The following is a 57,671-nucleotide window of genomic DNA, read 5'->3' as shown; positions in this document are numbered from 1 at the left end:
AACGCATCACAGCGACCCGGCGAGTGCCTTCTCCCGGTCGTGGGTGACGAACGGGGCGGAGGATAGGCGTACTGCAGGAAGCCGGGGAGCGACATTTTCGCTGCTCCGGGGTCTCGCGATGAGGCGTGCGGAGGCCAGGGGACGGCCTCGTGTCGCCACCTGTGGATGACTTGATCGAGAGGATCGCTGGTTCGGCGGTCATGCAGCGAGGCTACGAAGCGCTAGGTGCAGTGCGACACCTGGCGAGCCCCCGACCTTATTTGCGGGATAACCCGGTGTTCGTTTCGGGGGTCTGCCTGGTGTTCCGGCCGGGCTGCGCCGGCAACACTGGGCGCATGAACGCAAACGCAGCGCTCGGCATGGCCGGGCCGGGTCACCGCATCGCGGTCAGCGGCTCTCCAGGATCTGCTTGAGCCGGCCCAGGTCAGCGGCCACAGCCGCGATGTCCCTGTCATACATGTCGTCGGTCATCCCGACGGCACGGCGAACCGTGAAAACGATCTCGGAGTGGTCGCCGTCGGCGATCACCCGGAGCGGAACGTAGACGATCGCACCATCGGGGAGGTGTACTTCATGATCCAGCACACCGAGGTCATTACGGGGCACGAATACCACCTCGGCGACGCCGCCGTCCGGCACGTCGACCAGCCAGCGTCCGTCCTCCAGGCGCACGGAGCCGCCCAGGCCGGGCGCCCAGTGCGCGAGGTTGGCCGGTTCCGAGGCGTATTCATACACGTCCCGGGCGGGACGGTCGATGTGCTCAGCCACATGCCGGGACTCGGTTGCCACGGCTCACATCATCGCATGCCACCTGATCGCTCTCGCGTTCATCGATGTATTCACCCCTGGCGGAGCCATCACCGACGGGCACAGTCCGTATCTGTGGACCTGGCATCGTTCGACCAGTGAAAAGCATGGATGGCGCCGGCCGTGGTCCGGGGAGGCCGGCCGTGGTCCGGGGAGACCGACCGGGTTGGGGGAACGGCGCGTCACGGTGAAAGGAGGCCGGCCGGGGTGGGGTACGGCGGGTCACGGTGAAAGGAGGCCGGCCAGGGTGGGGGAACGGCCGACCACGGGTGCGGGGAGGCCGGCCGGGACGGGGTCACGGCGATCACTGGTGGGGGCAGGAGCCCAGGGCGAGGAGGTGGCTGCTGACGGCGACCAGTTCGGGTTCGGTGCTGTAGAGGCGGGCCAGGTGGAGGGCGCCCTGGAAGACCGACTCGGCGTGTGGGCCGTGCTGGGCGGCCTCGGCGGCGGGCCAGCCGGGGCCTTCGACGCCGTGGACCACCACGTCGGTGAGGCCGGCCTCCTGGCACTCGGCGGTCAGCTCCGCGATGCGGTGGAAGTAGGCGTGGGTGAAACCGATCGATGTGTCGTTGACGCCGTCGGTGAGCAGGCGGCGGGCCTCGGCCAGGGTCCGGTCGTCGAATCGGGCGGTGGCGGTGAAATCGAGGGGACCGGCGAAACGACTGATGGCCGCGACCGCGATGGGGCCGCCGGGGCGGGTCACCCGGATGGCCTCACGGATCGCACGGATCCGGTCGGCGCGGTCGTGGAGGTGGTAGAGCGGGCCGAGGAGCAGGGTGGCGTCCTGCGACCGGTCGGGCTCAGGCAGCGAACGAGCATCGCCGACGACCGCATCGATCGGGGGATGGCCGGCCCGGGCCTGGTCGACGTGCGCCGGGACCAGGTCGACGAGGCGGACGTGGTGACCGTCGGCGAGGAGCTCGCGCGCATAAGCCCCCGGGCCACCGCCGACGTCGAGGATCCGGGCGGGTGCGGCGGGCAGCACCTCGCGGAGCAGTTCGAGAGTGCGGATGCGTTCCAGCCGGCTTTGCGGGCGTCGCTCCAGGCGGGTCGCCTCCTCGTACCGCGTCTCGTAGTACGTCACGATGTGCGTCGTCGCCTCGTCCATTCAGGAATCGTCGCGCCCGCCGGCCCAACCGGCGACCGATTTTCCACACCCCGCCCTACCGGCCCGGGCCGGCCGGGTGGTGGTCTCCGTCCCGGACGCCCGGACGCCCGGACGCCCGGACGCCCGGGCCGAGCGGGACGGCGGCGCCGAGGCGGACGTGCTGGTGCCGCCGGTCGCCTCGTGCCACCGGCACGGCATCACCGACTCGCCCCACCGAACCCGCTCCATCGGCCCGTCGCGTCGGGCCTATTGGTCGCCCCGCCAGCGTTGGTTTGGGGACCGCAACGGGTCTGGGCGTCGAACTATGACGGTCCTGGCGCAGTTCCGTTCCTGCAGCCGGTCTGGGATCAATAGCGAGAGCCCAGCCACTTGCAGGTGGCTGGGCTCGGCTATCAGCGCGTCAGGCGGCCGGCGGGCTGGGCAAGTGGGCCACGGTCAACGGAGCTGCACGTGTAGATCGGGTCGCCATCGCCGGTTGTGCCCGCCGTCGGCCGGTGAGTCGGGTGGCTGGAGCGGTGGGTCCGCGGATCAGGTTGTTGCGGCCCGCGGCGGGAACGGAGGGGCGGATCAAAGTGTTGTGGCCGCCGGCGGGAACGGTGGAACCGTGGATCAAGAGTTGTGCCCGCCGGCGGTGAGTGGGTCGGGTGGAGGTGGGTTAGCGGACCAGGTCGTCGCCGCGGTAGAGGGAGTTGGCGGGGGTGGCGGTGCGGCGGGCGGCGCGGAGGCTGCCGTCCGGGTAGAAGCCGGTTTTGGTCTTGGCCAGGGTGAGGACGGCGTGGGTGGCGGCGTCGGCGAACTCGTTGAGAGCCTTCGGGTTCAGGTTGTTGATGTTGTCGCAAGCCTGGTGGTAGCAGGCGTCATAGGGCTTGCCGGCGGTGCCGCCGTAGACGGTGGCCTCCTCGGCGGTCTTCACGCCCTCGGCGCCGCTGAACAGGCCGCCGGCGGGGATGCCGGCGGCGATGAACGGGCCGTAGTCGCTGCGGCCGTCGAACGCGGTCGGGGCGGTGGGCAGGCCCTGGGCGGTGAAGTAGGTGGTGAACAGGTTCTCGATCTGGTCGGAACCGTACGGGCCCGCGGTGCCGGTGGCGGAGCCGTCGCCGTCGTAGACGAAGCGGACGTAGTTCGGGGAGGCGACCATGTCGAAGTTCAGGTTGGCGAAGATGTGGCTCAGGTCCGTGTCGGACAGGTGCGACACGTAGTAGGTGGAGCCGAGCAGGCCGGCCTCCTCGGCACCCCAGAAGGCGAAACGGACCTTCTGGTGGGTTTTCGTCTTCAGCTTGGCGAGTTGGACGGCGATCTCCAGATCCTGGGCGGTGCCGCTGCCGTCGTCGTTGATGCCGGGGCCGGGGACCACCGAGTCCAGGTGCGAGCCGACCACCAGAACCCGGTTCGGGTCACCGCCGGGATAGTCGGCGATGATGTTGCTGGTGCTGGCGGCGAGGTTGATCTCCGTGTTGGTCTGGACCCGCACGATGCCCGGCGCGGCGGCCAGGGCGCTGCCGTCGGCGAAGCTCAGCGCGACGACCGGGATCGCCGACGGGTCGCCCAGGGTGCCCTGGAACAGGTCGGTGCGGCCGGGCTGGCCCTCGTTGAAGATGATCGCCGCGTCGTAGCCGGCGGCGGCCGCGTTCGCCGCCTTGACCGCGAAGTTGCAGCCGCCACGCTGGATCAGGGCGATCTGCGGGGCGGTGGCCGAGGCGCGGGTGAAGTCGCCGGGGGCGCAGCCGGCTGTGGAGCTCGGCGCGGGGGTGGGCGGCAGCACGTTGTTGAGGGCGGGAACCACCTGGCCGGTGACGTCGCCGCTGATCGAATAGGTGAGGGTGTTCGTCGGGTAGGCCGGGCCGGCCGGGGTGACCGGGGTGAGCTGCGCCGGGCTCAGGTCGCGGAAGAACGGGAAGGTGAACTTCTGCTCGGTGACCTGGTAGCCGGCCTTCCTCAGCACGTCACCGACATACGCGGCGCTGGCCGCGAAGCCGGGGGTGCCCGAGGCGCGGGTCCCGCCGTTCTGGGTGGCGATCCGCTGCAGGACACGTTCGTGGCCGAGGATCCCGGCGACGGTGACCGCGTCCCGCAGCTTCTTCGTGTTGACCTCGTCGACCGCCCGGGCCGGCTGCGGGAGCAGGGCCAGGGTCAGGGCGGCGGCGAACGGAACGGCAAGGGTGCGTTTACGCAACAACGTGCTTCCTCCACAGTCGACAGCAACACCGGTATCGATGGTGATCAGCGCCTGCAGATTAACCGAGATGAACAGGCGGGTGGAAGCGTCCGCGTGTCACTCTGGAGAAAGCCGAAAAGCGGAGGAACTCCATGCAGGGCGAGATCTTCGAGTACGCGGGCGCCACCGTCGAGTTGCTCGACGCGTCCACGATCCTGGCCGCCGCCCGGGTGAACCCGGTCGACCTGGTGCACCATGCGGCGGGGTGGCCGGCCCCGGTGCAGCGGGCCGAGGTGACCGTGTCGAGCCGGGACACCGCGGCGGGCCCGGTGCACGTGTTCATCGCGCGGCTGCACGTCGGCGCCGAGCCGATGACCACCGAGCGGATGCGCGGACTGGTGCTCGGCCGGGACCCGATCGGGGTGCTGCTCTCGAAGCGGATCGCCGAGGGGGATCCGGTGGCCACCAGGATCGTGGACGGGGTGGGGACGGCGGCGGCCGCGGCGTACCGCAAACTGGGTTTCGACCGCGTCGACAACCCGGCGGCGAACCGGCAGCCCGGTGTGCTCGCGGACGCCGGGGTCGGCCTGCAGGCCGAGGTGACCCACGAGGCCGCCGGCGATGTGGTGCGGCTGCGCGCCGAGGTGCCGCGCGACGAGGTGACCGCGACCCACCTGCGGGCGTTCGTCACGCTGACCCTGCAGGCGGTGGCCGAGCTGGCCGACCCGGACGCGCTGCGCGGGCGGCGGTTCGTGTTCAGCCGGGAGGCGACCCCGCCGCCGGTGCCGGTCACCACCCAGGAGGTGACCCTGGACATGGTCGGCGGTTTGGCCGACGTGGTGGCTCAGCTGCGGCAGATCGCGGTGTCGTTCCGGCATCCGGACGCGATGGCCCGCTGGGGCGCCCGCCGGCCGCAGGGCCTGTTGATGTACGGGCCGCCCGGCACCGGCAAGACCATGCTGTCGCGGGCGCTGGCCAACGAGATCGGCGCCGACTTCCGGGAGATCCGCACCCCGGAGATCCTGGACAAGTGGCTGGGCGGTTCGGAGCGCAACATCAAGCAGATCTTCCGGGACGCCCGGCGGTACCGGGTGCCGACGCTGATGCTCTTCGACGAGTTCGATTCGATCGTCAGCTATGCCGGTGCCGGCGGGGACGCGGCCAGTCAGGCGCTGAACGCGGTCGCCGGGATCTTCAAGCAGGAGATGAACGACCTGTTCGAGGCGAACCCGAACGTGATCGTGGTGGCCACCACGAACTTCCCGGCCCGGGTCGACGAGTCACTGATCCGTTCCGGACGCTTCGACATCAAGATCAGCGTGCCGAAGCCCGACGAGGTGAGCCGCGCGGAGATCTTCCGCAAGATGGTCGACGGGCTGGTGGCGGCGCACCAGCGGGGCGCGTTCCGGATGTTCGCCGAGGACCTGGACGTGGCCGCGCTCGGCGTCGCCAGCACCGGGATGACCGGCGCCGACATCAAGGAGGTGCTGCGCCGGGTGCAGATGAACAAGGCCATGCAGGACGCCCGGACCGGTGCCGCCGACCCGATCACCCAGCAGGAGCTGCTCACCGAGGTGCGCAACCTGCGGGGCAGCGTCTGACGGCGTGGCCGCCGGACGCCCGCGGTGGTGACGCGTGGCCCCCGTTCGGGCCACACCGGGCGGGCCGGCCGCCGGCACGGCCTGCCGGCGGCGAACCGGCCCGGTTGTCAGTGCGGAGCGGCCCGCTCGACGATCGCCGCGGTGTCGGCGCCGGTCGGCAGTGTGCCGAACGTGTGGCCCCAGTCGCCGGCGAGCCGGCTGGCGCAGAACGCGTCGGCGACCGCGGACGGCGCGTGCCGGACCAGCAACGAGCCTTGCAGGGTCAGTGCCATGCGTTCGACCAGCCGCCGCGCCCGGACCTCGACATCGGTCCGGTCGGTCAGCTCTCTGCGCAGGTCACGGACGGCGCTGTCGAGGCGGTGGTCGGCGCTGCGGGCGGCGTCCACCTCGGCGAAGAAGGCTTCCAGGCTGTCCGGTGAGCGCTGCAGGGCGCGCAGCACGTCGAGAGCCTGCACGTTGCCCGACCCCTCCCAGATCGAGTTGAGCGGGGCGTCGCGGTAGAGCCGGGGCAGCCCGGAATCCTCGACGTAGCCGTTGCCGCCCAGGCACTCCAGGGCCTCGCCGACCACGGCCGGCTGCCGCTTGCAGACCCAGAACTTGCCGACCGGGATGGCCAGCCGCCGGAACGCGTCCTCCCGCCGGTCGACCGCCCCGGCCAGCCGCATCGCCAGCAGCGTGGCCGCCTCGGATTCGATCGCCAGGTCGGCCAGGACGGCGCGCATCGCCGGCTTGTCGACGAGGGGCCCGCCGAACGCCGACCGGTGCTCGGCGTGGTGGATCGCCTGCACGAGGGCGGCGCGCATCCCGGAGGCCGAGCCGATCACGCAGTCCAGCCGGGTCATCGACACCATCTCGATGATGGTCCGGACGCCCTGGCCCTCGCCGCCGACCAGCCAGGCGACGGTGCCGTCGAACTCCGGCTCGCTGGAGGCGTTGCTGCGGTTGCCCAGCTTGTCCTTGAGCCGCTGGATCCGGAACGTGTTGCGGGTGCCGTCCGGCAGGATCCGCGGGACGAGGAAGCAGGACAGCCCGCCCGGCGCCTGCGCGAGGACCAGGAACAGGTCGCACATCGGCGCGCTGGTGAACCACTTGTGGCCGGTCAGCCGCCAGGTGCCGGCGCCCGTGGCGGTCGCTGTGGTCGTGTTGGCCCGCACGTCCGAGCCACCCTGCTTCTCGGTCATGCCCATCCCGGCGAGCAGACCGCTCTTGGCGGCCGGGGTGCGCAGGCCCGGGTCGTACGACCGGCTGGTCAGCGATGGTTCGTAGAGCGCTGCCAGGTCAGGGTTGTTGCGCAGGGCCGGGACCACCGCGTAGGTCATCGAGATCGGGCAGCCGTGCCCGGCCTCCGGCTGCGACCAGACGAAGAAGCTCGCCGCCCGGGCCACGTGCGCGCCGGGTCGCGGATCGGCCCACGCGGCGCCGGCCAGTCCCGCGCCGACCGCGACCTCCATCAGACGGTGCCAGGACGGGTGGAAGTCGACCTCGTCAATGCGGTGCCCGTACCGGTCGTGGGTGAGCAGCCGCGGCTCGTGCCGGTTCGCCTCCTCGGCCCACCGCTGAACCTGCTCACTGCCCGCCAGTGAACCGAGTTTGTGCAGGTCGTCGGTGTGCCAGCCGGCTCCCTCCCGGGCCAGGGCCGCGGTCAGCGCGGCGTCGGCGGCGACGTCGAATCCGGTGAGCGGCGGTGGCTGGTTGAACACCTCGTGGGTCACGCCGGCACCCTACTACCCGGTAACCGGGAACGGGAGGTCCGACAATTGCCTAATGTGAGAGTGTGACCCCTTTCCAGCGATTCGTCGTCTGGCTGCGGGTGCCCGGCCGGATCCCGCTGCTCAGCCTGATCGCCGTCATCCTGGCCGTCACCTATGTCCCGCTGTGGGTGGTCACCATCCGTTCCTTCGACAACCTGGAGCAGCGCGAGAACGTGGACGAGGCCGAGGAGTTGCGCGTCGCTCCCGGCGCCCAGTTGCAGCGGCTCAGCGACTTCGGGATGACCAACGCGATCTGGACCGCGCTGTACGACGACATCCGGCGTGGTGATCAGGCGCATTTCGCGATCGACGTGCCGGGTTCGGTGGTCGGTCCGCGGTACGGCATGACCGCGGTGATCGGCACGGACCTGACCGGCGAGGTCCGGGTCGGCGGGGCGATCGACGGATCGGCCTACACCGCGCTGCCGGGCGCCCTGCGCGAGCCGTCGACGCTGCGCACGCTGTTCGACCCGGGCGCCTCGGCGGACACCGGGAAGTGCGGCTTCACCAGCGTGACCGGCGCGCCCACCGAGTTCTGCGGCTTCCCGGCATACCCGGACGCCGGCACTCCGGGCGGTCCGTCCGGCGGTCTGCTGCTGTTCCGCGAGCTCAACGCCGCCGCGCTCGCCGAGATCACCGAGAAGACCAACGACCGATTGACGGTACGGGCACAGCCGCGCCCCGGCCGCGAGCACGGCAGCCTGACCGCCTCGTACGGGCCGATCGGCGTGCGCACCGCGGTGGTCGACACGGCGGAGAGCACCGAGCGGATCACCGCGACGCTGGGCGCGCTGACCGCGTCGGCCACCGAGGTGTCCCGGGCGGTGGCCACCATGACCGACACCATCGGCAGCGTGCGGGCGGCGATCGGGCAGGTCCGCACGGTCGCCGACGGTCAGCAGCACACCATCAGCGGGCTGATGAACCAGGTGCAGAACGCGATCGGGCAGATCGAGGATCTGGGGGACCGGCAGCAGCCGGCCGGCGGGGGCGGGTCGGACCTGGAGCTCTTCTAGCAGCTCTTGTTGTGCACGCCCAGGCACGGGTTGTGGCCGATCGCGTCGTTGACCCGCTCGCTGATCTGGCGCAGCTGCCGGTACTGCGTGGGGGTGAGCGCGTCGATCAGCAGCCGGCGCACCTCGGCGACGTGGCCCGGGGCGGTGGCCACCACCTTGTCCCAGCCGGCGTCGGTGAGCACGGCGAGCGTGTAGCGCCCGTCGGTCGGGTCGGGCTCGCGGTAGAGCCAGCCCTTGGACTCCAGGCGGCGGGCGGTGTGCGAGAGGCGGGACAGCGAGCAGGCGCTGAACTCGGCGAGCTCGCTCATCCGGGCCTTGCGCCCGGGTTTCATCGAGACGCCGGCGAGCACCTGATATTCGAAGAAGGAGAGGCCGGCGGTCTGCTGCAGATCGGCGTCGAGGGCGGCCGGGAACCGGGTCAGCATCTTGATCATGGCGAGCCAGGTGGCCTCCTCCTCGGCCTGCAGCCAGCGCGGCTCGTCGGTGCTCATGGTCACCACCTTAGCTTGACGCCTCAACTCTGCCTGTGATGCTTCTGACTTGACGGTTCAAGTCACGAGCGCCTACCTTGAGTTGACGGTTCAAGTCCGACAGCAACGGGAGCAGTACCGATGAGCATTCTTCGTATCGACGCCAGCATCCTCGGCCCGAACTCCGCGAGCAGCGAGCTCGCCGACATCGCCGAGGCCGCGTGGCTCGAGACGGCGCCGGACACCAAGGTCGTGCGGCGTCACATCGGCAACGAGCCGCTGCCGTCGCACGCGTGGCAGCTCGCCACCTCGGCCGGCTACGTCCCCGAGGCCGACCGGTCGCAGGCGATGAACGACGCGGTCGCCCTGGCCAACGAGCTCGCCGCGGAGTTACGCGACGCCGACGGCGCCATCCTGGCCCTGCCGTTCTACAACTACGGCGTCTCCCAGCACGTCAAGACCTGGTTCGACCTGGCCATGGCCGGTGGTGAGCAGGGCGAGAAGTTCCTCGACGGCAAGCCGGTCATCGTGGTCACCTCCCGCGGCGGCGCGTACGGCCCGGGCACCCCGCGCGAGGGCTGGGACCACAACACCGACTACCTGCGCCGCGTCATCGGCGACATCTGGGGCGCCGACCTGATCCTCATCGAGCGCGAGTTCACCCTGGTCGGCCTGAACCCGGCGCTGGACCAGTTCAAGGACGTCGCCGCCGAGATGAAGGCCGCCGCCCACGCGGCCGCCGCCGAGGCCGGCCGGGCGCACGCCGCCCGCTGACCCCGTCCCCGGGTCCCCGCCGCGCATCGCGGCGGGGACCCGGGGTATAAGCGGCTGATGCAGTCGCTCGGAGTACGCACCACCCAGGCCGTCGGCGCCGCGCTCGGCCTGCTCGTGCCGTTCGGCGGGATCGCCGCCCTGGTCGCCGGCAAATGGTCCGGCCTGCGTGAGATCGACACGCAGGTCGCCGACCGGTTGCACGAGGCAGCGCTCGGCCACGCCGCCCTGGTCGATGCGCTGGCCTGGTGGAGCCTGGCCTTCGACCCGAACACCTGGCGGGCCGCCGCCCTGGTCCTGGCGATCTGGCTGGTCCGCCGCCGGGAACGGATGCTCGCCTGGTGGGTGGTGGCCACCATGGCCGCCGGGGGAGCGCTCGGCGGCGTGCTCAAACTCCTCTTCGGACGCCACCGGCCCGACCTGCTCGACCCGGTCGCCCGGGCCACCGGATACTCGTTCCCGTCCGGGCACGCTCTCAACAACGCACTGGGCGCCGCCGTCTTCCTGCTGGTGCTGCTGCCCCGCACCCGCGGCCGGGCGAAACGCGCCGCGCTGGTCACCGCGGCCGTCGCCATCCCGTTGATCACCGCGTACACCCGGGTCGCGCTCGGTGTGCACTGGACCAGTGACGTGGTCGCCGGCCTGCTGCTCGGGGCGGCCGTACCGGCGATCACCGTCGCCGTGTTCCAGAGACGCCGCGTTCGGGTAGAAGGCGGCCGTGTCCAGATTCGTTAAACAGGCGTTCACCCGGATCGTGCTGCCGGTCGCCGCGATCCTGCTGCTGATGATCGGGCTCGGGGTGCTGCTCACCCACGTGCTCAAGGACGAGAACGGGTTCAACCGCACCCTCGAACACGACCGCACCCCGGAGTTGACCCACATCTCCTCGTTCTTCAGCAGCGTGGGCAACACCATGACGATCATCGCCGTCACCGCGGTGGCCGCGCTGATCCTGCGCCTCACCCTGCACCGCTGGCGCGAACCGCTGTTCCTCTGCCTCGCGGTCACCGCCCAGGCCGTGGTCTTCTTCTTCACCACCCTGGCCATCGACCGCCCGCGTCCCGACGTCCACCGTCTCGACGCCTCCCCGCCCACCTCCAGCTTCCCGTCCGGGCACACCTCGGCGGCGTTCGCCCTCTACGTCGGCCTCGCCGTCGTCCTGGCCTCGCTCGCGCGTCCCGGCTGGCTCAAAGCCCTCTGCTGGCTGCTCGTCCTCGTACCGCTCGCGGTCGCCACCGCCCGCATGTACCGCGGCATGCACCACCCGAGCGACGTGCTGTCCGCCTGCCTCAACTCGACCCTGTGCCTCACCGTGATGGGCCGCGCCATCCTCAACCGCGACGTCCCCTGGCGACGCGCCGGGATCGGATCCGCGGCACCGGCGGGCACGCTGCAGCCGGCCGGAAACGGCGCAGAATCGACGGCGACCTCCTGAAGCGGATGTCGCCCGCCGCGGCCGATCACTGACCGCTGCTCACCGGTGGACCCGTGTTGTCGCCCGGCTCGTCAGAGCCGGGTGGCATCCGGGCCGTCCGGTCACTCCCGCCGCGCCCGCCATCCGCGGGTGGGCACCGGACGGTGGACGTGTTCGCCCGCCGGTCAGGACGGGTAGGGGAGCTGGGTGGCGGCGAGTTCCTCCCAGCGGGCGCGGAGTTCGGCGACCAGGTCGGGGTGCTTCTGGGCCAGGTCGGCCTGCTCGCGGGGGTCGTGGTCAAGGTCGAAGAGCTGGTCGGTGTCGGTGTCGCGCAGATACTTCCAGTTGCCGCGGCGCAGGGCGCGGGACTGCCGGGTGCGCCAGAACAGGTCGTGTCCCGGCGCCGGCGAACCGTGCAGCAGGTAGCCGGCGAAACTGGTGCCGTCCAGCGGATAGGCCGGATCGGGGGCGGCGCCGGCGATCTCCAGCAGGGTGGCCGTCCAGTCCGGGGTGACGACCGGTTCGTGGCTGACCTGGCCGCCGTGGATCCGGGCCGGCCAGCGGACGATCGTCGGCACCCGGATACCGCCCTCGTTCAGGCTGGCCTTGGTGCCGGTCAGCGGCCACTGATAGGAGTACCGCTCGCCGCCGTTGTCACTGGAGAAGATCACCAGGGTGTTCTCCTCCTGACCGGTCTGCCGCAGCGCGCTGAGCACCTGCCCGACCCGGACGTCCAGGTTCTCCACCATCTTCCTGTACGTTTCCAGCGAGCCGCCGTCGGTGTGGAACAGCGCGAACGTGTCGCCGGCCCGCACCCGGGCGGTGATCTCGGCGCTGACCGCGCGGTCGCCGGGCGCCTCCCACGGCCAGTGCGGGCTGGTGAAATTCAGGTTCAGCAGCCACGGCGCGCGGTGCTCACGGCGCAGGAACGCCTCCGCCCGGTGCGCCAGCGTGTCGGTGTAGTACTCGTCGGACTCGACCCGCGTCTCACCCTCGAACAGGTCGACACCCTGCCCGGTGATCTTCGAGTAGTAGTCGACCGCGCCCGAATAGTTGCCGAAGAACTCGTCCCAACCCGAACGCAGCGGCCCGAACCAGGGCAGGAAACCGTTGTGCCACTTGCCGAACATGGCGGTCGTGTAGCCGGCCTTCTTCAGCAGCGAGGCGAGCGTCGGATGCTCCGGCGGCAGACCGGCGGTCGGGCTCGGCGCGGCGATCGGCTCGGGCAGACCGCCGGGAAGCCGGCCCGGATACCGTCCGGTGTAGAGCGACATGCGGGTCGGCGAGCAGACCGCGCCACCGGAGTAGGCCTGGGTGAAACGGACACCCGAACTCGCCAGGCGATCGAGGTTCGGCGTCTTGATGTCCGGAGAGCCGTAGCTGCTCAGGTCGGCCCAGCCGAGATCGTCCGCGAAGATGAACAGGATGTTCGGTCGCTGCGCCGGCTTCGAGGAGGCGGCGGCCTGGAAGGGGCGTTCGGCGGCCTCGGCCGGCTCCGTGGGCAGGGTGGTCGCGGCGGCGGCACCGGCCAGGGCGCTGAAGACCCCGCGCCGGGTGGTCCCACGGTTCGTCACATCGTCTCCTGTGGATCGGTGTCGACGCGCCGAGATTACCCACTGAGTCGATAGGAGTAAAGGTACGTCTCGGGCCGTGCCGGGAAGGCGGCGGTGACCAGGGAGGCGAGGCCGGCGAGCAGCAGGGCGGCGCCGGCCGCACGCCAGGGGCCGGGGTCGGTCACGACCTCGTCGTCGGGCACGATGACGGCGGCCGGTACCGGCCGGTGGTTCATGACGGGCCAGAAGTGCCCGGGCGGCTGTGTCCGGGCCTGCTCCGCCCCGGCCCGCTCCAGCTGGTCCATCATGACGTCGGGTTCCCACGCCCGGGGTCCCGGATCCCCGTGCAGCCGGTCGGCGCGCACCTGATCGAGGACGAACGGGCTGATGGAGGCTTGCAGCGGCGCCCAAGAGGCGAAGTTCGGGTCGGTGACGACGGGCGCATTCAGGGCGTCGGTGGTGCCGATCGTGAACAGCGCTCCGATCAGGGTCCCGAGGACCGGCAGCAGGCCGATGGCGGCGGCGGCGTTGCGGCGCGGGCCGGCCAGTGCGGCGGTGATCGCCAGGCCGGCCGCGGACAGCGTCATCGCGGTCACGGTGAGCAGGGACGTCCGGGCCGGGCTGGCGGTGGTCAGGAAATCGGTCTCGCTCAGCTTCGCGGCCGCGGCGGCGGTGAGCACGGTGAAAGCGGCGGCCGGCAGCAGCTTGACGAGGCGGGGGAGGCCGGGGCCGGCGTGGGGAGGCAGCCCGGAGCGCAGGAGCAGGCCGATGGCCAGAGCGGCTCCGCCGGCGACGATCAGGAGCTCGCGGGGGAGCCACGGCATCAGGGAGTCGTCGTTGCCCACGGTGGCGTCGGCCAGCGGATCGGCGACGGAGAAGGCCGCGGCCAGCAACAACAGGCCCGCGATGGTCCAGCGTCGCGGGACGGTCCAGGTCGTCGTATTGATGACGGCGTACGCGACGAGCGCTCCCATGGCGACCAGCTCGGCCAGGGGCAGGAGCGGGTGGCCGACCTGCCACAGGCCGGTGATCAGGAGGCTGGCGCCGGTGGCGAAGGTCAGGGCCGGCCAGTTCGCAGTACGCATCACTGACATGGTGCGCAAAACGGGCACCGACTGGCATCGGCGAAAGGGCGAGGTGGGTGGCCGGACGGTTGATGGCGCCGGCGGTTGCGGTGGGTGGCCGGACGGATGACGGCGGCCGCGGTCGACGGTCGGACGGCGGATGGCGACGGCACGCTGGGGGAACACGGCGGGCCGCGCCGCCGTGCCACTCAGCCCGGCCGCGGGCGTCAGGCTCCGGTCACCGGGAAGATGATCGCGTCGCCGGTCTTCCAGGCGCAGCTGTCCGCCGGGGCGCCGTCGGGCTGGTAGAAGACCCTGAGGTGGTAGCCGCCGGCGGCCGCCGACAGCACGAACCACCAGGGGCAGCCGCCGGCCGGCTTGGTGGCCGAGAACAGGCCGGCGGTTCGTTTGTCGGGCTGCCAACCGGAGCGTTGCGCCAGATCGGCATAGAACGCGCGGACCGTGCCGCTCGACGCCAGCCCGGAGAGGTGGGCGCCGACCACGTCCGCGGCCGGCATCTCCAGGCCCGCACCGCCGCCGCCGCACGTCATCGACTCCTCCACCGCATCGTCGAGGTCGGTGGCGTGTGGGTGCTGCCGGAGCACCGGGTCCTCGGTGATGGCGTGGACCGTGTCCGGTCTGGCGGTGCAGCCGTTCAGGCTGGCCGGTGGATTCCCCTGGTAGAACGCGATCCCCACGAGAACCGCGAAGACCAGGACGGGCCCACCGAGCACCCGCGCCCAGCCCCAGAACGTCATAGGCTTTTCCATCGGCGGTGATCATAGGGCCCGCCGGTCGCGGCGCGAACGGCTCCCGTGTCACGAGCACGGACCGGCTGGCCCGGTGTGCCGGCGGTGACGCTGACTCTACGGCGACGGCAGTGGGGGCGACGCTGACTACGGCGACGGCAGTGGGGGTGACGCTGACTACGGCGGCGGCAGTGGGGGTGACCGCGGCGGCGTCGGCATTACGGCGTCGGCAGAGATGGTGACTACGGCGGGGCGGGGCGGCTACGTCGACGGGCGCGGGGTGGGGTGAGGAGATCCTCGGGTGTGGGAATGGGGCGGGGTGGGCGCGGGACCGGTGCGGGGCGCGACAGCATGGGGGCATGACGAAGCTGAGTGGGCGGGAGATCGCGGAGCGGGCGCCGGGTGGGTGGGTCTACCTGCTGGGGGTGCTGCGGACCCGGCTGCGGACCGGGGACTTCGCCACCGGGCTGGCGCTGGTCGACGCGATCGGGGCGGTGGCCGAGGAGATGGATCACCATCCGGATCTGGATCTGCGGTACGGGTTCGTGGACGTGCGGACCAGCAGCCACGACGTGGGTGCGGTGACCGGGCGGGACCTGCGACTGGCTCAGGCGATCTCGGAGCTGGCCGGCAGAGCCGGGGTGGCGCTCGACCCGGCCGGACTGGGTGGGCTCGAATGGGCGCTGGACACTCCCGCGGCGAACGGGGTGGCGCCGTTCTGGGCGGCGGTGCTCGGGATGCGGCAGCAGGACCACGACGGGGTCAACGACGAGGTGCGCGATCCGTCCGGGACGCTGCCGGCGATCTGGTTCCAGCGGTCCGGGAGCGAGGAGCCGCGGCAGCGCTGGCATCCCGACGTGTGGATCGACCCGAGCGAGGTGCCGACGCGGATCGATGCGGCGGTCGCGGCGGGCGGGACGCTGGTGAGTGACGCGAACGCGCCGAGCTTCTGGGTGCTCGCCGACCCCGAGGGGAACAAGGTCTGCCTCTGCACCTGGCAGGACCGCGGCTGAGCCCGGCGCGGCGTGTTCCGGGGTTTGCGGGTGAAACGGTGACCACGCACGGACAGTGAAGACATCCCATGTGCCAGGGGTGTCAAGCGGCTTGGTCGAGGTGGTGTGCCCAGGCGGTGGTTTCGTTGTAGGGGGTGCTGGTTTTGAGGCAGCCGTGGAGGATGCCGACGAGGCGGTTGGCGAGTTGTCGCAGGGCGGGTCGGTGGCCGATGCCGCGGGTGCGTTGCCTGTCGTAGTAGGCGCGGGCGCCGGGTGAGGCGCGTAGCGCGGTGAAGGCTTGGCCCTGCAGGGCGTCGGCGAGCCGGTCGTTGTGCACGTAGCGGGCCATGACGCGTGCAGCCGGGCGATACCCGCCACACCCTCCGGCAACCGCGCCTTGGCCAGCCGCCGCCCCGAACCATCCATCAACTCGACGTCGTGATGGTCCTCGGCCCAGTCATCACCCACGAACAGCAACACGCTCTCCCGTCCACGACCAGCAACGACGCGGGCCTGCAGCCGGCAGGAGAACCATCAGCGACCTAATGAACCAGTGCTCAAAGGCACGACATCCCATCAGCGATTCTGTTCTCCCAGCCGACCGGCGGCGGCACGGTCTTCACTAAGAACTCCCACGTTCAGAGGACGTCAGTGCTCATCCGCCGGCGGCTACCTACCCGCCAGAAGCTTGCCGGATCCGGCAGCTCCTAGCACTCATTAGAGGGCGGCGATCGCTCTGGACGCGCAGCGGCCAGATCGCCGGCCTCGGCCCGCGCGGGAGCATACGGTCTGCACCCCGGCGGCGGCGCGTCCCCGAAAGGTCTTGTTCTCCGAAGCGGGAAAGGGCCGGCGTCCCCGGTGGGACGCCGGCCCTTCCGCAGATCGCGGCGAAGCGGGGCAGGTCGGAGGGCTGCCCCGCTTCGCCTCATCACTCAGGCCGCGACAGTAGCCCTCGTGACGACCGGAGCCGACCCGCCCGACAGGTGCCGTAGGTATGCCGGCAGGGTCAGGAACTCCGGGCACGTCCGTTCGGTGAGCAGGACCGTGAGGAGCGTGCGGGCCTGGCCGAAGAGCCGGGCCGCCTCCTCGTCCAGCGCACCGGTCTCGCTGAGCACGTCCAGCTCCTCGCGGAGCATCCGGGTGACCATGGCGGCCGTGACCGGGACGCCGTAGTCGGTGGGGGTGCCCGACGAGATCCACTGCCAGAGCTGGGCCCGGCAGATCTCCGCGGTGGCGGCGTCCTCCATGAGTCCGCCGAGCGCGACCGCGCCGCGGCCGCCCAGCCAGGAGGCGATGTAACGCAGCGAGACGCTGATGTTGTTGCGCAGCGCGACCTCGCCGACGGCGACCGCGGTGGCCTTCACATCGAGGAGTTCCGCGGCGCCGACCCGCACGTCGTCGCGCTTGCGGACGATCTGGTGCGGCTCGTCGCCGAGCCACTGGTCGAAGACCTCGCGGCAGGTCTCGACCAGCGCGGGGTGCGCCACCCAGGAGCCGTCGAAGCCGTCGCCGACCTCGCGGCGCTTGTCCTGGCGGACCTGGTTGAGGGCACGCTTGGCGGCGACCGGGTCACGGCTGGGGACGACCGCGGCCATCCCGCCGATCGCGTGGGCACCGCGCCGGTGGCACGTCTTGACCAGCAGTTCGGTGTAGGCCCGCATGAACGGCGCGGTCATGGTGACCTGGGACCGCTCGGGCAGGACCACGTCCGGCCGGTTCTTGATCATGCTGAACAGGTAGTCCCAGCGGCCGGCGTTGAGACCCGCCGAGTGCTCGCGCAGCTCGTAGAGGATCTCGTCCATCTCGAAGGCCGCGTTGATCGTCTCGATCAGCACGGTGGCCCGGATCGTGCCGCGCGGGATGCCGAGCTGCTCCTGGGCGAAGACGAAGACGTCGTTCCAGAGGCGGGCCTCCAGGTGCGACTCCAGCTTCGGCAGGTAGAAGTACGGGCCGGAACCCCGGTCGATCTGCCGCTGCCCGCAGTGGAACAGGTACAGACCGAAGTCGAACAGCGACGCGGAGACCGCGCGGCCGCCGATCCGCAGGTGGCACTCGGGCAGGTGCCAGCCGCGCGGGCGGACCATGATGGTGGGCAGGTCGGCGCCCACCTCGTACCGGCGGCCGTCGGGGGCCGTCCAGTCGAGAGTGCCGTCCAGCGCGTCCTTCAGGTTGACCTGGCCGAGGATCACGTTCTCCCAGGTGGGAGAGGTGGCGTCCTCGAAGTCGGCCATCCAGACCTTGGCGCCGGAGTTCAGCGCGTTGATGGTCATTTTGCGCTCGGGCGGGCCGGTGATCTCGACGCGGCGGTCGCGCAGGTCCGCGGCCGGGGCCGCCACCTGCCACGACGCGTCGTCGCGGATGGCCCGGGTGGAGGGCAGGAAGTCCAGGTCCGTGGTGCGGGTGGCCCGGCGGCGCCGGCGGCGCTCCAGCAGCTGCACCCGCCGGGCACCGAACTCCCGGTCCAGTGCCACCACGAACGCGACGGCCTCGGGGGTCAGAATCTCGGAGTATCGGTCTGCGGTGGTTCCGGTGATGGTGATCTCTTCGGCACCCATGATCAGATCTCCCTGCCCTCTCACATGCTCAGATCAGAACTGCTCGGCCTCGGTGCTGCCGGACAGCGCCGTGGTGGACGACTCGGGGTTGAGGGCGGTGGAGACGGCGTCGAAGTAACCGGTGCCGACCTCGGCCTGGTGCTTGGTGGCGGTGTAACCGTCGGCCTCGGCCGCGAACTCCGCCTCCTGCAGCTTCACGTAGGCGGTCATGCCGCTCTCCGCGTAGCCCTTGGCCAGCTCGAACATCGAGTGGTTGAGAGCGTGGAAGCCGGCCAGGGTGACGAACTGGAACTTGTACCCCATCGCGCCCAGCTCCTTCTGGAAGCGGGCGATGTCGGCGTCGTCCAGGTTCTTCTTCCAGTTGAACGACGGCGAGCAGTTGTACGACAGCAGCTTGCCGGGGTGCACCGCGTGCACGGCCTCGGCGAACTTGCGGGCGAACTCGAGGTCCGGCTTGCCGGTCTCGACCCACAGCATGTCGGCGTAGTCGGCGTAGGCGATGCCGCGGGCGATCGCCGCGTCGTCGCCCGGGGTGACCCGGTAGAAGCCCTCGGCGGTGCGCTCGCCGGTGACGAACGGCTTGTCACGCTCGTCCACGTCGGAGGTGAGCAGGTCCGCCGCGAGAGCGTCGGTACGGGCGATGACCAGCGACGGGACGCCGGCCACGTCGGCCGCCAGGCGCGCCGCGTTCAGGGTGCGGATGTGCTGCTGGGTCGGGATCAGCACCTTGCCGCCCAGGTGGCCGCACTTCTTCTCGCTGGCCAGCTGGTCCTCCCAGTGCACGCCCGCCGCGCCGGCCGCGATCATGGCCTTCATCAGCTCGAACGCGTTGAGCGGGCCACCGAAGCCGGCCTCCGCGTCGGCGACGATCGGGGCGAACCAGTCACGCTCGTACTTGCCGTTCGAGGTGTCGATCTGGTCGGCGCGCAGCAGCGCGTTGTTGATCCGCCGGACCACCGCGGGCACCGAGTTCGCCGGGTACAGCGACTGGTCCGGGTAGGTGTGGCCGGACAGGTTCGCGTCCGCCGCGACCTGCCAGCCGGACAGGTAGATCGCCTTGAGGCCGGCGCGCACCATCTGGGTCGCCTGGCCGCCGGTCAGTGAACCCAGCGCGTTGATGTAGTCCTCGGTGTGCAGCAGCTCCCACAGCTTGGCCGCGCCACGCTCGGCAAGCGTGTGCCGCTCCTGCAGGGTGCCCCGCAGCTTGACGACGTCCTCGGCGGTGTAGGTGCGCTTGACACCCGCCCACCGGGGGTCGCTGGCCCACGCCTGAGTGAGGTCCGCAGCGGTACCGCCCCTGGTTTCGGCAAGCTCAGTCATCAGAAAGTCCCTCTTTCGTGCCCTGTCGCGTTGTTCCGTTTGGAACAACTTCACCCTCAGGGATCACACCAGCCCCTCAGAAGGCCTTTCCTGCGAGAAGAAGTGAAAAAATTCTGTTAAGCTAAAACCCGTGACCGCTTCACCTTCTGACTCCGTCGATCTCGTCACTCTCGGGCAGCGTCTGCGGCATTTGCGGCGCACCCGCGGCATGACGCTGGACCAGCTCAGTGAGGCGGTAGGCCGGGCACCCTCCCAGCTGTCGCTGATCGAGAACGGCAAGCGGGAGCCGAAACTCTCCGTGCTGCAGGCGATCGCGGCGGCGCTCGGCGTCCCCATGCAGGACCTGCTGCGCGCGGAGGCGCCCTCGCGGCGGGCCGCGCTGGAGATCGAGCTGACCCATCTACAGCAGAATCCGGTTTATTCCGCGCTGGGCCTGCCGGTGGTCAAGGGCGGCCGGCGGCTGCCGCCCGACGCCCTCGAGTCGCTGATCGGGCTGCACCGCGAGCTGAACCGGGTGCTCACCGAGCAGAGCGCCACCCCCGAGGTGGCCCGCCGCGCCAACGCGCAACTCCGCGCTGACATGCGCAAACGCAACAACTACTTCGCCGACATCGAGGCCGCGGCCAACAAGATCCTGCTTTCCGTACGGCATGCCACCGGCCCGCTGTCGCAACGCGGGATCCTGGACGTCGCCGCCCAGGTGGGGTTCACGCTGCACTACGTGAACGACCTGCCGACCTCGACGCGGTCGGTCACCGACCTGAAGAATCGCCGAATTTATCTGCCGCAGGTGGCCAGCGGGAAGGGCCACGACCCGCGCGGCGTGGTGCTGCAGACCCTCGGCCACTTCGTGCTCGGCCACAACGACCCGGCCGACTACGGCGACTTCCTGCGCCAGCGGGTCGAGGTCAACTACTTCGCGGCGGCGCTGCTGATGCCGGAGAAGTTCGCCGTCGACTTCCTGGCCGCCGCCAAGGCCGACCGGGCCCTGGCGATCGACGACTTCCGGGACGCGTTCGGGGTCAGCTACGAGACCGCGGCGCACCGGTTCACCAACCTGGCCACCCACCACTTCGGGATCCCGGTGCACTTCGCCCGGGTGCACGAGAGCGGGATCGTCTACAAGGCGTACGAGAACGACAACGTGCGCTTCCCGTCCGACGTCACCGGGGCGATCGAGGGGCAGCCGGTGTGTCGCAAGTGGGCGTCCCGGACGGTGTTCGAGGCCGACGATCCGTACTCGTCGTTCTACCAGTTCACCGACACCACGGCGGGCACCTACTGGTGCACGGTGCATGTCGAGTCGACCCGGTCCGGGGAGTTCTCGGTGACCGTCGGGACGCCGTACGAGCACGCCCGTTGGTTCCGCGGCGGGGACGTCTCCGGGCGCACCGTCTCCACCTGCCCCGACCCGGACTGTTGCCGCCGGCCGCCGGCGCAACTGGTGGACCGCTGGGCGGGCAACGCGTGGCCCAGCGCCCGGGTGCACTCGCATCTGCTGGCCGCGCTGCCGCCGGGCACCTTCCCGGGGGTGGACAACCGGGACGTCTACGACTTCCTGGAGCGGCGGACCGGTTCCTAGAGTTCTCCCCGCCACGGCCGGAATCGCCGGCGGGTGGTCGCGGGGTCGGGACATGCAGCGGTTGCCGGGTCGTTGACGACGAGGCGATCGTGCGGGAACTGCTCGGCGAGGCGCTGCGGTGCGGCGGCTGCGCGCCGGCGGGCGGAAGATTCCATTCTTTTCCTTTCCGCCAAGGACGCCGCCGCCGTCCTCACCCGCTTCACCGCCGCGGCGGTCATCATCGTGATCACGGGCGCCCTGCTCGTCGCGGTCTTCGCCATCCTGGCCACGACCACCGCGGTCCCGCCGACTCCCCGCCGTCGTCACCCGCCAGCGCCGGGATGTGTGAGCCGGCCCTCCTCGACGGTGAGGGCCAGGAACTCGCCGGTGGTCCAGGCCACCGTCAGGCCCGCCTGGCCGGCTTCGGCGATCACGTCGTCCTCGGTGGCGATCCACGACCGCCGGGACACGCTCCGCTCGTCCAGGATCCTGCCGTGGCGCAGTACCCGGTACGTGTCGGTGTAGGTGATCGACTCGTGGTCCGCGGGTGCGCACGCGAACCAGCGCTCGTAGGTGCAGTCGCCGACCGTGGTGCGGCAGGCCAGGCGTTCCTCGACCCGCATCGTCGCCGTGCTGCCGTAGTGCCGGTCGACGACAGCCGGAGCGCCGGGCGCGAGGTGGCCGGCGAGCAGCCGCCACAGGTCGGCGCGCTGAGCCGGGGCCAGCTGACACACCAGGTGGACGGCGACGGCCGCACCCCACACCCCCGGCAGGTCGGCGGTGAACAGGTCGCCGGGCAGCACCGTGATCCGCTGCCGCAACGACTCGTCGTAGGCGATCCGCGAGAACAGGACGGCGCGCATCGCCGCCGACTTCTCGACCGCGACCATCCGGTGGTGCGGGAAACTCCCGGCCAGTCGCAGCGTGCCGAGTCCGGTGCCGCAGCCCAGATCGACGATCGGAAGATCGGGCCGCGGGTGGCGCACCGCATCGGCGAGTGTGGCCAGGATGCCCGCACCGGACTCCTGCGCCCGCATCAGGTCGGTGAACTCGGCCAGCGTCACATCGTCGTCGGTCGTGCCCGCCTGATGCCGGGTCTGCTCGTCGTCGGTCGTGCCCGCCTGATGCCGGGTCTGCTCGTCGTCGGTCATGCGCGCATCGTGCCAGGGCGGCGGACGGCCGGCACCCGGTAGCGCGGGTCGGGCCGGCGCCGCTGCCGGCCGGGCGACGCGGACACGATCGGCGTCGTAGTCGATCACCTGTGGAGCCCGGGCCGCCGGCCGGGCAGAGGCAGGGGCCGGGGCGGGACTGGACGGGGCGGAGCCGCCTTTCCCCTGCGCCGCGCCGGGCTGGTTCAGGCCTTTGCCGGGAACGGCCGGTTGGTGCGGATCAGGCCGGCGTTGCGGTCGGCGATCGCCATCCGGAAGTACCAGAAGGCGCCGAGCGGGGTCATGACCACGCTGTTGAACAGGGTGTACAGCGGCATCAGGGCGAGCCAGCGGGTGCGCACCGGCCAGTGCATGTAGACGATCAGGGCGCTGTGCAGGCCGAAGATGGCCAGCAGGGTCCAGCCGCCGGTGGCCAGGGTGAGCCAGCGCAGCGGGAAGCCGGCCAGGGTGATCACGCTGCCGTACAGCCAGAAGAAGGGGTGGCGGAACAGCAGGTGCGCGTTGACGGCGAAGAGCCGGAACTCGCCGCCGGACCAGGCCAGGCGCTGGCGGTACCAGGCTTTGAAGGTTTCCGGGACGCTGGTGGCGACGTGGAACGGCAGGTGGCCGACGCGCAGGCCGAGGGCGCCGGCGAGCAGGCCCGCCTCGACGTCGTTGCCCTGGAAGAACAGCGAGTGGCGGCGCATCACCTCGCGGTGCGCCTCGGTGCGGGCCACGTGACAGGCGCCGGAGACCTGCCAGGGTGCGATGATCCGCAACTTCATCGCGGTGCGGTACTCGTAGGCCTGCAGGCGGCCCAGGGCACTGCGGTCGTTGGTCGGCACCAGGGGCACCGACGCGAAGTCGTACCCGTTGGCGACGAGCTGGCCGACCAGCTCGCCGAACGGGCGCTCGGTGGTGGTGTCGGCGTCGATGCAGACGACGTACGGGGTGTGCACCGCCACCTCGAGCGCGTCCCGGACCAGGCGGTCGCGGATGGTGCCGGAGGTGGCCCGCTTGCCGCCGGCCCCGGCGCCGCCGGCCACCCCGGCGGCGCGGAAGATCCGGAAGCCGTGCCGCTCGGCGATCCCGCCCAGCCCGGCGTAGAACTCGGCGGACTCGCCGTCGGTCGTGCACAGCACCACCCGGCCGCCGTACTGGGCCAGATAGTCGACGTTCTCCAGATACCGCACCGAGCCGTAGATCGGGACCAGGACGGTGAAGTCCTGGACCGGCTCGGCGCCGGCCGGCACCGGGCGGGCCAGGCCCGCCCGGATCAGGGTGGCCCGGTCGATCAGCACCCAGAGCACCGGGATGACCAGGAAGGAGAAGGCGAGGACGGCCCAGGCGGCCGGGTGGATGGTCATCGAGCGCCCGTGCTCAGCGGCTGGCCCGCACCGACCGGGAAGTCGACGCCGGCCGCGTCGCGCAGCAGGGAGCGCAGCTCGGCGCGGAGCCGGTCCTCGTCGTGCTCGGCGAGGCGCTCGGCGAGCATGGCGACGTCGTACAGCAGACCGCGGTCGGCCGCCCCGTACGAGGTGACCGTCGAGATCCGCGGATGCCCGGTGGTGCCCAGCATCTCGATCCCGTCGTGCAGCTCCTCGTGCAGCTTCTCGCCCGGCCGCAGCCCGGTGTAGACGATCTCCGGCTCGGTGCGCAGCGCGGCGGCCATCCGGCGGACCACGTCCTCGATCAGCATCGGCTCGCCCATGTCCAGCACGTACGTCTCGCCGGCCGAGGCCATCTGCCCGGCCTCGACGACCAGCGCGGCGGCCTCCGGGATGGTCATGAAGTAGCGGGTGACGGCCGGGTCGGTGATGGTCACCGGCAGGTTGTTGCTCAGCTGCCAGTGCAGGGTCGGCAGGAACGAGCCGCGGCTGCCCAGCACGTTGCCGAACCGGACCGAGGCGACCCGCATCGCGTCGCCGGCCCACGCCGAGGTGACCCGTTCGGCGATCCGCTTGGTGGCGCCCAGCACGCTGGTCGGGGCGGCGGCCTTGTCGGTGGAGATGTTCACGAACACCCGCACGCCGGCCCGGGCCGCGGCGCGCACCACGTTCGCCGTACCGAGGATGTTGGTCTTGATGCCCTCCGCCGGGTAGCGCTCCAGCAGCGGCAGGTGCTTGTGCGCGGCGGCGTGGAAGACCAGGTCCGGCCGGATCCGTGCGAACAGCCGGTCGAGCACCTGCTCGTCGCGGATGTCGGCGAGCACGACGCTGTCGTTGTCGAGCAGGCCGTGGCCGAGCAGCTCCAGCTGCAGGGCGTGCAGGGCGCCCTCGTCGTGGTCGAGGAGGAACACCTGGGAGGCGTTGAGCCGGTGCACCTGGCGCACGATCTCGCTGCCGATCGAGCCACCCGCGCCGGTGACCAGCACCGAGCGGCCCTCGACCGACACCTGGGTGGCCGGGCTGAACAGGGGTTCGGTGTGCTTGCCGAGCAGCCGTGCCAGCGTGGCCGGGTTCGGGGTGTTCTGCATGGGTTTGTCATCCCTCAGGGTGTCCCCAGGGACGTCGGTTTCGCCACTGGCTCCCCGTCAGGCCTCGGCGACCAAATCGCCTGACGGTTCACAGCCTCGCCCGCGGCACCCTCGGTGCCGCCCCAAGATCTTGCGAAATGCCCGACTTATCTGTCAAGCCGGACTTAATCACACCGGCGGCATCAGGCATCGGCGACCTTAAATTACCTTAACAATCTTTACTGTTAACAAGACTTAATTTACTTTGATGAACACGTCGTCCCCTGTGGCCTCACAAGGAGCAACTTATGAGACGTCGATTCACCCTGCCCGCCCTGACCGTCGCGGCGGTCGCCGGATCGCTGTTCGTGGCCGTCACCCCGGCGTTCGCGCACGGCTACATCTCCTCACCACCGAGCCGTCAGGCCAACTGCGCCAGCGGCGCGGTGACCGGCTGCGGCGACATCGTCTATGAACCGCAGAGCGTGGAAGCACCGAAGGGTTCGACGCAGTGCAACGGAGGCGGCAGCCGTTTCACCGTGTTGAACGACAACAGCAAGAGCTGGCCGGCCGCCACGGTCGGGCAGACGGTCACCTTCAACTGGGTGCTCACCGCGCGGCACTCGACCGCGACCTGGGAATACTTCATTGGCAACACGCTGCTGGCGTCGTTCAACGACGGCGGAGCGCAACCGGGGGCGACCAAGTCGCACACGGTGAGCATGAAAGGCTTCACCGGGCGGCAGACCGTGCTGGCCCGGTGGAACATCGCGGACACGGTCAACGCGTTCTACTCCTGCGTGGACCTGAACATCACCGGCGGGTCGACGACGCCCACGCCGACCCCGACCCCGACGCCCACACCCACGCCGACGGTCTCGCCGTCGCCGACCACCCCGCCGCCCACGTCGGGCACCACGACCTGGGCGGCAGGCACGACGTACAAAGCCGGCGATGTTGTCGTTTATGCCGGTAGGTCGTATCAGTGCCGGCAGGCACACACCGCGATCAACGGCTGGGAGCCGCCGAACGTGCCGGCTCTGTGGACCGCGCTGTAACCATGTCGTCGACGATGACACCGAGCGGCCCGGTTCGCCGGGCCGCCTCGGCCCTGCTGCTGACCGCCGCCCTCCTGGGTGGCTGCACCGCCGGCACCACCTCCGCAGCCCCGGCCCCGTCGGGTGCGGTCAACGACGTGGACGTCATGTTCCTGCAGATGGGCCTCGCCCAGATCGCCGAGGGTGACCGGGTCGCCGCGCTGGCCGAGCAGCACGCCGGCAACCCGGAGATCGGCCGGATCGCCGGGGAGCTGCGCGGCCAGTGGCGGACCGAGGGCGGCACCATGCAGCGCTGGCTGCTCGGGTGGTCGCAGCCGACCGCCGCCGACCCGTCGGCCGGCGCGCACGCCGGGCACGGTGACCTGCACGCCCTGCGCGAATCCGACTTCACCGACCTGGCCGCGCGGCACGGCGCCGACTTCGACCGCACCGCGGTCGGCATGCTGCTCGGCACCCTGCACAACGGCATGGAGACGCTGCGCCTGGAGTCCGCCGCGGGGGCATACCCGCCGGCCCGCGCCCTGGCCACCAGGATGACCGGCGAGCGGCAGTCCCAGATCCAGCGCCTGCTACGGCTCGCCGCGGGCTGAGCCGTGAGCACCGTCCCGGCATGCCCGAACCGATCGTGCCCACCGCGCGCCCGCGGACCGGCCGGCTCGAAGCCCGCGACGAGGGCCGTGGCGGTGTCCTGGAGGGCATCCTGGACACCCACATCGGACGGCTCCGACGTCACTGGATCACGCTCTCCTGAACCGGCACCCGCGACCGGGCCGGCCGGGTCGACAGCCAGCAGCCGGCGATGATCAGCGCGAACCCGGCGATCGTGCCGGCGCCGATCCCCTCGTGCAGCAGAACCACCCCGAGCAGCGCCGCCACCACCGGGTTGACGTAGGTGACCAGGCCCGCCCGGTTCGACCCGGCCAGCCCGATGAGCTGATAGAAGGCGAGCAGCGCCACCGCCGTGCAGAACAGGCCGAGCGCGGCCAGAGCGGCCCACGAATCGGCGCCGACGTGGTGGTGCGGCAGCTGGAAGGCGGCCAGCGGCAGCAGCACGAGGCTGGCGACCGTGGTGTCGGCGGCGGTCAGCGCGTCCGGTGGGACGTCGCTCAGCCGGTCCTGGACCAGCTTCGTGGCGAACGCGTAGCTGATCGCGGCCAGCAGCACCATGCCCGCGCCGAGCAGACCCCACCGGTCACCCGACAGGTCCAGCCCGACCAGCACCACGACCCCGGCGAATCCACTGATCAGACCGGTGACCCGCAGCCCGGTGAGCGGCTCGGAACCGGACATCAGCAGGGCGATCACCACCGGCTCGACGGCGATCAGGATCCCGGTCAGCGACGAGCTGATGTGCTGCTCGCCGTACGTGATGAGCAGGAACGGCCCGATGATGTGGACCGCCGCGAGCAGCACGACCGGGCGCCATCGGCCGCGCAGCGCCGAAAGGCTGCCGCGCGACGCGGCGATCGGGATCAGCGCCGCGGCGCCGATCGCGCACCGGCCGGCCACCACCAGCAGCGGCGACAGATCCTCGATGGCGATCTTGATGAGGAAGTACGGGATCCCCCACAGCACGGAGACCAGGACGAACAACAGCCAGGCACGACGATTCACAACCCCAGAATCGTCCCGTACGGTCGTAAGCGGTAGTGCTGACTTCGAGAAGCCGTCATAAGGAGAACTGATGATCGACTCCCGGCGGCTGCAGGTGCTCTCCGAGGTGGCCAGGCACGGCAGCTTCAACCGCGCCGCCGCCGAGCTGAGACTCACCCCGTCCGCCGTGTCCCAGCAGATCAGCGCTCTGGAGCGGTCCCTGGGCACCCCCGTGGTGCGGCGCAGCACCCGGGGCGTCGCGCTGACCGAGGCCGGCCTGGTGCTGATCGACGCCGCCCAGGCGATCACCGCCGAGCTGCGCACCGCCCAGCGCGAGATCGACCGGCTCGCCACCGCCCGCACCGAGCGGCTCACCGTGGCCACCTTCACCAGCGGCGGCCAGCGGCTGCTGCCACCCGCGCTGACCCGGTTCACCGCCGAGCACCCGGGCGTCGAGCTGACCGTGATCGAGAGCGAGCCGGAGGACAGCCTGCCCCTGGTCCGTTCGGGCGCGGCCGAGCTCGCCCTGGCCTACCACTTCACCGGTCCGCCACCGGTCGTCGGCGGCGACCGGTCCGGCCTGCTCTGGACACCGATCCTGGACGACCCGATGTGGATCGTCCTGCCCGCCGGCCACCCCCTGGCCGGCGCCGCCACGCTCGGCCTGACCGACCTGGCCGGGGAACGCTGGGTGTACGGCTGCCCCGGGCAGAGCGACCTGCTGGAGCACTACGCCGCGCTGGAGGGCCTCAGCGTCCGGGTGGCCTGCCGCGGCACCGACTACCAGTTCGCGCAGTCCCTGGTCCGGGCCGGGGTGGGCATCAGCATGATCCCCGAGGTGGGGCTCTCGCAGGACCGGGCCGGTCTGGTGGCGGTGCCGATGCGACCACCCGGCCCGTGCCGGTACGTGGGCGTGGCGACCCCGCGGCGGCGGCCGTCACCGCTGGCCACGGCCCTGCTGGCGACGCTGCGGGAGGTGGTCGTGGCGCTGCCGCCGAACCCGTTGACCACTCCGGGGTGATCACCGGCAGCCGGTTGCGCCAACCGGGCCCGCCAACCGGCCCGGCCGCCTAGCGTCGGAGGAATGACGAAGTCCGGACCGGTGGTGGGCCTGCTGGTCACGGCCGCCCTCACGCTGCCCACCGCGGCGCCGGCGGTGGCCGCTCCGGTGCCCACCGGCTGCGGCGAAGCCTGTGACCAGCAGGACCCGCAGACCTACAACACGTGCGGCGCCGGCTGCCCGGACAACGTCCCGCAGCACTGCGCCGACGAGGCCGTCACCCCGCACGTCTCGGCGCGCGGCTGGGTCGAGCTGCGCTACAGCGCCACCTGCCGCACCGTCTGGTCCCGCGTCGGCGCCGCCTTCCCGGCCCACGCCGAACACTGGACCGAGACCCGCTACTCCAACGGCCGCCTGCGCCTGGCGACCACCCCGACCACGCAGACCTGGTCCCCGATGCTCTCCGACGCCGACCTGGCCGGCCGGGCCTGCGCCGCCACTCTCGGCCCGTCCGGCCGGCACCTCATCATGGACTGCACCCCCTGGTTCTGAGCCGACCCGCGCCCGTCCGACGACGGCGGACGGGCGCGGGTCGGCGCGGGAATCGGCTGTCCGTCAGGTGACGATGCGGTGTTCCCAGGCCCAGGCGGCGACCTCGACCCGGTTCCGCAGGCCGATCTTGGACTGCACGCTGCCCAGGTGGGTCTTGACCGTGCCCACCGAGATGAACAGCTCGGTGGCGATCTCCGCGTTGGTCCGGCCCCGGGCGATCAGCCGCACCACCTCGAGCTCGCGCGGTGACAGGCCGCCGTCGTCGGTGGACGGCGCGGGCTGGGACAGGTGCTCCAGCAGACGTACCGTGATCGAGGGGCTGATCAGCGCGTCGCCGGAGTGGGCCGCGCGCACCGCCTCGATGAGCAGCGCCGGCCCCGCGTCCTTGAGCAGGAAGCCGCAGGCCCCGTTGCGCAGCGCCTGGTGGACGTATTCGTCGAGGTCGAACGTGGTGACCATGACCACCTTGACCGGGTCGACGACGCCGGGGCCGGCCAGCAGCCGCAGCGCCTGCAGACCGTCCATCTTCGGCATCCGGATGTCGAAGAGCGCGACGTCGGGGCGCAGGCGGCGGGCCGCCTCGACGGCCTCCACGCCGTCCGCGGCCTCGCCGACCACCTCCATGTCGGGCTGCGCGCCGATGATCATCCCGAAGCCGGTGCGGACCATCGCCTGGTCGTCAGCCACGAGCACACGGATCACTGAGCATTTCCCCTTACGGAATCGGGAAGACGGCGTCGACCACCCAGCCACCGTCGACGCCGGGGCCGGAGCTGATCCGGCCGCCGGCGGCGCGGACCCGTTCGGTCAGCCCGACCAGACCGTACCCCGGCCGGTCGAGGGTCGGGCGCGGGGCCGGGCCGTCGTTGGCCACCCGGATCAGCAACTGGTCGCGGAGCCGGCGGACCCAGATGTCGACGGCGGTGGCCTGCGGCGCGTGCTGCCGGGTGTTGGTCAGCGCCTCCATCACCACCCGGTACGCCGAGGTGGAGACCTCGACCGGCAGGCCGTGCGGGTCGCCGTCGAGGTGCAGCCGGGCCGGGGGGCCGCCGGCCGCGGTGAACTGGTCCGCGAGGGCGGCGAGTTCGGGCACTCCGGCGACCGGGGCGAGCGGCGCGTCCGGGCGGGACTGCGGGTCGCGCAGCACGCCGACCATCCGGCGCATCGAGGTCATCGTCTCGGTGCCGGCCTGTTCGATCTGTTCGAGGGCGAGCAGCACCCGTTTCGGGTCCTGTTCGGCGATGAACCGGGCGCCCTGCGCCTGCACCACGATGCCGGTGACGTGGTGGGCGATGAAGTCGTGCAGGTCGCGGGCGAATTCGGCGCGCTGTTCGGCGCGGACCGTGTCGAGGGCCCGCTGCCGGTTGCCGGCGGTGATCCGCAGGGTGACGCCGAAGCCGATCGCGCCGGCCGCACCGAGCGCCTGGATCAGGCAGAACGTCCCGTAGATGGTGCTGTGCCCGGAGCGCAGCGGCATCACGCTGACCGCCGCGCCGGTGGCGACCAGGGCCAGCACCGCCCAGTCGGGCCGGGCGTTGCGGGCGACCAGGGTCAGGGTGATCAGCAGCGCGGTCGATTCGGCCAGGCCCCACAGTCCGCCGTACGGATCGGTGACCGCCAGCCCCGCGGTGACCAGCAGCGACGCGCCGGCGGCGGCGATCGCGGCGGTGGGCAGCAGGATCGACCCGGGTTTGTAGTGCGGCAGCCAGACCGCGGCGGCGCCGATCGCGAGCGCCACCTGGATCGGGAACAGCGGGCTCTCGGTCATGCTTCCGGTCACGTCGACGATGCCGAGCAGGGCCATCAGCCCCAGCCCGGCCACCTGCAGGAAGCCCAGAAGTATGCGGTTCATCGTGACCCAGCGTAGGCGGCCCGGTGCGGGATCTGATCGGCCGAAAGTTAGACCCGGGCCGCCGGGAACCCGGTCCGAGAGCGGATGTGGGGGTTGCGGTGATCCATCAGGATTCTCTCGTCCGGTTCCCAGCTTCCTTGGAGCTTTCCATGCAGACGCAGTCCTCACCTCTGGCCGGCCGCGACGCCCTCGCGGCGGTCGCGGCCGTTGACCTGGTGAAGGTGTACGGGACCGGGGACACCGCGGTCCGCGCCCTCGACGGGGTCACCGTCGGTTTCGAACGCTCCCGGTTCACCGCGATCATGGGCCCGTCCGGCTCCGGCAAGTCCACCCTGATGCACTGCCTGGCCGGCCTGGACACGGCCACCTCCGGGCAGGTGCTGCTCGGCGGCAGCGACCTGACCAAGCAGTCCGACCGGGTGCTGACGAAGGTGCGCCGGGAGCGGATCGGCTTCGTCTTCCAGTCGTTCAACCTGCTGCCGCAGCTGACCGCGGCCGGCAACATCACGCTGCCGCTCGACCTGGCCGGCCGGAAGCCGGACGCCGAGCTGTACGACCGGCTGGTCACCACGCTCGGCCTGGCCGGCCGCCTCGGGCACCTGCCCAGCGAGCTCTCCGGCGGCCAGCAGCAGCGGGTGGCGCTGGCCCGGGCGCTGGTCTCCCGGCCGGAGGTGCTCTTCGCCGACGAGCCGACCGGCAACCTGGACTCCCGCTCCGGCGCCGAGGTGCTCGGTCTGCTGCGCGACTCGGTGCGCCAGCTGGGGCAGACGATCGTGATGGTGACCCACGACCCGGGTGCCGCGGCCTACGCCGACCGGGTGGTGCTGCTCGCCGACGGGCAGCTGGCCGGGGAGATCCGGAACCCGGACATCGCGTCGGTCACCGACGCGCTGCAGAAGCTGGCGGCCGGCCGGTGAACACGATTCTGCGTACGCAGATGGCCGGTGCCGCCCGTCGCCCCGCCCGGCTGCTGCTCACCGGTCTGGCCGTGCTCGTCGCGTCGTTCGTGGTCTACGCCACCGTGCTGGCCCGCGACATCACCGAGCGCAGCGTTCTGGACGGGCTCAGCGGCACCCCGGAGACGGTCGACCTGATCGTCCGCAACGGCGCACTGAACGACAAGCAGCTGGCCCAGATCACCGCCCTGCCCGGGGTGGCCGGCACGGCCGCGCGCACCGAGGTCGGCGGCCAGCTGGGCGGGCAGTACCTGAGCATCACCGCGGACCCGGGCAGTGGCCCGCTCGCCCTGGTGAAGGTCGCCCAGGGGCGCTATCCGAGCGCGCCCGGCGAGATCGCGATCACCCCGCGCACCGTGCAGCTGCTCGGCCTGTCGATCGGCTCGACCGTCGGCGTCGACCCGGGCAGCGGCAGGAAGGTGCCGCTCAAAGTGGTCGGTGTGGTCGACCCGCCGCACGACTTCGGCGGCGACGCGTACGCCCCGTCGAACACCGTGATCGGGCTGACCCCGGAGCCCTACCTGCAGCAGATCGACATCGACGTGGCCGCCGGGGCCGACGCCGGGCCGATCCAGGAGAAGATCCAGGCGATGTTCGCCGGCGCCAAGCAGGAGGACCGGCCGGAGGTGGCCACGGGGGCCGACGTCCGGCTGGAGGAGGCCCGCCAGGCGGCGAGCCAGATCGATTCCCTGTTCGCGGTGGTCGGCATGTTCGTCGGGATCGCGGTCGCCGCGGCCGGACTGATCGCGGCCAGCACGTTCCGGATCGTCTTCGCCCAGCGGATGCGTCAGCTGGCGCTGCTGCGGGCGATCGGTGCGGGCCGCGGCGCGACGTTCCGGGCGCTGGCCGCCGAGGGCGCGCTCACCGGCCTGGTCACCGGCACGACCGGGGTGCTGGCCGGGCAGGCGGCCGGCTTCGGGATCCCGGCGCTGCTGCGCGGCTTCGGCTGGAAGGTGCAGAACCCGGGGATCCCGGTCCTCTGGGCGATCGGCACCATCCTGCTGGCCGTGGTGATCTCGGTGGTCGCGGTACTCGCCCCGGCGGTCTCGGCGGCCCGGGTGGCGCCCCTCGAGGCGCTGCGCGCCGCGGCCGGGACCGGCGCCCGCACCGGGATCGGGGTGCTGCGCTGGATCGGCGGCCTGCTGCCGCTGGCGGGCGCGCTGGCGCTGGCCGGTTACGTGATGGTCAACCTGCCCAAGCCGGATCAGAAGGATTACGACGCGCAGACCATGCTGCTGGCCGTGGTCGCCTCCGGCGCGCTGGCCTTCGTGGCGCTGATCGCGCTGGGCCCGGTGCTGGTCCGGCCGGTGCTGGCGGTGGCCGGCTGGCCGCTGCGGCGACTCGGCCCGGTCGGCCGGCTGGCCGTCGGCGGGGTGGGCGGCAGCGCCCGTCGGGCCGCGGCGGTCTCGGTGGTGGTCGCGCTGGGTGTCACCCTGGTCGCCGGGGTGCTGGTCGGCGGCGCGTCGGTCCGGGCGCTCGGCGAGCGGGAGCTGGCCGCCTCGGCACCGGCCGACTTCGAGCTGACCGGTGGGGACGGGGTGACCGTGCCGGCCGAGATGGTCGCCAAGGCGAAGGCGAGCGGCGAGCTGACCCGGGTCGTGGCGTACCGGCGGCTGGCCGCGGCCAGCATCGGCGACATCGATCACGTGGCGGTCACCGACCTGGACGTGCCGTCGGTGCCGAGGCTGGCGGATCTCGACGTCCGCTCGGGCTCGCTCGCCGACCTCGCGCCCGGCAAGGCGGTGATCTCCAGCTTCACCGCGGAGTCCGCCGGCGCCGGTGTGGGTGGTCAGGTGACCGTGGCGAACGGCGCGAAGAAGGTCACCTTCACCGTGGCGGCGGTGCTCGGCGACGACGCGCCGCTGCACGCCAGCCTGCTGGTCACCCCGGCGGACCTGACCGCGCTGGGCGCGGGCGCCACGTTCAACGGGATCCTGGCGGACGCGGCGCACGACGGCGAGAGCGGCCGGACCGAGGCGCTGCGGGCGATCCGCGCGGTCGCCGGCGGTCAGGGCGACTACAGCGTGACCGTGCTCGCCGACCAGCGTGACGAGCTGAACTCGGAGCTGGCGACGCTGCTCGGGATCGCGCTCGGACTGATCGGCCTGACCGTGCTGATCGCGGTGGTCGGGGTCGGCGCCACCACCGCGCTGTCGGTGGTCGAGCGGGTCCGCGAGTCGGGTCTGCTGCGGGCGATCGGCATGTCCCGCGGCGCGCTGCGCACCATGCTGACCGCCGAGTCGGCCCTGTACGGGGTGATCGGTGCGGTGCTCGGCCTGCTGCTCGGGGTGCCCTACGCCTGGCTGGCGATCCAGGCGATCGGTGTGAACGCGCCGCTCGCGGTGCCCGGCTGGCAGCTCGCCGGCGCCTTCCTGGCCCTGGTGGCGCTGACCGGGGCGGCCGGGGTGCTGCCGGCCCGGCGGGCCGCGAAGGTCAGCCCGGTGACCGCGCTGGGCACCGAGTAACGACCGGCTCAGCCGGAGCGGCGGGCCTGGCCCCGCCGCTCCGGACCGGGCGGCCCGTCCGCCGGGGGCAGGCTGAACCGGAACGTCGCACCCTGACCCTCCTCACCCTCGGCGCGGATCTCCCCGCCGTGCCGCTCGATCGCCCGGTGCACGGTGGTCAGCCCGATCCCGGTGCCCGGGAAGTCGCGCGCGTCGTGCAGGCGGGCGAACGGGCGGAACAGCTCCCCGGCCTTGCCGGCCGGGAAACCGGCCCCGTTGTCGCGGACGAAGTAGGTGTCGTCCGCGAAGCCGACGGTGATCACCGGACGCTCGACCTTGCGGGTGAACTTCACCGCGTTGTTGACCAGGTTCTCCAGGATGACCCGGACCAGGCCCTCGTCGGCGTCCGCGGTCATCCCCTCCTGAACCTGGAAGTCGACCTTGTGGTCCGGATCCCGGGCGGCCACCTCGGCGCACACCTGCCGGGCCGTGGCGGTCATGTCGAATCGCGCCCGGCGCAGCTCGCCGCGGCTGGCTCGGGCCAGGATCAGCAGCGACTCGACCAGGTCGGCCATCCGCAGCGCGGCCGCGTGGATCCGGCCGAGCCGGTGCCGGGTCTGCTCACCCAGCTGCTCGTCGTCCGCCTCGTCCAGCATGTGCTCGGCGAAACTGCTGATCACCTGCAGCGGGCCGCGCAGGTCGTGGGAAACCGAACCGGAGAACGCCTCGAGCTCCCGGTTGCGCCACTCCAGCTCCTCGACCATCGCGGCCCGGGTCTCGGCCAGCTGCCGGGCCGCCCGCTCCTCGGCGGCGTCCAGCTCGCGGCGCATCAGCTCCTCACGGATCCGCCGCGCCTCGTCGTGGGACTGCTTGCGGCGGATCTGCGCCCGCACGTGCACCCGCAGCCCCTCCGGGACGTCGGACGAGCGCACGTAGTCGTCGGCGCCCGCGGCCAGGCACTCCAGCATGTGGTCCTCGCGCCCGACGACCACCACCGGGATGTCGCCCACCTGCGGCACCTCGCGCACCCGCCGGCAGGCCGCCTGGGCCGCGGCCAGGTCGTGGTCGAACCCGAGCACCATGCAGTCGGCCGGCTGCTCGCCGAGCAGCGCCAGGGCTTCGGTGACGTCCCGGCAGGCGACGATGTCGTACCCGTCGGTGCGCAGCGCCTCCGCCCAGCACTCCTGCTCGTCGCGGTCCGGGGTCACGGTGAGCACCTTGCCGGGGCCGTGCAGGCCGCCGATCCCCTCGATCGGCAGCTGCTCGGCCGATTGCCGCAGCACCGCGGCCAGCTTGGCCAGCACCACCGCGAGATCCTGCTGCTTGCGCACGAACGCGTCGGCCCCGGCGTCGAGCATCTGCATCTCGGTGGCGTAGTCGTCGGCCGCCGTCATCAGCAGGCACGGGGTGTCGCGCAGCGCCGGGTCGAGCCGGATCCGGCGGATCACCGTGGCCCCGTCGACGCCCGGCATCACCCCGTCGACGATCACCGCGTCCGGCCGGCGGTCGGCGGCCATCCGCAGGCCCTCCTCACCGCCGGAGGCGGTCAGCACCGTGTACCCCTCCGGCTCCAGCAGCTCGCGCAGCCGCTCCCGGAACGTCATGCTGTCGTCGATCACCAGGATGGCCGGCGCCCCGCCCGCGGCCCGGCCGGACGGCTGCCCGCCGAGCAGCTGCCGGGTGCGGGCCACCACGTACCCGGCGTCGTACGGCTTGCCGATGTACTCGTCGGCGCCGATCCGCAGCCCGGCCAGCCGGTCGGACACGTCGCTCTCCACCGACAGCAGCATCGTCACCACGTTCGCGTGCCCGGCCGAGGCGCGCAGCTCGGTGAGCAGTTCCAGGCCGTCCGCGTCGGGCAGCAGCACGTCGAGCACCGCCGCGTCGAACTCGGCGCGGGTGAACGCCTCGCGGGCCTCGGCGCCGGTCGCGCACAGGATGGTGGTGAACCCGTCGTCGGTGAACGCGTCGTGGAGATCCATCCGGACGGTCAGGCTGTCGTCGACGATCAGGACGGTCGGGGTCATCGGCGGATCACCACCGGCTGCAGCTCGGCCAGCCGGGCCGCGATCCGCGCCGGCGGCAGCACGTGCATGGCGGCGCCGAGCAGCGCGGCCTCCCGCGGCATGCCGTACACCGTGCAGCTGTGCTCGTCCTGGGCGAAGGTGATCGCCCCGCGGTGGCGCATCTGCAGCAGCCCGGCCGCGCCGTCGCGGCCCATCCCGGTCAGCAGGCAGCCGGCCGCCAGGTTGCCGTACTCGGTGGCCACCGACTCGAAGAGCACGTCGACCGAGGGCCGGCAGGAGTGCCGGGGCGGCCCGTCGGACAGGCGCAGCACGTGGTCGCGGACGTACAGGTGCCGGTCCGGCGGGGCGAGCAGCACCTGACCGGTCAGCGTGCGCACCGGGGTGCCGTCGGTGGCGTACCGCACGTTGCGCCCGGTCTGCCCGGCCAGCCAGTCGGAGAACGCCACGGCGAACTGCTCGCTGGCCGCGATGTGCTGCACGCACAGCACCGGGGGCCGGAAGTTCGGCGGCAGGCTGCGCAGCAGCTCGGTGAGCGCGGCCGGGCCGCCGGTCGAGGCACCGACCGCGATCAGCGTCATCGCGTTCGCCGGGTGCGGCATGGTCGCGGCCGGGGTCGGTGGCAGCGACGGTGAGGCCGCGCGGGCCCGGCCGTCCAGCCGGGCCCGCGGGTGGGTGATCACCCGGATCCGGGAGACCATCCGCAGCGTCCGGCGCAGCCGCGGGGCCCAGTCGGCGTCCGAGTCGTCGCCGCGCGGTTTCTCCATCACGTCGACCGCGCCCGCGGCCAGCGCGTTGTACGTGCTGAACAACTCCTGCCGGTCGGCCGAGGAGACCACCAGGATCGGCGTCGGGTGCTCGGCCATGATGTGCTCGGTGGCCTGCAGTCCGCTGATCCCGGGCAGCATCATGTCCATGGTGATCACGTCGGGGCGCAGCCGGCCGGTCAGCGTGACCGCCTGCTCGCCGGTCACCGCCTCGCCGACCACCTCCAGCTCCGGGTCCTCGGTCAGCGCCTCGCGCAGGTGGTAGCGCATGGTCGCGGAGTCCTCGACCACCAGCACCCGGATCATGCGCGCACCACCAGGCGGCGGATGTGCCCCAGAAGCTCCTCCTGATCGAATTCGCCCTTGACCACGTAGGCGCTGGCTCCGGCCCGGATGCCGCGGTCGCGGTCGGCCGCACTGGCCCGGGAGCTGACCAGGATGGCCGGGACGGCGGCGAGCTCCGGGTCGGCCCGGGTCCGCTCGACGAAGGTGAAGCCGTCGATGCCGGGCATGTCGATGTCGGTGAGGAACAGCCCGTACCGCCGGGAGCGGGCCCGCTCCAGGCCCTCCTCGCCGGAGGCGGCCAGGTCGACCTCGTAACCGGCCGACTCCAGGATGCTGCGCTCCAGCATCCGGGTGGTCAGCGAGTCGTCGACGACCAAGATCGGCAGCGGCGGCGTGACCGGGGCGACGGCCGGGCGACCCGCGGTGGCCGGGTCGTGCACCATCTCCCGGATCAGCCCGTCCGGGTCGAGCACCAGCCGTGGATTGCCCTCGCTGTCGATCGACACGCTGCTGATCACCGGGGTGGTCGGGGCCAGTTCGGGCAGGAACCGGGCGACCAGGGAATGCGTGCCGAGCAGTCGATCCACGCCGACCGCCGCGGCGCCCTGGTCGCCGTGCAGCACCACGGCGGCGCCCGGCCCGGCCGCGTCCGGCGCCGGCCGCCCGACGCCCAGCGCCTCGATCAGCGGCTGGTACGGCATCGCCACATGCTGGTGGACCAGCCGGCCGCTGCCGGCCGCGGTCTCCGCCTCCGCCGGGCTCAGCCGCACGCAGGCACGTACCGCGTCCAGCGGCAGTGAGGCGGTCACCCCGCCCGCCTCGATCAGCAGGCCCGTCATGCTCAGCAGGGCCAGCGGCACCACCAGCTCGACGCTCGCCCCGGCCCCCGGGGTGCTGCGGATCCGCACCTCGCCGCGGAGCTGGGCGGCGACGTCGCGCAGCACGTCCATCCCGATCGCCCGGCCGGCCACCTCGGTGACCGTCGCCGACGTGCTGATCCCGCCGTGCAGCACCAGGTCGAGGACCTCGGCGTCGGCCGGCCCGGCGCCCGGCAGCAGCCCGCGGGCCTGCGCCTGGTGCCGCAGCGCGGCCACGTCGAAGCCGCGCCCGTCGTCGGTGCAGCGGAAGGTCGCGTACCGGCCCTGCCGTTCCACCTCGAAGGTGACCGTGCCCTCCGCCGGTTTCCCGGCCGCCGCCCGCTCCGTGGCTGGCTCCACCCCGTGCACCACCGCGTTGCGGACCACGTGCAGAAACGCCGAGCTGGCCGGGCCGAGCAGGTGCGAGCCCATCCGCACGTCGGCGCCGTGGGTGACGAACCGGACCTGCTTGCCCTCGGTGTCCGCGGCGTCGCGGACCGCCCGGCGCAGCGCGGTGAAGATGCTCCCGGCCGGCACCAGCCGCAGACTCTCCGCCTTGGCCCGGACGTCGTCCAGCTCCCGTTCGATCTGGTCGACCGCGTCGCTGAGCCGCCGGCCGGCCGAGCCCAGCTCGCCGGCCAGCCGCCGGGCCGAGGCGTGCGTGACCGCGGCCGCGGTCCGGCCGCCGCGCAGCTGATCGGCGAGCGTCTCGGCGCTGGTCCGCAGCTTCTCGACGACGCGGCTGCCGGCCCGCAGCGGGGCCATCCGGGCGGTGGTCTCGGTGATCGCGTCGAGCAGGTCGTCCAGATCGGCGGTCGCCGCCCGGGGCGCCACGGTCTCCGCCACCGGCTCCGCCCGAGGTTCCGGGGCGACCTCCACGGCGGGCGTGGCCACCACGGCGGGCGTGGTCTCCAGGGCGGGCGTGGTCTCCACGACCGGGGGTGGCGCCGGTGGCCGGGTCAGCGCGGTCACCTGCGCGCTGATCTCGTCGTTGAGCCGCAGCAGTTCCCGCATGTCCCCGGCGGCCAGCCCGGCCGCGTCCTCCCGGTGCGCGACCAGGATCTCCTCGAACTCGTGCGCCCGGTCGGCGATCTCCTTCTGCCGGACCACCCGGGCCGCGCCCTTGAGCGTGTGCGCGGCCCGCAGCAGCCGGGCCACCGGCTCCGCCCCGCGCTGCTGGTCCAGGTCGAGCACCCCGGCGCTGATCTGCTCGACCAACTCCTGCGCCTCGATCCGGAAGTAGCGCAACGGGTCGCGGCTCTCGGCCATCTCAGTGGCTCCGGGTCCCGACCAGCTCCAGCAGGTCGCCGGAGAGGGTGCTCAGGTGCGCCGCGGTCTGCTTGGTCTGCACCGCGCTGCTCTCGGTCTCCCGGGACACCCGGGCGGTGTCCGACACCGCCAGGTTGACCTGCTCCACCGCGGTGGTCTGCTGCTTGGTGGAGAGCTCGATCTCCCGGGTGGCGTCGTTGGTGGTGGACACCAGCTGGGCGATCTCCCGGAACGAGTTGGTCGCCTCGTCGAACTGCCGGGCGCCGGCGTCGACCGCCTTGGCGCCGATCTCGGTGGCCATCACCGTGGTGTTCACCGCGCCGCGCACGTCGTCGATCAGCGCCCGGATCTCCTTGGCTGAGGCGGCCGTGCGGTCGGCCAGCTTGCGGATCTCCTCGGCCACCACGGCGAACCGGCGACCCCACTCGCCGGCCCCGCTGGCCTCGATGGTCGCGTTGATCGCCAGGATGTTGGTCTGCTCGGCCAGCTCCGACACCAGGTCGACGACCCCGCCGATCTGCTGCGACTTCTCGCCCAGCGCCAGCATGTGCTGGACGATCTGGTCGACCTGGGTGCGGATCGCGGTGATCGAGGCCCGGGTCTGGTCGATGGTGGCGTCCCCGGTGCGGGCCGCCGCCTCGGTCTCCTCGGCGATCTGGGACACCCGCTGCGCGCTGTCCGCGATCTGCCGGGAGGTGATCAGCAGTTCGTTGATCGTGGTGGTGATCTCGTTGATCGCGCTGGCCTGGTCCCGGCCACCGTTGACCTGCTGGGCGGCGGCCGCCTCCAGCTGGGCCGACGAGCTCTGGATGTGCCCGACCGCGGCGCCCACCTCGCGGCGCAGGTCCCGGCTCAGGCGCCAGGCCACCATGACCGCGCTGGCCGTGGTGAGCGCGCCGAGCCCGACGATCACCGCGATCGCCAGGTTCGCCTGCCGCGACGAGTGCCGGCGGTCGGCCTCGACGTCGGAGCGCACCGTGGCGATCAGGTCGGCGAGGGTCGCCTGCACCTGTCTGCGCAGCGGCATCGCCTGAGTGTTGTTGAGCGCCGCCGCGGCCAGCGGATCCTTCGTCTGGGTCCGCTTCTGCATCACCACGTCGACCCATTCGGCGTGCTTGGCCTCGGCGTCGGCGGTCTGCTTGAGCAACGCCTTGACCGCCGTACTGGAGTCGTTCTGCAGGTCGGCGAGCTGGGCGAGGAAGTCGGCGCGGTCCTGCCCGGTGGCGGTGGCGAACTCGTCGCTTCCGTAGAGCATGAAGCCCCGGTAGTCGCCCAGCCGTTTCTCCATCAGCCGGTTCAGGTTCTCCGCGCCGGTCAGCTCGTGGGTCGCCGCGGCGATCACCCGGTCCTTGGCGTGCACCACGAACAGCAGGCAGAGGGTGGAGACCACCACCGACAGCAGGGTGAGCAGGCCGGTCAGCCCGACTCCGAAGCCGAGCTTCCGGCCGAACGTCTGGCCGTCCATCATGAGGACACCTCCGGGTGTTCGTGCCCGGCCATCCGGTGGGCCAGGACGCGGGTGGCCGGCACGTCGACGATCGGCCGGTCGCCGTCCGGCAGCCGCACCATCCCGCGCAGGCAGCCCCGGGACGACGCCGCCCCGGAACCGTCGACGACGTCGGCGGACGGCACCCGGACGTGGTGGTCGAGCTGGTGGAAGGCGAGCGCCAGCGGCGGGCTCCCGGCGGCCAGCACCAGCCAGCGCGGCTGCTCGGCGATCGGGTGGCCGAGCAGCGCGGCCAGGTCGTACACCGGGACCACCACGCCGGCGAACCCGGCCAGGCCGCGCAGCGCCGGGACGGTGGTCGGCAGCGGGGTGACCGGCCGGTTCGGGTACAGGCCCGAGGTCTGTGACAGGCGCAGCGCGTACGCCCGGCCACCGACCCCGACCGCGAGCAGCTCCACCGACTCGTCGTCCAGGGTGCGCAGCGGCACCGCGAACGAGTGGTCGAACTCGGCCCGCAGCCGTTCGACCCGGGACAGCACCCGGTCGGTCACCGCCGTGCCCCGTCCCGCTCGGCCCGGCAGAGGACACTCAGCGTGAGCCGCCCGAACCCGCCGCCGAACAGGGTGATCCGCTCCTCGGACTCGCGCGGCAGCAGGTCCAGCGCGGCGGTCAGCTCGGCCGCGGCGGCCGTCTCGTCGCCCTCGCGCCGGGCCAGCAGCCCCAGCCGCAGCCGGGGCATCGCGAACCCGGGATCGAGATAGGCGGCCAGCCGGTACTGCGCGGCCGCCTGATCCGGTTCGTCGATCTCCCGGCACAGCCCGAGCAGCTGGTGCGCGTCCGGCTGCGGAGCGCCGGCGTCGATCAGGCGGGTGGCCACGGCGGCCGCCTCCGGGAGCCGCCCGAGCTGGGCGAGCAGCACGCCGTACAGCAGCGGATGCTGCGACGACACCGGGGCGAGCAGGTCGAGGGCCTCGGCGAACCGCTCGTCCCGCAGAAGATCAAGGGCTCGCGAGCGGATTTCCGGCGTACGCGGTGACCGCACCCGTGGCGGCGGCGCGACCCGCGGCGGCGCGGCCCGGGGCGCGGGCTGCGGGGTGGGCGCTGCGATGCTGCGGCGGTAGAACACCGTGTCGCCGTGGTGTTCCACGGTGAAGCCCGGCGGGGCGCTGCCCAGCGAGTCGGTGTGCCCGAGGAACAGCGCGCCGCCGTCGGCCAGCGAGCCGGTGATCCGGTCCAGCACGCCGCGGACCGTCGCCGGGGTCAGGTACATCAGCAGGTTGCGGCAGAACACCGCGTCGTACCGGCCGGGCTGCCAGATCCGTGGATCCTCCGGCCCGGCCACGTTGTGCTCGACGAACTGCACCGAGCCGGTGATCTCCCGGGCCACCTCGTAGCCGTCCGGGACCGACCGGAACCAGCGGCTCCGCACGTCCGGCGGGGTCTCCCGCAGCGACCACTCGGAGTAGACCGCCCGCCGGGCCCGGCGCAGCACCTCCGGGTTCGCGTCGACGCCGAGCACCGCGACGATCCAGTCCGGGGCCGGTCGCACCCGGTGCGCCACGATCGCCAGCGAGTACGCCTCTTCGCCGGACGAGCAGCCGACCGAGAGCATCCGCAGCACCCGCTGGCCGGCCCGGGCCTCGATCCGCTGCGGCAGCACCCGGGAGGCGAGCGCCCGGAACTGGTCGCCGTGCCGGAAGAAGTACGTCTCGGTGATGCTGAGCCGCTCGGCCAGGATCACGGTCTCCTCCGGCCAGGCCCGGCCGGCCAGCCGATCCAGGTAGGCGGATTCGGTCAGCTGGCGGGCGGCCGCGCGTTCGGCGAGGACCGGCAGGACCGGCACCGCCTCGGTGTCGGCGGCGGCCCAGCCGAGCCGCCGCTCCAGGATTTCCCGGAATCGCACCAGGGGCGGCTCGCCGCTCACCCGGTCGCTCCGGTGTCGTGTGCCGCGACCGCCTGCGCGGTGCCCGGCTCCGCGGTGTCCCGGTCGCGGCCGGCGGCGTCCCAGACCTCGTCCGGGACGGTGCGGATGCTGCGCAGCACCAGCAGCGGCTCGGTGCCGACCGTGCCGACCGCCGCGACCAGTGAGCGGGATGCTCCGGTGAACAGCGTGCTCGGACCCTCCGGCGGGACCGCGTGCACGGTCCGCACGCCCAGCACCGGCCCGGTCGCACAGGCCACCGGACCGCGTCCGGCGTGCACCGCAACGTACCGATCGATCCCGGACGACACGCCGGTCAGCAACCGGGTCATGTCGATCACCGGGGCGGGCTCGCCGCGCAGGATCGTCAGGCCCCGGACATAGGACGGGGTGCCGGCCAGCGGGCGGGTCGGCAGCGGCCGCATGGTCTCGATGACCTCGGCGAGGGGCAGCGCACAGAAAAGCGGACCGGCCTGGAAGACCAGCGCGATCGTTCCGGCCTCGCCCGCCGGAGCCTGTCGTAGCTGCCCCACGGGTTCAGGCTAGCCATCCGCCGCGTCCATTTCGCGAGCTTCGCTCGCTTCGCCCAGACCTTTCCGTGCCGCGGGCGGCCCGGTTCGGGCCGGCTCCGGCGAGCGGCCGCCCACCGCGTCCGCCGGAGCCGGCGGCTCACTCCTTGTCCGCCCACCAGGTCGGGATCAGCGACTCCGGCTGGCGTTTCGCCTTCCGGGACAGACGGCCCCGGGACGGGCGTTCCCGCTTCTCGGTGGAGGCGCCGGCGCTCTCCGTACTGTGCCGGGCGGCCGGCGGACGCCGCCCGGCGACCGGGGTGCCCTCCCGGCCGGCGTCGGTCCAGCCGGCGTGCGGCGCGCCGTCCCGGTGCACCTCGGGCCACCCGGCCGGGACCGTCCCGTCCAGGGCCACGGCCGCCGGCGCCGCGGGGGCAGGCGCGGGAGCGGGGGCGGTCGGCGCGGGGTCGGCGGCCGCCGGGATGGCGGTGTCCGGCCACAGCCGCGGGCGGCGGCGGGCGGCCAGATCCTCGGCCCAGCCGAAGAGCAGCACCGCGACCGCGGTCAGCGTCATCGTCATCCCGAGGGTGACCGGCTTCTCCAGGTGGCCCAGGTCGTCGGCGGTCAGGAAGCTGAGGACCGGCCAGACGGCGGCGATGGCCAGGTTGTGCCAGAGGTACACGGTGACCGCCCGGGCGTTGAGCAGGGTGACCGCGCGGTCCAGCAGGTTGGTCCGGGACAGCCAGGTCATGCTCGGCTGCCAGCGCAGCGCCAGCAGCACGAAGGCCAGGGAGTACAGCGACTGCGACTCGGAGACGTCGTTCAGGTCCCACGGATCGTCACCCTGGTGGCCGCTCTGGTAGTACAGCCCGGCGCAGGACAGCGTCACGAACAGGAACACGACCGTGGCCGGGGCGAGTCTGCGGAGCCGGCCGTCGCGGTGGGCGAAACCGGTGATCCAGCAGGCGGCGTAGGTGACGAAGTCCCACATCACCACGTCGGCGGTCTCCGGCAGCTCGAAGCCGGTCTTGTCGAGCGCCACGATGGCCAGGATCGGGGCGATCACCAGCAGCCAGCAGGCCGGACCCAGCTTCTTCCAGAGGAACCACAGGACCGGGGAGAGCAGGATGAACCAGACGTAGGCCCGGATGTACCAGAGTGGTTCCCAGGCGTCGACGGCGAGCTCGCTGCCCGGGGGATCGCCGAGCGGCAGGATCCAGAACGCCAGCTTCCACACCTTGAACGGGTGCTCGCCCCCGTGTTCCCGGGACCAGCCCAGAGCGATCATCACCGGCACGGCGAGCAGGCCGAGCAGCCACAGGGGAGGCACCAGCCGGCGCACCCGGGAGGTGACCACGTCCCGGGCCGGGCGCCGCTCCAGCGACGCCGCGGTCAGCGAGCCGGCCAGGGCGAACATGACGCCCATGGCGGGCATCACGATGGACAGCCACGACCAGCCGAACAGGTGGTAGACGATCACCCGGACGATCGCCGCGGCACGGAGCAGATCCAGGTATCGGTTGCGCACCGGGGAACCGTAGCCACGCGGAACGCGCATCCGGCAGGGTCGATCGGTTGGCAAGAAGGCCGTACCGGATTACCCCGATAGCGGGAACTGTGTCCGATTCCAGTGCGATTGTGCGACGTGTGTGCATCGCGGTTGCGTCCCTTTGGGCTGGTCACGGCGTACGCGTCAAGAGTCCTCTATGTGGCGGTGGCCGCCCGCGGATCCGGCGGGCAGTGACCGCCTCGCGCCTGTGACGTTGGTCAACCCCGGGAGCGTCCCGGCACAGGGCGGGGCGCGCTATGGAATGGATCGACTCTCGTTATGCGTAAGCCTTCGGTTGTGCTCTCCGTGGCTACCGCGGCCCTGGTCGCCGGTGGTGTCGCCACGACACGCGCGCTGGCGCAGGAGCCGCCGGATGTCGCCGGCTTCACGATCTTCGGCGGTCCCGTGACGTCCGACGCGTCGCCGGCGCCGGACGATGCCGGCCCGGATCCCGCGGCCGGGTTGGGGACCGCGCCGGCCACGATCCCGGCCCGCGTGATCACCCGCAAGCCGGCCGCCGAGCCCACCGCGGAGCCCACCGCCGAGCCGGCCGTCGAACCCGGGCCGATCAAGGCGGTCGCCCCGAAGAAGAACTACGGCTTCGCCGCCGCGGCCGACCCGATCGCCGCCTCGCACACCGAGGTGACCGTGGAAAGTATCTCGTCCAGCCCGTACGCCCCGGTCCAGCAGCAGATCCTGGCCCTGGTCAACCTCCAGCGGGGGCGGGCCGGCTGCCGACCGGTCACCATCGACCGCCGGCTGATCGACGCGGCCAACGGCCACGCCGCCGAGATGGCCCGCCGCGACTACTTCGACCACGCCTCGCCGAACGGCAAGGGGGCCGGGGACCGGGTCAGTGCGAACGGCTACCCGTGGCGCTTGTACGGCGAGAACATCGCCCGCGGCCAGCGCAGCCCGTGGGAGGCGATGGACGCCTGGATGAACAGCCCGGAGCATCGGGCCAACATCCTCGACTGCAAGCTCGACCAGATGGGGGTCGGCCTGGCCATCGACGGCGGCCACACCCCCTACTGGGTGCAGGACTTCGCCAGCCCCCAGTAGCTTCCGCAAACCCTCCCCGGAGCACTCAAGACGGAAACCGGGCTGCCGATGGCATCCCGGTTTCATGTCACGGTTCCGTTCGCTGATCGTTTTCGCGGACCCGCTGTGCTTCGATGTGCGCACGACACTCCTGGGGAGGATGTGATGTGGCAGTGAAACGTGTTAGCGCACGTCTCACGACGGCGGCCCTGGCCGCCATGGTGGGCGGCGGGCTGGGCGCGTTCGCCGTGACGCCGGCGAGTGCCGGCGCCGCCGTGCGGACCACGCCGGTGGCCACCTCGGTGGTCACCCGGGCGGCCGCTTCGTCGTGTGCCACCGGTAGGTACCAGAAGCAGGTTGAGACGTATCTCAAGCAGCTCGGCGGATACGGCACGGTGACCGTCGACGGCAGGCAGTCGGCCGCCGACTGTGCCGCGATCGTCCGGTTCCAGAAGCGGTTCGGCATCCAGCCGGCCCAGGGCCTGGCCGGGCCGACCACCGTCGACGTGGCCAAGCGGCTCGCCTCGACGAAGATCGCGGCCTGCAAGCCGAACCGGAAGGGCATCACCTTCTGCGTCGATCTGACCAACCAGACGACGTGGGTGATGAAGAACGGGAAGCTGTTCGTCAAGCCGACCATCACCCGGACCGGCATGAAGGGCTACCACACGCCGGCCGGCACCTTCAAGATCAACAAGCGGACGCCGAAGGAGTGGTCCGACCCGTACCACGTCTGGCTGCCCTACTGGCAGCGCTTCATCGGCGGGCGTGGCTTCCACCAGACCACCACGTACCTCCACGACAAGTGGCGTGGGTCGCACGGCTGCGTCAACCTGCTGCCGCAGGACGCGAAGCAGTACTACGGCATCGGCACGATCGGCATGACCGTCAAGGTGTTCGGGCGTCGCCCCGGCACCTGATCGTCGCATCGACGAGACGGGCCGCTCCCGAACGGTGGGGGCGGCCCGTTCGGTGTTTCCCGACATAGAGTGTGCTCTGTGTCCCGGACCCCCTCCCGCAGCGCGCTGATCACCGGCGGCACCGCGGTGCTCCTGCTGCTCACCGCCGCGTCCTGCAAGGACGACAACGCCGGGGTCCACCTCGGCACCGCCACCATCGGCACGGTCGACGAGATCGTCGAGGCGCCCGGCTCGGTCACCGCCCGCGGCGCCGCCACCCTCACCGCGCCGGCCGCCGGCACCGTCACCGACCTGCGCGTCCAGCCCGGCGACCGGGTGAAGAAGGGCGACGTGCTGGCGGTCATCGACTCCCCGGAGCTGCGGCAGCGCCGGGACGCCGCCCGCCGGGCCCTGGCGCAGACCCCGTCCGGCGGCGGTGGCGGAGTCTCGGCCGGCAACTTCACCCAGGTCCGCCGGAGCACCGACCGGCAGGCCGGGCAGGCGTTCCAGGACGCGCTCACGGCCGCCGACCAGATCACCGACCCGACCCTGAGGGACGCCCTGCGCAAACAGGTGTCCGCCGCGCAGCAGCAGTACCGGGCGGCGTCGGCGGCGGCCGCCTCCGCGGTCCGCGCGGTGCAGCGCGGGGTCGCCTCCCTCGGGCAGGCGGTCAGCTCGCTGTCCGCGGCACAACGGCTCCAGGCACAGCAGGCGTACGAGTTGGCCGACGCCGCCGTGCGGGCACTCACCCTGAAAGCCCCGGTCGCCGGCGTGGTCCAGTTCGGCGGGTCGGCGTCCCCCGCCGCCCCGGCCGACCTCTCCGCCCTCCTGCAGAGCGGCGGCGCCACCACCGGCGCCACCACCACCGCGGGCGGCGCCGAGGGCGTGGACACCGCGGTCACCGAGGGTTCCCCGGTGACCGCCGGAGCCCCGCTGCTCACCGTCGTCGACGTGGGCCGGCTCGGCCTCACCGCCCAGGTCGACGAGACGGACGTGCTGCTCGTCAAGCCCGGGGTGACCGCCGACGTCGAGCTGGACGCGGCGACCGGGGCCGCCTACACCGCGACGGTCGGCTCGGTCGACCTGCTGCCCACCACCTCGGCCCGCGGCGGCGTCTCCTACCGGGTGCGGCTCGACCTGGGCGACGGCACCTACACCGACGGCAGCGGAGCGGCGCCGACGCCCCGGCCCGGGATGAGCGCGGTGATCCGGCTCCGGGTGCGCCAGGTGCAGCAGGCGGTGACCGTGCCCGCCTCCGCTGTGGTCAGCGCCGACGGGCACGACACCGTGTGGGCGGTGCGCGACGGGCACTACCGGGCGGTGCCGGTGCGTCTGGGCGTGCAGGGGGAGGACACCGTACAGGTGCAATCCGGTCTCCCCGCCGGGGAGCGGATCGTGATCTCCGGAGCGGACCGGGTGCACGACGGCGCCGAGGCACCGTGACCACGCCCGCCATCGTCGCCACGGACGTCACCCGGACGTACGAGCTGGACGGGGTGTCGGTGCCCGCCCTGCGCGGCGTCTCGCTCACCGTCGAGCCCGGCGACTACGTGGCCATCGTCGGCACCTCCGGCTCCGGCAAATCCACCCTGATGCACCTGCTCGGCGGTCTGGACCGGCCGACCAGCGGCACCCTGCTGATCGGCGGCCGCAACGTCGGCGAGCTCACCCCGAACGAGCTGGCCGAACTGCGCAACACCACGATCGGCTTCGTCTTCCAGTCCTTCCACCTGCTGGCCCGCACCACCGCGCAGGACAACGTCGGCCTGCCCCTGGTCTACCGCGGGGCCGGCCGCCGGGAACGCCGCGCCCGGGCCGCCACCATGCTGCAACGGGTCGGGCTCGCGCACCGGATCACCCACCGGCCCAACCAGCTCTCCGGCGGCGAACAGCAGCGGGTGGCGATCGCCCGGGCCCTGGTCACCGGTCCGTCGCTGCTGCTGGCCGACGAGCCGACCGGCAACCTCGACTCGGCCACCGGGCAGTCCATCCTGGCCCTGCTGGAGTCGCTGAACGCCGAGGGCGTGGCGATCGTGCTGGTCACCCACGACCGGGACGTGGCCGCCCGGGCCGGGCGCCAGATCCTGATGCGGGACGGCCTGATCGTCACGGACACCGCCGAGTGAGGGTCGCCGAGGCCTGGCGGGTCGCCCTCGACGCGCTGCGCGCCAACCGGCTGCGCAGCCTGCTCACCATGCTCGGCGTCATCATCGGGGTGGCGGCGGTGGTCGCGCTGGTCGCCATCGGCACGGGCACCAAGCAGCAGATCGAGCACCAGGTGGAGGGGCTCGGCAGCAACCTGCTGATCGTCGTACCCGGGAAACTGGCTGTCGGATCCGCGCCCACCAGCTCACCGATGACCCTCGCCGACGCCGACGCGGTGAGCCGCGTCGTCGGCGACCGCTCCCGGGTCGCCGTCACCATCGCGTCGGGGGAGACCGTCCGGGCCGGGCAGCGGTCCGGCTTCGCCAGCATGCAGGGCGTGCTGGAGACCACCCCGTCGGTGTTCGTCCGGCACCTCGCCCGCGGCGCCTACCTGACCCGGACCGACGTCAGCACCGGCCGCCGGGTCGCCGTCCTCGGCGCCGGCGTGGCCCGCACCCTGTTCGGCGACCGCGACCCGATCGGCCGGCAGATGACCGTCGGTGGCGTCCGGTTCCGGGTCATCGGCGTCTTCGAGGAGCTCGGGCAGAGCCTCGGTGTCGACCGGGACAACGAGGTGCACGTGCCGGTCACCGCGGCGCAACGACTGCTGGGCACCGACCGGATCGACGGCCTGGCGATCCGCGCCCCCGACCGGGACACCATCGACCGGCTCGGCACCGACGTGGTCGCCGCGCTCACCGAACGCCACCCGGACACCGACTTCAGCGCCGTCACCCAGGAACAGATCCTCGGCGTGCTCGGCGACATCCTCGGCGTGCTCACCGGGGTGCTGGCCGCGATCGCCGGGATCAGCCTGCTCGTCGGCGGGGTCGGCGTGTCCAACATCATGCTGGTCTCGGTCCGCGAACGGACCAGGGAGATCGGGCTGCGCAAGGCGGTCGGCGCCCGCCCCCGCGACATCGGTGTCCAGTTCCTCCTCGAAGCGGTGCTGCTGACCACCACCGGCGGGGTGGCCGGCATGCTGCTCGGCGCCGCCGCGGCCCTGCTCGTCGACGGCCTCAGCCCGGTCCCCGCCGCGCTCACCTGGTGGTCGATGGCCCTGGCGTTCGGGGTGTCCGCCGGCGTTGGCATCATCTTCGGCGTCGTACCAGCACAGCGGGCCGGTCGCCTCGATCCGGTGGTCGCCCTCCGGACGGAGTGACACATGCACCAACGGGTACCCGCACCACTACTGGTGCTGGCCTCGATCGCCTCCGTGCAGTTCGGCAGCTCGGTGGCCCGCAAGCTCTTCGGCGACCTCGGCGCCAACGGGATCACGTTCCTGCGCGTCGGCCTCGCCGCACTGATCATCGCGGCGCTCACCCGCCCCCGGGTGCGCGACTGGCCCCGGCGCGCCTGGCTCGCCGCCGCCCTGCTCGGCGTCGTGATGGCCGGCATGAACCTGGTCTTCTACCAGGCCATCCGCACCGTGCCGCTGGGCACCGCGGTCACCGTCGAGTTCCTCGGCCCGCTGCTGCTCGCCCTGGTGCAGACCCGCCGCCTGACCGACCTGCTCTGGGCGCTGCTCGCCGCCGCCGGGGTGGTGCTGCTCGGCCTGCACTCCGGCGGCGCCGCACCGCTCGCCGGGCTCGGCCTGGCGCTGCTCGCCGGACTGTTCTGGGCCGGCTACATCGTGCTCAGCGCCCGGGTCGGCGCGCTCGTCCCGGGCACCGGCGGGCTGGCGGTCTCGCTCAGCGTCGGCGCGCTGCTGGCCGCCCCGTTCGGGCTGCCCGGGGCCGGCGCCGTGCTGTACCACCCGCACCTGCTGATCGGCGCCACCGGGGTGGCGCTGCTCTCCTCGGTCATCCCGTACGGGCTGGAGATCAACGCGCTGCGCCGCATCCCCACCCGGATCTTCGGCATCCTGATGAGCCTCGAACCCGGCGCCGCGGCCGTCGCCGGACTGATCGTCCTCGGCCAGCGACTCGGCCCGATCGAGGTCCTCGCGCTGCTGCTGGTCACCCTCGCCAGCCTCGGTGTGACCTTGGCCGCTCCGCAGCCGGCACCGGTCTGAAGCGCTCAGCTTCCACCGCCGGCGACCGATCTCTTCCTTCGTGCCCTATCAGTTGCGTGACCAGCACGGTGCATCCCGTGCCGTCGCCTACCTGATGATGGTGGCCGGACCGTACAACCTGATCACCGGCGTCCTGATGAAGATCGGCGCGCCGATCGCCGAACTGATCTCGCTCGGTGTGACCGCAGTCGCCCTCATGCTGGTCGGCGTGCTCTGCTGGCGCCGGCCGCAGGTCCTGCCGAAACTGTTCTGGCCCGCCGTGCCCCTGCTGTCCACCGCCGTGGTCACCGGCCTGAACTACGGGACCCGGGACGCGAGCACCGGAGCCCAACTGTTCTTCCTGTGGCCGCTGCTGTTCGGCGCGTGCTTCCTCGGCCGCCGGATCACCACGCTCACCGTCGTGATGATCTCCGCCGGACACGCCCTGATCGCGTTCAGCTACCTGCCGATGAGCGGTGCCCTCAACGACTGGATCGCGATGACCGTCGCGATGGCCATGACCGCCTGGGTGGTGACCAGTCTCAACGACCGCAACGACCGGCTCCGGAGGGTGCTGCAGCAGCAGGCCACCACCGACTCGCTGACCGGGGTGGCGAACCGCCGGGCCCTCGACGAGGCGCTGCACGAGGCGGTCCGCGACGCCGACGCCGGCGCCGAACCGGCCGCGCTGATCGTGATCGACGTCGACCACTTCAAGAAGATCAACGACACCCGGGGACACGCCGCCGGTGACCAGGCGCTGCGCGCCGTCGCCGACGCGCTGCGCGCCGCGGGCGACGGCCTGGTGGCCCGGGTCGGCGGCGACGAATTCGCGGTACTGCTGCGGACCGGGCCGACAGAGGCTTTCCGGTACGCCGAGACCGCGCGCGCCGCGCTCACCGCGGTGCCCGCGGCGCCGACACTGAGCATCGGGGTGGCCGTGGTGCCGCACCACTCGGCCGCGTCCGCCGACGAACTGCAACGGGTGGCGGACGCGGCGCTGTACCAGGCCAAGGAAGCCGGCCGGGGGCGGACGGTGATCGCCTCGGCTCCGGCGCGGCAGAACGTCGACCGGATTCCTGAGGCGCGGGCTACGTCCGCTTTCTGACGGTCTTCTGTTCCGCGGTCGGCTCGCTGAAAGCGTCGGCCCGGATGCCGTGCCCGCCGTGGCTGTCTGCTGTGGCTGGGTTGTGGTAGGTGGCGCTGTCCGATCTTTCGCCTGTGGCCGGGTTTCCGGTTCCGTCGCGGCCTCTGCTTGCGGCCGGTTCCTCGGTGGTGTGGCCCTTGTCTGCGGCCGGTTCCTCGGCGGTGTGGCTCTTGCTTGCGGCCGGTTCCTCGGCGGTGTGGCTCTTGCTTGCGGCCGGCTCCTCGGCGGTGTGGCCCTTGCTTTCGGGCGGTTCCTCGGCGTTGCGGCCGGTCAGCGGTGCCAGGATCTCCTCTGGGCGCCGCGGATACGGTCCCCAGCCGTCCCGCAGGACATGGATGTAGACCGCCTCCAGGCACACCCCGACCCGCTCCACCAGATCGGTGTCCTCGTCCGCCCCGAGCCGGATCGCCCGCGCGAAATGATCGAGCGCCTCCATGTGCCGCCCCTGATCGAACGCGCTCCGCCCGGCATTCTCGTGCACCACACTGCGCACCGCCGGCGACACCTGCGAATCCACCGCCCGCTGGAACAGCCGATCCGCCTCCATCCAGTCCCCGCGCAGCCGCAACACATGCGCCAGCTCCGCCTGCGCGATCACCATCGACTGCTCGTCCTGAGCCGACTCCGCATGCGCCAGCGCCAGCCGGCTCGCCGCCGCCGCCATGCCCAGCTCGCCGAGCAGGCGGTACACCTCGGCGCGTACGCTCAGCAACCCCGCCTTGACGATGTTGTCCGCCTCGTCGGCCAGCGGGCCGTCCAGGCGTTCCCCGAGCTCACGCAGAGCATTGCGGTCATCGACGACCTCGCGGAGGGTGCCACCGTCCAGCCGCCAGCGGATCGCATCCAGGTCCGCCGCCGACAGCGGCAGATGCTTGCCGAGATCGTTGGGCTCCGCCGATTTCCCGGTACGGTCGTTCCCCGCCCCGCCGCTCCGGCCCTCCGCCGCGCCGTCGCCCGGCCCCGCCCCGCCGCTCCGACCCTCCGCCGAGCCGTCGCCCGGCGCCGCCTCGTCGCGCCGGCCCGCGTCGTTTCCGCGCGCCGCGCTGCCGCCCGCCTGTGTGGGTTCGACGATCGCCGGGGCCTGGGCTCCGCCGTCCTGGGTTCCGCTGTCGTGGGATCCGCTCTTCTCGGCTCCAGGGTCTTGAGTTGCGTGATCTTGGGTTGGGCGGTCTTGAATACCGTGGTCTTGGGATCCGTGGTCCTGGGATCCGTGGTCCTGGGATCCATGGTCCTGGGATCCAGCCGCCGCATCGGTCACCGCGCGCGTCGCCACGCCGGCCTCGCCGCCGGATCGCCGGACGGCAGTGCCGTCGCTGCCCCGGCCGCCCGCGCCGTCGGCCGCCCCCGCCGCATCCTCCTTGGCCGCCGCGGTCTTGGTGACGAACCACCCACTGCCGAACGCCGGATCCGAGAACCGTCGAGGCTCCTGATCAGGCCCGGACAGCTCCAGCCGCCCGATCGGCTTCAGGTTGTGCCAGGTCCCGTCCGCATCCATGTACGGCGCCGGCTCCCCGCCACCCGACGCCCCACCGCTGGCCGGCCCGGACACCGCACCGGCCGCTTCCGGTACAGGTCCGGTTGCGCCGGGCGCCGCACCGGCCGCGCCGATCGTTCCCGGTACAGGCCCGGTTGCGCCGAGCGCTGCGTCGGTCGCGCCCGGCGCCGCGCTGGAATCCGGTCGAGGCGCCGGGAGCCAAGCCTTTCCCGGCGCGGGGGAGACCGGTCGTTGTCCGGCCCGCGGCCCCCAGCTGTCGTCACCCGACGCCACCAACGGCAACTCGTCCGTAGGCCCGCCACTGTCCGCCGGTGCTACCAGCGGCAACTCGCCTGTCGGCCCGCCGCCATCGCGCGCCGCCACCAGCGGCAGTTCGCCGGTGACCCGCTCCTGTCCTGGGATGGCCTGTCCTGTGATGGCCTGTGCTGGGATGGCCTGTCCTGGGACGGCCTGTCCTGGGACGGCCTGTGCTGGGACGGCCTGTCCTAGGCCTGGCTGCGCCTGCATTGCCTGTCCTGGTGAAGAGACCGGCCACGGCGCTTCGGGCATCGGGCGCTGGTGCGGCACGCCCTGCCGGACCGCCCCATGCGGCAGCGGTCCACCGTGCTGGTTCGCCTCCCAGTGCCCGGCACCGGAGACCGGCCAGGCCTCCCGAGTGTGGCCCGGCCCCTCCGGACTGTGGGCTGCTCGTTCGAAGCCACGACCCACCTGGTCCGTGCCGTGCGGGTCGGCGTTCCACTGTGCGGCAGGGAAAGCCGGCTGGCCGCCGGCCGCATGGGCGGCCTCCTGGTAGACACCCTCCCGGTGCGCGCCCGAGGAGACCGGGTGCGCGGCGGCGGGATTCTGCGGCTGAGCCGGACCCTGCACGACCGCTTGATCCGGCACCCAGCCGGGCGCCGATGGCGACTGCGGATGGACACCTTGCTGCGGCAAAGTTCCAGGCGGGAACGTCAGGCGCCCCGACTCGAACGGCGCAGGACCGGCGGTTCCGCTGTTCGGCAGAGCACCGGGGACTCCGGGACCGCCCGGCGCACCACCGGACACCGGTGGCACCGCACCCTGGTCGGACTTGGGCACAAAGCCGTTGGGCAGCGCCACCGGCCTGCCGTGCGGAGCGGCCGGACTGCCCGGCGCCACCCCGTGCCGCCCGTGCGGTGTCTCCGAACCCATGGGTCCGGCGTGCTGCCCGTGCGGTGTCTCCGAACCCATGGGTCCGGCGTGCTGTCCGTGCGGGGTCACCGGGCCGCCGGGACCGGCGTGCTGCCCGTGCGGTGTCTCCGAACCCATGGGTCCGGCGTGCTGCCCGTGCGGGGTCACCGGGCCGCCCGGACCGGCGTGCCAGCCCTGCGGAGCGGCCGCCGTTCCCTCTGAGCCGGCATACGGCGGCACTACTCCGGGCGCAGCCATCGGAGGCGGCGAGGCTGGGCCGCCGGTGCTGCCCGTGTACTGCGACGGGACCAGTCCCGGAGGCGGCGCAACCGGCTGATCCGGCTGCGGTCCAGCCATCCGTGGGTGCGACGTGGTCGGCTGCCCCGGCTGGGCGCCGAGCAGACGCAAAGGCGGCGCGACCGGGCGCTCGAAGTGCGGCGTACCGGCCGGATCGCCCGGTGCTCCCGGGCCGTTCATTGACGCCGGCATGCCGGGTTGTCCCGGCTGAACCACCATCGGGCCACCGGGCGACGAGGCGGGCTGCGGCCCGCCGAAGCCGGGCAGTGGTGCGACGACCTGGCCGGGATACTGGCCGGGGTGCGCGTCGGAGTAGCCGTGCGGTGGTGCGGTCGGCCGGCCCGGCTGCGCGCCGATGAAGCCGGGCGGTGCGCCGGCGATCTGGCCGGGAGACGGCACAGTCGGCTGACCCGGATGTGAACCTGCGGGCACACCGGGCTGGTGGCCGACCGGTACACCGGGCTGCTGGTCGACTGGCACACCCGGCTGCTGGTTGAGGGGTACACCGGGCTGGTGGCGGACCGGTACACCCGGCTGCTGGTTGAGCGGCACACCGGGCTGCTGACTGATGGGCAGCGGCGAAGTGGCGGCCTGGCCGGGTGACGGCGGGACGAGGGCGGGGGAGCCGAGCGGCTGGCCCGCATTCGAAAGCGTCGGTCCGGCAGGGGAGATCGGGCCGGCACCGCTGGTCGGGACCAGCGGGCCGGTGGGTGGGACCGGGACCGACGGTGAAACCGGTGGGATCGGACCCGAGCCGGTGGACGGCAGGGGCCCGGTAGGTGACACCGGCGGCTCGCCGGTGCCCGGCATCGGCATCGTGGGGCGGTTCACCGGAACCGGGCCGCGGGCCGGTGCCACCGGGCGTCCGGCGGCGTGCGTCGGTGTCGGCATCGGCGGAGCCTCGTCGGGCACGATGGCCCAGGGGCCGTCGCCCTCGGCGAGGAAGACGTGTGCGGTTCGCGGGGTCCTTCCGGTGCGCTGCTGAGGCACGTTCGACGCCGGATACCCGGTGGGGGCCGGGAGCGTGGGCCGTCCGACAGCGTCCTGAGCCGGGCCGCCCACCTGCGTGGCGCCGCCTGCGTATGCCGGTCCGCTGACCTGCCGGGGGTCGGGAGGCTGCGTGGCGCCGCCTGCGTATGCCGGTCCGCTGACCTGCCGGGGGTCGGGAGGCTGCGTGGCGCCGCCTGCGTATGCCGGTCCGCTGACCTGCCGGGGGTCGGGAGGCTGCGTGGCGCCGCCTGCGTATGCCGGTCCGCTGACCTGCCGGGGGTCGGGAGGCTGCGTGGCGCCGCCTGCGTACGCCGGTCCGCTGACCTGCCGGGGGTCGGAAACCTGTGCCGGTCCGCCGAACTGCCGGGAGTCGGGATCCTGAGCCGGTCCGCCGGGCTGCGGTGCTCCACTTACCGCTCGCGGGTCGGGAAGCTGAGTCGGGCCGCCGACCTGCCGCAGGTCGGCGGGCGAGGCCGGGCCGGCCCCCTGGCGGGAACCGGTGATCTGCCCGGGTTCGGCTGTCTGCCGCGGGTCGGTGAGATGACCGGGGCCGTTGAGCCGCTGAGAATCGACGAACTGGCCGGGGCCACCGGTCTGGCCGGGCGCACCGGGCTGGTGGGGGATGGCACCGGGCGTCTGCTGGGGGCCGGGGAACGGCGGGTGGGGGTTCGCGAAGCGCGGGTCGGCCGGCATTGCGCTGGGTGTGGTGTTCGACGGTGCCGAGCCGGCGGGGTGGTCCATGGCGGAGAGCGGTGCCGGGTGGTGGCCGGCACGGTCCGCGGCGGTGGGGCTGACGGGTGTGGCCGGGCCGGGGCGGGGGGCTGCCGGCGTACCGGAATCGACGGAGACCGGGACCGGGGACTCCGGTGACGAAGGGGGCATCGCGGGCGAAGCCGACGGAGTCGGCGAGCCGGAGGCGGCGGGTGCGACCGGGACCTGCGGGCCGTTCGGACCGATGATCCGGGCCGGCGGGGTCGGCTGCGGAGCGGCGACGACGCGGGGGGCGACCGGCGGCTCGCTCTTGAGAACCCGTGGCGCCGGGGGAGGGGTGGCCCGGCTGACCACCTTGGGCGGAGCCGGCGGCTCGGCCCGGCGGACCACCCGCGGCTTGCCGTCCCCGGTGGCCGCAGGGTCCTGCGCCGGCGGCTCGACCGGGGTCTCGTAGTACTCGCCGTCCAGCACCGTCGGCACGCTGACGCCCATGGGGCGGTCGTCGTCCTCGCCGGTCCGGTCGTCCCGGCCGATGGCACGGTCGTCCCGCTGGCCGGACCGCTCGTCCGCGGTCCAGGCGGGCACGCCCTGGCCGGCCCGGCCCGGGTCGGCAGCGCCTTCCCACTGCTCGTGCTCGCCGTTCCATTGCCGCGGCTCGCCGTCCCACTGCTGGGGCTCGCCGTCCCACTGTTGGGGCTCGCCGTCCCACTGGTCGGAGTCGTTGTTCCACTGGTCGGCGGCGCCGTCCCAATGGCCGGGGCTACCGTTCCACTCCGGGGCGGCGGCGGACCTTTCGGTGTCGGCGGTGGGCCACTCGGCGTTGGTGTTGTTCCAGCCCGTGGTTGCCCGCGGGGCGTTCCAGTCCTGGGCGTGCAGGTCGATCGGCTCGTCGTCCCGGGCTGGCGAGCCGGCCCGGCCGGAGACCCGGGGACCGTCCGAACGCCGCTCGATGCCGGAAGCATCGGCATCCAGCGGCACGCCCCTGCGGTCGGCACCGGAAACGTCCAGCGGCCGGTTCTCGTGGTCGCCGCCGAAAGCGTCCAGCGGCCGGTTCCGGCGGTCGGCACCGGAGGCGTCCAGCGGCCGAATCTCGCCGTCGGCGCCGGGAACGTCGGCGTCCACCGGCCGCTTCCTGCGGTCGATGCCGGAAATATCAGCGTCCAGCGGGGCGCGCCTGCGATCGTCGAGCCGTTCCTCGCCGCCGGGTACCTGAGCCCGTCCGGTGACGGCG

The 57,671-nt window shown here is 72.5% G+C and carries 47 protein-coding genes, 2 pseudogenes and 1 riboswitch (1 of these 50 only partly in view); of the genes and pseudogenes, 21 read left to right on the top strand and 28 right to left on the bottom strand.

Features of this window, described 5'->3' with window-relative positions:
* Positions 1-387 precede the first annotated feature (387 nt).
* From ACSP50_RS25305 to ACSP50_RS25290, 4 genes are all read right to left on the bottom strand, one after another.
* Positions 388-789 carry a polyketide cyclase gene (locus ACSP50_RS25305; protein WP_043512146.1) on the bottom strand — a complete coding sequence of 134 codons (402 nt, stop codon included), beginning with the start codon at positions 787-789 and terminating at the stop codon, positions 388-390.
* Positions 790-1,111: 322 nt separating this feature from the next.
* On the bottom strand, positions 1,112-1,915 hold the full coding sequence (locus ACSP50_RS25300; protein ID WP_014692131.1) for a class I SAM-dependent methyltransferase: 804 nt from the start codon (positions 1,913-1,915) through the stop codon (positions 1,112-1,114).
* A gap of 55 nt (positions 1,916-1,970) precedes the next feature.
* Positions 1,971-2,108, bottom strand: coding sequence for a hypothetical protein (locus tag ACSP50_RS42275; protein ID WP_155123625.1), 138 nt, complete (start codon positions 2,106-2,108; stop codon positions 1,971-1,973).
* Between the two features lie 462 nt (positions 2,109-2,570).
* Positions 2,571-4,088, bottom strand: coding sequence for a M28 family metallopeptidase (locus ACSP50_RS25290; protein WP_014692130.1), 1,518 nt, complete (start codon positions 4,086-4,088; stop codon positions 2,571-2,573).
* Between the two features lie 134 nt (positions 4,089-4,222).
* Between ACSP50_RS25290 and ACSP50_RS25285 the strand changes: the two genes are divergently transcribed.
* Positions 4,223-5,671 (top strand): 26S protease regulatory subunit, encoded by a 1,449-nt coding sequence (locus tag ACSP50_RS25285; RefSeq protein ID WP_014692129.1) that lies wholly within the window; start codon positions 4,223-4,225, stop codon positions 5,669-5,671.
* Positions 5,672-5,778: 107 nt separating this feature from the next.
* Here ACSP50_RS25285 and ACSP50_RS25280 read toward each other — a convergent pair whose 3' ends face one another.
* A complete protein-coding gene (locus ACSP50_RS25280; RefSeq protein ID WP_014692128.1) occupies positions 5,779-7,383 on the bottom strand; it encodes an acyl-CoA dehydrogenase family protein in 1,605 nt (534 codons plus the stop codon).
* Between the two features lie 62 nt (positions 7,384-7,445).
* On the opposite strand from ACSP50_RS25280, the gene ACSP50_RS25275 reads away from it, so the two are divergent.
* A complete protein-coding gene (locus ACSP50_RS25275) occupies positions 7,446-8,438 on the top strand; it encodes a CHASE4 domain-containing protein (protein WP_014692127.1) in 993 nt (330 codons plus the stop codon).
* On the opposite strand, the gene ACSP50_RS25270 is transcribed toward ACSP50_RS25275, so the two are convergent.
* Positions 8,435-8,929 (bottom strand): MarR family winged helix-turn-helix transcriptional regulator, encoded by a 495-nt coding sequence (locus tag ACSP50_RS25270; RefSeq protein WP_014692126.1) that lies wholly within the window; start codon positions 8,927-8,929, stop codon positions 8,435-8,437. The genes ACSP50_RS25275 and ACSP50_RS25270 overlap by 4 nt on opposite strands.
* A gap of 120 nt (positions 8,930-9,049) precedes the next feature.
* Between ACSP50_RS25270 and ACSP50_RS25265 the strand changes: the two genes are divergently transcribed.
* Genes ACSP50_RS25265 through ACSP50_RS25255 form a run of 3 tightly spaced genes read left to right on the top strand, consistent with a single transcriptional unit; the run spans position 9,050 to position 11,114 of the window.
* Positions 9,050-9,682 carry an FMN-dependent NADH-azoreductase gene (locus ACSP50_RS25265; protein ID WP_014692125.1) on the top strand — a complete coding sequence of 211 codons (633 nt, stop codon included), beginning with the start codon at positions 9,050-9,052 and terminating at the stop codon, positions 9,680-9,682.
* A 57-nt stretch (positions 9,683-9,739) separates the two neighbouring features.
* Positions 9,740-10,414, top strand: coding sequence for a phosphatase PAP2 family protein (locus ACSP50_RS25260; RefSeq protein ID WP_014692124.1), 675 nt, complete (start codon positions 9,740-9,742; stop codon positions 10,412-10,414).
* Complete coding sequence (locus ACSP50_RS25255; RefSeq protein ID WP_014692123.1) at positions 10,398-11,114, top strand: phosphatase PAP2 family protein; 717 nt, start codon at positions 10,398-10,400, stop codon at positions 11,112-11,114. The genes ACSP50_RS25260 and ACSP50_RS25255 overlap by 17 nt, the downstream gene beginning before the upstream one ends.
* Positions 11,115-11,278: 164 nt before the next feature.
* Here ACSP50_RS25255 and ACSP50_RS44220 read toward each other — a convergent pair whose 3' ends face one another.
* The 3 genes from ACSP50_RS44220 to ACSP50_RS25245 all read right to left on the bottom strand — a co-directional run bounded on the left by ACSP50_RS44220 (position 11,279) and on the right by ACSP50_RS25245 (position 14,480).
* Entirely contained in the window at positions 11,279-12,667 is a 1,389-nt protein-coding gene (locus ACSP50_RS44220; protein WP_014692122.1) for a sulfatase, read from the bottom strand.
* 35 nt (positions 12,668-12,702) lie between these two features.
* The gene (locus ACSP50_RS44215; protein ID WP_014692121.1) at positions 12,703-13,731 is read right to left on the bottom strand and encodes a hypothetical protein; all 1,029 of its coding nucleotides are present in this window, start codon (positions 13,729-13,731) and stop codon (positions 12,703-12,705) included.
* Between the two features lie 206 nt (positions 13,732-13,937).
* Positions 13,938-14,480, bottom strand: a complete 543-nt coding sequence (locus ACSP50_RS25245; protein ID WP_155123624.1) for a hypothetical protein — start codon at positions 14,478-14,480, stop codon at positions 13,938-13,940.
* A gap of 338 nt (positions 14,481-14,818) precedes the next feature.
* Here ACSP50_RS25245 and ACSP50_RS25240 point away from each other — a divergent pair, with 338 nt between their 5' ends.
* Positions 14,819-15,472 carry a VOC family protein gene (locus tag ACSP50_RS25240; RefSeq protein ID WP_014692118.1) on the top strand — a complete coding sequence of 218 codons (654 nt, stop codon included), beginning with the start codon at positions 14,819-14,821 and terminating at the stop codon, positions 15,470-15,472.
* A gap of 82 nt (positions 15,473-15,554) precedes the next feature.
* Here the strand turns inward: ACSP50_RS25240 and ACSP50_RS25235 are convergent.
* The 4 genes and pseudogenes from ACSP50_RS25235 to aceA form a co-directional block, all read right to left on the bottom strand.
* Positions 15,555-15,803: pseudogene (locus tag ACSP50_RS25235) on the bottom strand (IS110 family transposase); the annotation flags it as partial.
* A gap of 2 nt (positions 15,804-15,805) precedes the next feature.
* Positions 15,806-15,928: pseudogene (locus ACSP50_RS45150) on the bottom strand (IS110 family transposase); the annotation flags it as partial.
* Positions 15,929-16,383: 455 nt separating this feature from the next.
* Entirely contained in the window at positions 16,384-18,006 is a 1,623-nt protein-coding gene (gene aceB / locus ACSP50_RS25230; protein WP_014692116.1) for a malate synthase A, read from the bottom strand.
* Positions 18,007-18,039: 33 nt separating this feature from the next.
* Positions 18,040-19,326, bottom strand: a complete 1,287-nt coding sequence (gene aceA, locus ACSP50_RS25225) for an isocitrate lyase (protein WP_014692115.1) — start codon at positions 19,324-19,326, stop codon at positions 18,040-18,042.
* A gap of 130 nt (positions 19,327-19,456) precedes the next feature.
* Here aceA and ACSP50_RS25220 point away from each other — a divergent pair, with 130 nt between their 5' ends.
* The gene (locus tag ACSP50_RS25220; RefSeq protein ID WP_043512139.1) at positions 19,457-20,908 is read left to right on the top strand and encodes a helix-turn-helix domain-containing protein; all 1,452 of its coding nucleotides are present in this window, start codon (positions 19,457-19,459) and stop codon (positions 20,906-20,908) included.
* Positions 20,909-21,210: 302 nt separating this feature from the next.
* Here ACSP50_RS25220 and ACSP50_RS25210 read toward each other — a convergent pair whose 3' ends face one another.
* The 3 genes from ACSP50_RS25210 to ACSP50_RS25200 form a co-directional block, all read right to left on the bottom strand.
* Positions 21,211-22,038: a trans-aconitate 2-methyltransferase gene (locus ACSP50_RS25210; RefSeq protein ID WP_014692113.1), complete on the bottom strand. Its 828-nt coding sequence runs from the start codon at positions 22,036-22,038 to the stop codon at positions 21,211-21,213.
* Positions 22,039-22,241: 203 nt separating this feature from the next.
* On the bottom strand, positions 22,242-23,402 hold the full coding sequence (locus ACSP50_RS25205) for a glycosyltransferase family 2 protein (protein WP_014692112.1): 1,161 nt from the start codon (positions 23,400-23,402) through the stop codon (positions 22,242-22,244).
* Positions 23,399-24,511, bottom strand: a complete 1,113-nt coding sequence (locus ACSP50_RS25200) for a polysaccharide biosynthesis protein (RefSeq protein ID WP_014692111.1) — start codon at positions 24,509-24,511, stop codon at positions 23,399-23,401. Before ACSP50_RS25200 ends, ACSP50_RS25205 begins: the two co-directional genes overlap by 4 nt.
* A 23-nt stretch (positions 24,512-24,534) precedes the next feature.
* Positions 24,535-24,619: riboswitch (cyclic di-GMP riboswitch) on the bottom strand.
* 179 nt (positions 24,620-24,798) lie between these two features.
* Between ACSP50_RS25200 and ACSP50_RS25195 the strand changes: the two genes are divergently transcribed.
* Genes ACSP50_RS25195 through ACSP50_RS42270 form a run of 3 tightly spaced genes read left to right on the top strand, consistent with a single transcriptional unit; the run spans position 24,799 to position 26,299 of the window.
* On the top strand, positions 24,799-25,548 hold the full coding sequence (locus ACSP50_RS25195; RefSeq protein WP_014692110.1) for a lytic polysaccharide monooxygenase: 750 nt from the start codon (positions 24,799-24,801) through the stop codon (positions 25,546-25,548).
* A 14-nt stretch (positions 25,549-25,562) separates the two neighbouring features.
* Positions 25,563-26,138: a DUF305 domain-containing protein gene (locus ACSP50_RS25190; RefSeq protein WP_014692109.1), complete on the top strand. Its 576-nt coding sequence runs from the start codon at positions 25,563-25,565 to the stop codon at positions 26,136-26,138.
* A 20-nt stretch (positions 26,139-26,158) separates the two neighbouring features.
* Positions 26,159-26,299, top strand: coding sequence for a hypothetical protein (locus ACSP50_RS42270; protein WP_014692108.1), 141 nt, complete (start codon positions 26,159-26,161; stop codon positions 26,297-26,299).
* Here ACSP50_RS42270 and ACSP50_RS25185 read toward each other — a convergent pair.
* The gene (locus ACSP50_RS25185) at positions 26,278-27,162 is read right to left on the bottom strand and encodes a DMT family transporter (RefSeq protein ID WP_014692107.1); all 885 of its coding nucleotides are present in this window, start codon (positions 27,160-27,162) and stop codon (positions 26,278-26,280) included. The two genes, ACSP50_RS42270 and ACSP50_RS25185, sit on opposite strands and share 22 nt — an antisense overlap.
* Before the next feature lie 70 nt (positions 27,163-27,232).
* On the opposite strand from ACSP50_RS25185, the gene ACSP50_RS25180 reads away from it, so the two are divergent.
* Complete coding sequence (locus ACSP50_RS25180) at positions 27,233-28,162, top strand: LysR family transcriptional regulator (RefSeq protein ID WP_014692106.1); 930 nt, start codon at positions 27,233-27,235, stop codon at positions 28,160-28,162.
* Positions 28,163-28,225: 63 nt separating this feature from the next.
* The gene (locus ACSP50_RS25175; RefSeq protein WP_014692105.1) at positions 28,226-28,693 is read left to right on the top strand and encodes a DUF2690 domain-containing protein; all 468 of its coding nucleotides are present in this window, start codon (positions 28,226-28,228) and stop codon (positions 28,691-28,693) included.
* A 63-nt stretch (positions 28,694-28,756) separates the two neighbouring features.
* On the opposite strand, the gene ACSP50_RS25170 is transcribed toward ACSP50_RS25175, so the two are convergent.
* Positions 28,757-29,395: a response regulator transcription factor gene (locus tag ACSP50_RS25170; RefSeq protein WP_014692104.1), complete on the bottom strand. Its 639-nt coding sequence runs from the start codon at positions 29,393-29,395 to the stop codon at positions 28,757-28,759.
* A gap of 13 nt (positions 29,396-29,408) precedes the next feature.
* Positions 29,409-30,545, bottom strand: coding sequence for a sensor histidine kinase (locus ACSP50_RS25165; protein ID WP_014692103.1), 1,137 nt, complete (start codon positions 30,543-30,545; stop codon positions 29,409-29,411).
* 149 nt (positions 30,546-30,694) lie between these two features.
* Here ACSP50_RS25165 and ACSP50_RS25160 point away from each other — a divergent pair, with 149 nt between their 5' ends.
* On the top strand, positions 30,695-31,462 hold the full coding sequence (locus ACSP50_RS25160) for an ABC transporter ATP-binding protein (protein WP_014692102.1): 768 nt from the start codon (positions 30,695-30,697) through the stop codon (positions 31,460-31,462).
* A complete protein-coding gene (locus ACSP50_RS25155; RefSeq protein WP_014692101.1) occupies positions 31,459-33,966 on the top strand; it encodes an FtsX-like permease family protein in 2,508 nt (835 codons plus the stop codon). Before ACSP50_RS25160 ends, ACSP50_RS25155 begins: the two co-directional genes overlap by 4 nt.
* 8 nt (positions 33,967-33,974) lie before the next feature.
* Here the strand turns inward: ACSP50_RS25155 and ACSP50_RS25150 are convergent, their stop codons facing one another.
* The 8 genes from ACSP50_RS25150 to ACSP50_RS25115 form a co-directional block, all read right to left on the bottom strand.
* Entirely contained in the window at positions 33,975-35,972 is a 1,998-nt protein-coding gene (locus ACSP50_RS25150; protein WP_014692100.1) for a response regulator, read from the bottom strand.
* Positions 35,969-37,042 (bottom strand): chemotaxis-specific protein-glutamate methyltransferase CheB, encoded by a 1,074-nt coding sequence (gene cheB / locus ACSP50_RS25145; protein WP_014692099.1) that lies wholly within the window; start codon positions 37,040-37,042, stop codon positions 35,969-35,971. The genes ACSP50_RS25150 and cheB overlap by 4 nt, the downstream gene beginning before the upstream one ends.
* On the bottom strand, positions 37,039-39,147 hold the full coding sequence (locus ACSP50_RS25140; RefSeq protein ID WP_014692098.1) for a response regulator: 2,109 nt from the start codon (positions 39,145-39,147) through the stop codon (positions 37,039-37,041). Before ACSP50_RS25140 ends, cheB begins: the two co-directional genes overlap by 4 nt.
* Before the next feature lies 1 nt (position 39,148).
* Positions 39,149-40,615 carry a methyl-accepting chemotaxis protein gene (locus ACSP50_RS25135; protein WP_014692097.1) on the bottom strand — a complete coding sequence of 489 codons (1,467 nt, stop codon included), beginning with the start codon at positions 40,613-40,615 and terminating at the stop codon, positions 39,149-39,151.
* Positions 40,612-41,145, bottom strand: a complete 534-nt coding sequence (locus ACSP50_RS25130; RefSeq protein WP_014692096.1) for a chemotaxis protein CheW — start codon at positions 41,143-41,145, stop codon at positions 40,612-40,614. Before ACSP50_RS25130 ends, ACSP50_RS25135 begins: the two co-directional genes overlap by 4 nt.
* Entirely contained in the window at positions 41,142-42,518 is a 1,377-nt protein-coding gene (locus tag ACSP50_RS25125) for a protein-glutamate O-methyltransferase CheR (protein ID WP_014692095.1), read from the bottom strand. Before ACSP50_RS25125 ends, ACSP50_RS25130 begins: the two co-directional genes overlap by 4 nt.
* Positions 42,515-43,048 (bottom strand): chemotaxis protein CheW, encoded by a 534-nt coding sequence (locus ACSP50_RS25120; RefSeq protein WP_014692094.1) that lies wholly within the window; start codon positions 43,046-43,048, stop codon positions 42,515-42,517. The genes ACSP50_RS25125 and ACSP50_RS25120 overlap by 4 nt, the downstream gene beginning before the upstream one ends.
* Positions 43,049-43,184: 136 nt before the next feature.
* On the bottom strand, positions 43,185-44,552 hold the full coding sequence (locus tag ACSP50_RS25115; RefSeq protein WP_099344156.1) for an acyltransferase: 1,368 nt from the start codon (positions 44,550-44,552) through the stop codon (positions 43,185-43,187).
* A gap of 318 nt (positions 44,553-44,870) precedes the next feature.
* On the opposite strand from ACSP50_RS25115, the gene ACSP50_RS25110 reads away from it, so the two are divergent.
* The 7 genes from ACSP50_RS25110 to ACSP50_RS25080 all read left to right on the top strand — a co-directional run bounded on the left by ACSP50_RS25110 (position 44,871) and on the right by ACSP50_RS25080 (position 51,759).
* On the top strand, positions 44,871-45,635 hold the full coding sequence (locus ACSP50_RS25110; protein WP_052311719.1) for a CAP domain-containing protein: 765 nt from the start codon (positions 44,871-44,873) through the stop codon (positions 45,633-45,635).
* 146 nt (positions 45,636-45,781) lie between these two features.
* The gene (locus tag ACSP50_RS25105) at positions 45,782-46,534 is read left to right on the top strand and encodes a L,D-transpeptidase family protein (RefSeq protein WP_014692091.1); all 753 of its coding nucleotides are present in this window, start codon (positions 45,782-45,784) and stop codon (positions 46,532-46,534) included.
* A gap of 78 nt (positions 46,535-46,612) precedes the next feature.
* Positions 46,613-47,956 (top strand): efflux RND transporter periplasmic adaptor subunit, encoded by a 1,344-nt coding sequence (locus tag ACSP50_RS25100; protein ID WP_014692090.1) that lies wholly within the window; start codon positions 46,613-46,615, stop codon positions 47,954-47,956.
* Positions 47,953-48,639, top strand: coding sequence for an ABC transporter ATP-binding protein (locus tag ACSP50_RS25095; protein WP_014692089.1), 687 nt, complete (start codon positions 47,953-47,955; stop codon positions 48,637-48,639). Before ACSP50_RS25100 ends, ACSP50_RS25095 begins: the two co-directional genes overlap by 4 nt.
* The gene (locus ACSP50_RS25090; RefSeq protein WP_014692088.1) at positions 48,636-49,820 is read left to right on the top strand and encodes an ABC transporter permease; all 1,185 of its coding nucleotides are present in this window, start codon (positions 48,636-48,638) and stop codon (positions 49,818-49,820) included. The genes ACSP50_RS25095 and ACSP50_RS25090 overlap by 4 nt, the downstream gene beginning before the upstream one ends.
* 3 nt (positions 49,821-49,823) lie before the next feature.
* Positions 49,824-50,672, top strand: a complete 849-nt coding sequence (locus tag ACSP50_RS25085; protein ID WP_014692087.1) for a DMT family transporter — start codon at positions 49,824-49,826, stop codon at positions 50,670-50,672.
* Positions 50,673-50,712: 40 nt separating this feature from the next.
* Entirely contained in the window at positions 50,713-51,759 is a 1,047-nt protein-coding gene (locus ACSP50_RS25080) for a GGDEF domain-containing protein (RefSeq protein WP_014692086.1), read from the top strand.
* Here ACSP50_RS25080 and ACSP50_RS43115 read toward each other — a convergent pair.
* A protein-coding gene (locus ACSP50_RS43115; RefSeq protein WP_014692085.1) for a hypothetical protein crosses the window boundary here: on the bottom strand, positions 51,743-57,671 show its 3' portion. The gene runs 995 nt beyond the window's last position; the window shows 5,929 of its 6,924 coding nt (coding positions 996-6,924); the start codon falls outside the window, past its right edge; it ends in the stop codon at positions 51,743-51,745. The genes ACSP50_RS25080 and ACSP50_RS43115 overlap by 17 nt on opposite strands.

The organism is Actinoplanes sp. SE50/110, assembly GCF_900119315.1.
In the GTDB taxonomy this organism is placed as follows: domain Bacteria; phylum Actinomycetota; class Actinomycetes; order Mycobacteriales; family Micromonosporaceae; genus Actinoplanes.
Note: the sequence above shows the minus strand (reverse complement) of the source record. Positions and strands in the feature narration are given on the sequence as shown.

Coding starts and splice junctions, on each gene's coding strand:
- ACSP50_RS25300 (WP_014692131.1), bottom strand. CDS start 1,915: ATGGACGAGGCGACGACGCACATCGTGACGTACTACGAGACGCGGTAC.
- ACSP50_RS25285 (WP_014692129.1), top strand. CDS start 4,223: ATGCAGGGCGAGATCTTCGAGTACGCGGGCGCCACCGTCGAGTTGCTC.
- ACSP50_RS25270 (WP_014692126.1), bottom strand. CDS start 8,929: ATGAGCACCGACGAGCCGCGCTGGCTGCAGGCCGAGGAGGAGGCCACC.
- ACSP50_RS25265 (WP_014692125.1), top strand. CDS start 9,050: ATGAGCATTCTTCGTATCGACGCCAGCATCCTCGGCCCGAACTCCGCG.
- ACSP50_RS25260 (WP_014692124.1), top strand. CDS start 9,740: ATGCAGTCGCTCGGAGTACGCACCACCCAGGCCGTCGGCGCCGCGCTC.
- ACSP50_RS44215 (WP_014692121.1), bottom strand. CDS start 13,731: ATGCGTACTGCGAACTGGCCGGCCCTGACCTTCGCCACCGGCGCCAGC.
- ACSP50_RS25245 (WP_155123624.1), bottom strand. CDS start 14,480: ATGGAAAAGCCTATGACGTTCTGGGGCTGGGCGCGGGTGCTCGGTGGG.
- ACSP50_RS25240 (WP_014692118.1), top strand. CDS start 14,819: ATGACGAAGCTGAGTGGGCGGGAGATCGCGGAGCGGGCGCCGGGTGGG.
- aceB (WP_014692116.1), bottom strand. CDS start 18,006: ATGGGTGCCGAAGAGATCACCATCACCGGAACCACCGCAGACCGATAC.
- aceA (WP_014692115.1), bottom strand. CDS start 19,326: ATGACTGAGCTTGCCGAAACCAGGGGCGGTACCGCTGCGGACCTCACT.
- ACSP50_RS25210 (WP_014692113.1), bottom strand. CDS start 22,038: ATGACCGACGACGAGCAGACCCGGCATCAGGCGGGCACGACCGACGAC.
- ACSP50_RS25205 (WP_014692112.1), bottom strand. CDS start 23,402: ATGACCATCCACCCGGCCGCCTGGGCCGTCCTCGCCTTCTCCTTCCTG.
- ACSP50_RS25200 (WP_014692111.1), bottom strand. CDS start 24,511: ATGCAGAACACCCCGAACCCGGCCACGCTGGCACGGCTGCTCGGCAAG.
- ACSP50_RS25195 (WP_014692110.1), top strand. CDS start 24,799: ATGAGACGTCGATTCACCCTGCCCGCCCTGACCGTCGCGGCGGTCGCC.
- ACSP50_RS25190 (WP_014692109.1), top strand. CDS start 25,563: ATGACACCGAGCGGCCCGGTTCGCCGGGCCGCCTCGGCCCTGCTGCTG.
- ACSP50_RS42270 (WP_014692108.1), top strand. CDS start 26,159: ATGCCCGAACCGATCGTGCCCACCGCGCGCCCGCGGACCGGCCGGCTC.
- ACSP50_RS25180 (WP_014692106.1), top strand. CDS start 27,233: ATGATCGACTCCCGGCGGCTGCAGGTGCTCTCCGAGGTGGCCAGGCAC.
- ACSP50_RS25175 (WP_014692105.1), top strand. CDS start 28,226: ATGACGAAGTCCGGACCGGTGGTGGGCCTGCTGGTCACGGCCGCCCTC.
- ACSP50_RS25165 (WP_014692103.1), bottom strand. CDS start 30,545: ATGAACCGCATACTTCTGGGCTTCCTGCAGGTGGCCGGGCTGGGGCTG.
- ACSP50_RS25160 (WP_014692102.1), top strand. CDS start 30,695: ATGCAGACGCAGTCCTCACCTCTGGCCGGCCGCGACGCCCTCGCGGCG.
- ACSP50_RS25150 (WP_014692100.1), bottom strand. CDS start 35,972: ATGACCCCGACCGTCCTGATCGTCGACGACAGCCTGACCGTCCGGATG.
- cheB (WP_014692099.1), bottom strand. CDS start 37,042: ATGATCCGGGTGCTGGTGGTCGAGGACTCCGCGACCATGCGCTACCAC.
- ACSP50_RS25140 (WP_014692098.1), bottom strand. CDS start 39,147: ATGGCCGAGAGCCGCGACCCGTTGCGCTACTTCCGGATCGAGGCGCAG.
- ACSP50_RS25135 (WP_014692097.1), bottom strand. CDS start 40,615: ATGATGGACGGCCAGACGTTCGGCCGGAAGCTCGGCTTCGGAGTCGGG.
- ACSP50_RS25085 (WP_014692087.1), top strand. CDS start 49,824: ATGCACCAACGGGTACCCGCACCACTACTGGTGCTGGCCTCGATCGCC.